49 protein-coding genes and 1 tRNA gene (1 of these 50 running past the window's edge) are annotated in these 57339 nt (G+C 72.2%); 34 read left to right on the top strand and 16 right to left on the bottom strand.

The annotated features are described in order from the left end of the window. The 14 genes from ACFTZC_RS07515 to ACFTZC_RS07450 all read left to right on the top strand — a co-directional run. Positions 1-1530: the 3' portion of an aldehyde dehydrogenase family protein gene (locus tag ACFTZC_RS07515; protein ID WP_382887739.1), read on the top strand. The gene continues 174 nt to the left of window position 1, outside the view; 1530 of the gene's 1704 nt are visible here — the last part of the coding sequence; its start codon lies off the left edge, out of view; the stop codon is at positions 1528-1530. 147 nt (positions 1531-1677) lie between these two features. Then, positions 1678-2814 (top strand): acyl-CoA dehydrogenase family protein, encoded by a 1137-nt coding sequence (locus ACFTZC_RS07510; RefSeq protein WP_382887738.1) that lies wholly within the window; start codon positions 1678-1680, stop codon positions 2812-2814. Between the two features lie 9 nt (positions 2815-2823). After that, positions 2824-4164 carry an aspartate aminotransferase family protein gene (locus ACFTZC_RS07505; RefSeq protein ID WP_382887736.1) on the top strand — a complete coding sequence of 447 codons (1341 nt, stop codon included), beginning with the start codon at positions 2824-2826 and terminating at the stop codon, positions 4162-4164. Next, positions 4157-4663, top strand: coding sequence for a type II toxin-antitoxin system RatA family toxin (locus tag ACFTZC_RS07500; RefSeq protein WP_382887735.1), 507 nt, complete (start codon positions 4157-4159; stop codon positions 4661-4663). Before ACFTZC_RS07505 ends, ACFTZC_RS07500 begins: the two co-directional genes overlap by 8 nt. Continuing rightward, positions 4663-5112, top strand: coding sequence for a hypothetical protein (locus ACFTZC_RS07495; RefSeq protein WP_382887733.1), 450 nt, complete (start codon positions 4663-4665; stop codon positions 5110-5112). The genes ACFTZC_RS07500 and ACFTZC_RS07495 overlap by 1 nt, the downstream gene beginning before the upstream one ends. A gap of 44 nt (positions 5113-5156) precedes the next feature. Then, positions 5157-5396, top strand: a complete 240-nt coding sequence (locus ACFTZC_RS07490; RefSeq protein WP_382887731.1) for an acyl carrier protein — start codon at positions 5157-5159, stop codon at positions 5394-5396. After that, positions 5396-6652 carry a beta-ketoacyl-[acyl-carrier-protein] synthase family protein gene (locus tag ACFTZC_RS07485; RefSeq protein ID WP_382887729.1) on the top strand — a complete coding sequence of 419 codons (1257 nt, stop codon included), beginning with the start codon at positions 5396-5398 and terminating at the stop codon, positions 6650-6652. Before ACFTZC_RS07490 ends, ACFTZC_RS07485 begins: the two co-directional genes overlap by 1 nt. Positions 6653-6759: 107 nt before the next feature. Further along, positions 6760-7440 (top strand): class I SAM-dependent methyltransferase, encoded by a 681-nt coding sequence (locus tag ACFTZC_RS07480; protein ID WP_382887727.1) that lies wholly within the window; start codon positions 6760-6762, stop codon positions 7438-7440. A 17-nt stretch (positions 7441-7457) separates the two neighbouring features. After that, entirely contained in the window at positions 7458-8912 is a 1455-nt protein-coding gene (locus ACFTZC_RS07475; protein ID WP_382887726.1) for a cytochrome P450, read from the top strand. A gap of 56 nt (positions 8913-8968) precedes the next feature. Continuing rightward, positions 8969-9988 carry a hypothetical protein gene (locus ACFTZC_RS07470; RefSeq protein ID WP_382887724.1) on the top strand — a complete coding sequence of 340 codons (1020 nt, stop codon included), beginning with the start codon at positions 8969-8971 and terminating at the stop codon, positions 9986-9988. A gap of 19 nt (positions 9989-10007) precedes the next feature. Then, on the top strand, positions 10008-10526 hold the full coding sequence (locus ACFTZC_RS07465; protein WP_382887722.1) for an SRPBCC family protein: 519 nt from the start codon (positions 10008-10010) through the stop codon (positions 10524-10526). A 173-nt stretch (positions 10527-10699) separates the two neighbouring features. Next, positions 10700-11239 (top strand): flavin reductase family protein, encoded by a 540-nt coding sequence (locus tag ACFTZC_RS07460; RefSeq protein ID WP_382887720.1) that lies wholly within the window; start codon positions 10700-10702, stop codon positions 11237-11239. Beyond that, positions 11236-12636 (top strand): NAD(P)/FAD-dependent oxidoreductase, encoded by a 1401-nt coding sequence (locus tag ACFTZC_RS07455; RefSeq protein ID WP_382887719.1) that lies wholly within the window; start codon positions 11236-11238, stop codon positions 12634-12636. Before ACFTZC_RS07460 ends, ACFTZC_RS07455 begins: the two co-directional genes overlap by 4 nt. 58 nt (positions 12637-12694) lie before the next feature. Then, positions 12695-13084: a hypothetical protein gene (locus ACFTZC_RS07450; protein ID WP_382887717.1), complete on the top strand. Its 390-nt coding sequence runs from the start codon at positions 12695-12697 to the stop codon at positions 13082-13084. Between the two features lie 13 nt (positions 13085-13097). Here the strand turns inward: ACFTZC_RS07450 and ACFTZC_RS07445 are convergent. Beyond that, a tRNA-Arg gene (locus tag ACFTZC_RS07445) sits at positions 13098-13184 on the bottom strand. A 162-nt stretch (positions 13185-13346) separates the two neighbouring features. Between ACFTZC_RS07445 and ACFTZC_RS07440 the strand changes: the two genes are divergently transcribed. The 8 genes from ACFTZC_RS07440 to ACFTZC_RS07405 all read left to right on the top strand — a co-directional run bounded on the left by ACFTZC_RS07440 (position 13347) and on the right by ACFTZC_RS07405 (position 22543). Then, on the top strand, positions 13347-14042 hold the full coding sequence (locus ACFTZC_RS07440; RefSeq protein ID WP_382887715.1) for a GDSL-type esterase/lipase family protein: 696 nt from the start codon (positions 13347-13349) through the stop codon (positions 14040-14042). Between the two features lie 157 nt (positions 14043-14199). Next, positions 14200-14706, top strand: a complete 507-nt coding sequence (locus tag ACFTZC_RS07435; protein ID WP_382887713.1) for a hypothetical protein — start codon at positions 14200-14202, stop codon at positions 14704-14706. A 172-nt stretch (positions 14707-14878) separates the two neighbouring features. After that, a complete protein-coding gene (locus ACFTZC_RS07430) occupies positions 14879-16822 on the top strand; it encodes a WD40 repeat domain-containing protein (RefSeq protein ID WP_382887711.1) in 1944 nt (647 codons plus the stop codon). Positions 16823-16970: 148 nt separating this feature from the next. Continuing rightward, on the top strand, positions 16971-18944 hold the full coding sequence (locus ACFTZC_RS07425; RefSeq protein ID WP_382887709.1) for a WD40 repeat domain-containing protein: 1974 nt from the start codon (positions 16971-16973) through the stop codon (positions 18942-18944). Then, complete coding sequence (gene ribA / locus ACFTZC_RS07420) at positions 18941-19636, top strand: GTP cyclohydrolase II (protein WP_382887708.1); 696 nt, start codon at positions 18941-18943, stop codon at positions 19634-19636. Before ACFTZC_RS07425 ends, ribA begins: the two co-directional genes overlap by 4 nt. After that, the gene (locus ACFTZC_RS07415; RefSeq protein WP_382887706.1) at positions 19633-20673 is read left to right on the top strand and encodes a formylglycine-generating enzyme family protein; all 1041 of its coding nucleotides are present in this window, start codon (positions 19633-19635) and stop codon (positions 20671-20673) included. The genes ribA and ACFTZC_RS07415 overlap by 4 nt, the downstream gene beginning before the upstream one ends. Before the next feature lie 83 nt (positions 20674-20756). Then, on the top strand, positions 20757-21614 hold the full coding sequence (locus ACFTZC_RS07410) for a flavin reductase family protein (RefSeq protein WP_382887704.1): 858 nt from the start codon (positions 20757-20759) through the stop codon (positions 21612-21614). Then, positions 21611-22543, top strand: coding sequence for a carbon-nitrogen hydrolase family protein (locus ACFTZC_RS07405; RefSeq protein WP_382887702.1), 933 nt, complete (start codon positions 21611-21613; stop codon positions 22541-22543). Before ACFTZC_RS07410 ends, ACFTZC_RS07405 begins: the two co-directional genes overlap by 4 nt. A gap of 7 nt (positions 22544-22550) precedes the next feature. Here the strand turns inward: ACFTZC_RS07405 and ACFTZC_RS07400 are convergent, their stop codons facing one another. Next, positions 22551-23396 carry a response regulator transcription factor gene (locus ACFTZC_RS07400; RefSeq protein WP_382887796.1) on the bottom strand — a complete coding sequence of 282 codons (846 nt, stop codon included), beginning with the start codon at positions 23394-23396 and terminating at the stop codon, positions 22551-22553. Between the two features lie 355 nt (positions 23397-23751). Between ACFTZC_RS07400 and ACFTZC_RS07395 the strand changes: the two genes are divergently transcribed. From ACFTZC_RS07395 to ACFTZC_RS07385, 3 genes are all read left to right on the top strand, one after another. Continuing rightward, positions 23752-24006 carry a hypothetical protein gene (locus ACFTZC_RS07395; protein ID WP_382887700.1) on the top strand — a complete coding sequence of 85 codons (255 nt, stop codon included), beginning with the start codon at positions 23752-23754 and terminating at the stop codon, positions 24004-24006. Positions 24007-24070: 64 nt separating this feature from the next. Then, on the top strand, positions 24071-24505 hold the full coding sequence (locus ACFTZC_RS07390; protein ID WP_382887794.1) for a protein phosphatase: 435 nt from the start codon (positions 24071-24073) through the stop codon (positions 24503-24505). 273 nt (positions 24506-24778) lie between these two features. After that, on the top strand, positions 24779-25438 hold the full coding sequence (locus ACFTZC_RS07385) for a DNA-binding response regulator (RefSeq protein ID WP_382887698.1): 660 nt from the start codon (positions 24779-24781) through the stop codon (positions 25436-25438). A gap of 56 nt (positions 25439-25494) precedes the next feature. Here ACFTZC_RS07385 and ACFTZC_RS07380 read toward each other — a convergent pair whose 3' ends face one another. The 7 genes from ACFTZC_RS07380 to iolD form a co-directional block, all read right to left on the bottom strand. Beyond that, a complete protein-coding gene (locus ACFTZC_RS07380; protein ID WP_382887697.1) occupies positions 25495-26352 on the bottom strand; it encodes an ABC transporter permease in 858 nt (285 codons plus the stop codon). Further along, positions 26349-28979: an alpha/beta fold hydrolase gene (locus tag ACFTZC_RS07375; protein ID WP_382887695.1), complete on the bottom strand. Its 2631-nt coding sequence runs from the start codon at positions 28977-28979 to the stop codon at positions 26349-26351. The genes ACFTZC_RS07380 and ACFTZC_RS07375 overlap by 4 nt, the downstream gene beginning before the upstream one ends. Positions 28980-29144: 165 nt before the next feature. Next, positions 29145-29867 carry a dihydroxyacetone kinase subunit DhaL gene (gene dhaL, locus ACFTZC_RS07370; protein WP_382887693.1) on the bottom strand — a complete coding sequence of 241 codons (723 nt, stop codon included), beginning with the start codon at positions 29865-29867 and terminating at the stop codon, positions 29145-29147. Between the two features lie 89 nt (positions 29868-29956). Then, positions 29957-31018, bottom strand: coding sequence for a dihydroxyacetone kinase subunit DhaK (locus tag ACFTZC_RS07365; protein WP_382887691.1), 1062 nt, complete (start codon positions 31016-31018; stop codon positions 29957-29959). A gap of 81 nt (positions 31019-31099) precedes the next feature. Further along, positions 31100-32941 carry an asparagine synthase (glutamine-hydrolyzing) gene (gene asnB, locus ACFTZC_RS07360; RefSeq protein ID WP_382887689.1) on the bottom strand — a complete coding sequence of 614 codons (1842 nt, stop codon included), beginning with the start codon at positions 32939-32941 and terminating at the stop codon, positions 31100-31102. Positions 32942-33161: 220 nt separating this feature from the next. Then, the gene (locus ACFTZC_RS07355; protein ID WP_382887687.1) at positions 33162-34661 is read right to left on the bottom strand and encodes a CoA-acylating methylmalonate-semialdehyde dehydrogenase; all 1500 of its coding nucleotides are present in this window, start codon (positions 34659-34661) and stop codon (positions 33162-33164) included. A 13-nt stretch (positions 34662-34674) separates the two neighbouring features. Then, positions 34675-36609 carry a 3D-(3,5/4)-trihydroxycyclohexane-1,2-dione acylhydrolase (decyclizing) gene (iolD, locus tag ACFTZC_RS07350; RefSeq protein WP_382887685.1) on the bottom strand — a complete coding sequence of 645 codons (1935 nt, stop codon included), beginning with the start codon at positions 36607-36609 and terminating at the stop codon, positions 34675-34677. A gap of 313 nt (positions 36610-36922) precedes the next feature. Here iolD and ACFTZC_RS07345 point away from each other — a divergent pair, with 313 nt between their 5' ends. Beyond that, a complete protein-coding gene (locus ACFTZC_RS07345) occupies positions 36923-37834 on the top strand; it encodes a sugar phosphate isomerase/epimerase family protein (RefSeq protein WP_382887683.1) in 912 nt (303 codons plus the stop codon). A gap of 57 nt (positions 37835-37891) precedes the next feature. Here ACFTZC_RS07345 and ACFTZC_RS07340 read toward each other — a convergent pair whose 3' ends face one another. Next, complete coding sequence (locus ACFTZC_RS07340) at positions 37892-40153, bottom strand: MMPL family transporter (protein ID WP_382887681.1); 2262 nt, start codon at positions 40151-40153, stop codon at positions 37892-37894. Between the two features lie 144 nt (positions 40154-40297). Here ACFTZC_RS07340 and ACFTZC_RS07335 point away from each other — a divergent pair, with 144 nt between their 5' ends. Both ACFTZC_RS07335 and ACFTZC_RS07330 read left to right on the top strand, forming a co-directional pair. Continuing rightward, on the top strand, positions 40298-40978 hold the full coding sequence (locus tag ACFTZC_RS07335; RefSeq protein WP_382887679.1) for a TetR family transcriptional regulator: 681 nt from the start codon (positions 40298-40300) through the stop codon (positions 40976-40978). A gap of 135 nt (positions 40979-41113) precedes the next feature. Further along, the gene (locus tag ACFTZC_RS07330) at positions 41114-41347 is read left to right on the top strand and encodes a heavy-metal-associated domain-containing protein (protein ID WP_382887677.1); all 234 of its coding nucleotides are present in this window, start codon (positions 41114-41116) and stop codon (positions 41345-41347) included. Positions 41348-41840: 493 nt separating this feature from the next. Here the strand turns inward: ACFTZC_RS07330 and ACFTZC_RS07325 are convergent, their stop codons facing one another. The 5 genes from ACFTZC_RS07325 to ACFTZC_RS07305 all read right to left on the bottom strand — a co-directional run bounded on the left by ACFTZC_RS07325 (position 41841) and on the right by ACFTZC_RS07305 (position 48990). Continuing rightward, positions 41841-43139, bottom strand: coding sequence for a citrate synthase (locus ACFTZC_RS07325; RefSeq protein WP_382887675.1), 1299 nt, complete (start codon positions 43137-43139; stop codon positions 41841-41843). Positions 43140-43355: 216 nt separating this feature from the next. Further along, on the bottom strand, positions 43356-45566 hold the full coding sequence (locus ACFTZC_RS07320; protein WP_382887673.1) for an ATP-dependent RecD-like DNA helicase: 2211 nt from the start codon (positions 45564-45566) through the stop codon (positions 43356-43358). A 255-nt stretch (positions 45567-45821) separates the two neighbouring features. Continuing rightward, positions 45822-46613: a sugar phosphate isomerase/epimerase family protein gene (locus ACFTZC_RS07315; protein ID WP_382887671.1), complete on the bottom strand. Its 792-nt coding sequence runs from the start codon at positions 46611-46613 to the stop codon at positions 45822-45824. 56 nt (positions 46614-46669) lie between these two features. Next, positions 46670-47842: a dihydrodipicolinate synthase family protein gene (locus tag ACFTZC_RS07310; RefSeq protein ID WP_382887670.1), complete on the bottom strand. Its 1173-nt coding sequence runs from the start codon at positions 47840-47842 to the stop codon at positions 46670-46672. After that, a complete protein-coding gene (locus ACFTZC_RS07305) occupies positions 47839-48990 on the bottom strand; it encodes a Gfo/Idh/MocA family protein (protein WP_382887669.1) in 1152 nt (383 codons plus the stop codon). Before ACFTZC_RS07305 ends, ACFTZC_RS07310 begins: the two co-directional genes overlap by 4 nt. A 169-nt stretch (positions 48991-49159) precedes the next feature. Between ACFTZC_RS07305 and ACFTZC_RS07300 the strand changes: the two genes are divergently transcribed. From ACFTZC_RS07300 to ACFTZC_RS07290, 3 genes are all read left to right on the top strand, one after another. After that, positions 49160-50254: a LacI family DNA-binding transcriptional regulator gene (locus ACFTZC_RS07300; RefSeq protein ID WP_365814324.1), complete on the top strand. Its 1095-nt coding sequence runs from the start codon at positions 49160-49162 to the stop codon at positions 50252-50254. A gap of 266 nt (positions 50255-50520) precedes the next feature. Then, positions 50521-51513, top strand: coding sequence for a GNAT family N-acetyltransferase (locus ACFTZC_RS07295; protein ID WP_382887666.1), 993 nt, complete (start codon positions 50521-50523; stop codon positions 51511-51513). Beyond that, a complete protein-coding gene (locus ACFTZC_RS07290) occupies positions 51510-52307 on the top strand; it encodes a sugar phosphate isomerase/epimerase family protein (RefSeq protein ID WP_382887664.1) in 798 nt (265 codons plus the stop codon). Before ACFTZC_RS07295 ends, ACFTZC_RS07290 begins: the two co-directional genes overlap by 4 nt. A 35-nt stretch (positions 52308-52342) precedes the next feature. On the opposite strand, the gene ACFTZC_RS07285 is transcribed toward ACFTZC_RS07290, so the two are convergent. Further along, positions 52343-52870, bottom strand: a complete 528-nt coding sequence (locus ACFTZC_RS07285; RefSeq protein WP_382887662.1) for a hypothetical protein — start codon at positions 52868-52870, stop codon at positions 52343-52345. A 312-nt stretch (positions 52871-53182) separates the two neighbouring features. Between ACFTZC_RS07285 and ACFTZC_RS07280 the strand changes: the two genes are divergently transcribed. The 3 genes from ACFTZC_RS07280 (at position 53183) to ACFTZC_RS07270 (ending at position 57209) form a co-directional block, all read left to right on the top strand. Further along, complete coding sequence (locus ACFTZC_RS07280; protein ID WP_382887660.1) at positions 53183-54184, top strand: GlxA family transcriptional regulator; 1002 nt, start codon at positions 53183-53185, stop codon at positions 54182-54184. 79 nt (positions 54185-54263) lie between these two features. Then, on the top strand, positions 54264-55268 hold the full coding sequence (locus ACFTZC_RS07275) for a LysR family transcriptional regulator (protein ID WP_382887658.1): 1005 nt from the start codon (positions 54264-54266) through the stop codon (positions 55266-55268). A 117-nt stretch (positions 55269-55385) separates the two neighbouring features. Next, positions 55386-57209: a glycoside hydrolase family 3 protein gene (locus tag ACFTZC_RS07270; protein WP_382887656.1), complete on the top strand. Its 1824-nt coding sequence runs from the start codon at positions 55386-55388 to the stop codon at positions 57207-57209. The last annotated feature ends 130 nt before the right edge of the window (positions 57210-57339 follow it).

Genomic DNA, 57339 nt, shown 5'->3' with positions numbered 1-57339 from the left:
GACGCCTTTTCCACGCTCGCCCTGAAGCGGAAGCTGGAGAGCGGACGCATTCCCGCGGAGAATCTGCCGGCCACCATTGTCGGCCGGGTCGCGAGGGCGGACCGCCGGACCACGGACCTGGCGGTCGAAGCGGCGGCCGCGGCGGCCCCGGAGTGGGCCGCGTTCCCCCCGGAGACCCGGATCGAGCGGTTCGGCACGCTGCTGCACCGCAGGATCACCGAGCAGGCCGGGCGGATCACCGAGGTCCTCGTCCAGGAAGGGCACCCGCTCGCGCTGGCCCGCTGGCAGGTGTCCGGGATTCTGGAAGGGTTCGGCCCGCAGTCGCTGGGCTTCTACCGGAGCCAGATGCTCCAGGAGTACCGGCACGGGGAGCGGGAGATCTCCGTACGCCGCCGCCCCGACGGGGTGGTCTGCCTCAACCCGCCGCAGAACGCCCCGCTCTCCAGCGCGCTGCTCGGCGTGACCTCGATCATGGCGGGCAACGCCCTCGTCGTACGGGCCCCGCGCAGCGCCCCGCTCGGCGTGATGTACGTCCTCCAGGAGGTGGTGGCCCCGGTCCTGGCGGAGCTGGGCGCGCCGCCCGGCACCCTCGGCGTGGTGTGCGGCGATCCGGCCCCGATGCTGGACGCCTGGCTGGAGAGCCCGCACGTCGACGACATCATGTACTTCGGCAGCAGCGAGAACGGGATCCGCTTCCAGGAGCGCTGCATCGCGGCGGGCAAGAAGCCGATCCTCGAACTGGCCGGGAACGACGTCGTGCTGGTGTGGAAGGACGCCGATCTGGACCTGGCGGCCGAGGCCATCACGGAGAGCTTCTACGGCTCCGGCCAGCTCTGCATGATCCCCAACCAGGTGGTGGCCCACCCGGACATCGCCGACGAACTGATCGCCGTGCTCGCCGGCAAGGCGGCCCGGATCAGGCCGGGACGCTCCTCCGAGGAGGGCGTCCTGCTCACCCCGGTGCTGCGCAACGAGAAGTTCTTCGCCTGCCTGCGCGACGCCGTCGACCGGGGCGCGGAGGTGGTGTGCGGCGGGCACGCGATCCAGGCCGACGGAACCCGTGACACGGCGGGCATCTTCCTGGAGCCCACGGTCGTCCGGGTCCGGGGCCTCGCCGGGGCCAGGGAGGTCCAGGCGGTCCGCGAGGAGACGTTCTTCCCGCTTCTCCCGGTGATCGTGGCCGAGCCCGCCCCCGACGAGGTCCTGCTGGAGCGGTTCGTCGACTTCGTCAACAGCAACGCCTACGGGCTGCGGAACTCGGCGTGGGCCCGGGACCCCGCCGTGGTCGACCGGATCGTCACCCGGATCACCCAGGGCGGGCTGCTCAAGGTGAACGACTCCCACATCGGGTTCCTGCCCTACCTGCCGTCGCACGGCGGGACCGGGCTCACCGGGGGCGTGTTCGGCGAGGCCAACTACCCGATCCTGCGCACCTCCCACATCCAGGGCGTGAGCGTCGCCACCGGCGCGCGTCCCTCCGAGGCGGTGTTCGACGCGTGGAAGGCGCTGCGGGCCGCCGCCGGCCACTGACGGCTCCCGTAACGGCGGCCACCGACCGGTCCGGCTGTCGCCTGCCACCGACCGGCCCCGTACCCGCGGCCACCGACCGTTCCCGTACCGGCAGGTCCTCCCCGTACCGGAGGTCCGAAGCCACCCGAACCGAACTGAGGAGGATCCATGCGCTCGTCGCAAGCCGCACGCGAGACGTGCGAAGCGTTCCTGCCCGGCCTGCTCGATCAGCTCGCCGGCACCCCGCTGGAAGAGCTGGAGGCGCCGCAGAACCCCGCGCTCGACCACTTCCGCGCGGCCGGCGGCCCCGGCCTCGTGATCCCCAAGACCTACGGCGGGGCGGGCGCCGACCCACTCCAGGCCCTCGCCGTCGTACGGGCCCTGGCCTCCAGGGCGCCGTCCCTCGCCATCGCCACCACGATGCACCACTTCTCGGTGGCGACCCTGTTCACCCTGGCCGAGTCCATCCAGAGCAGCGGCATGGAGTGGGCCCTGCTCGAAGGGGTCGCGGAACAGCGGCTGCTGATCGCCTCCGGTTTCGCCGAGGGCAGGCCGGGCCGGGGCATCCTCTCGCCGATGATGACGGCGACGAAAGCCGACGGCGGTTATGTGATCAACGGCGCGAAGAAGCCGTGCAGCCTGTCGCGCTCGATGGACCTGCTCACCGCGAGTGTGGCGCTGCCGGCCGACAGCGGCGAGCCGAGGATGGCGGTGCTGCTGATACCCCGGGAGACCGAGGGGATCAGCGTCCACCCGTTCTGGGGGAGCCGGACCCTCGCGGGCGCCGAGAGCGACGAGGTACGGCTCAAGGACGTCTTCGTCGACGAGCAGCTCATCATGCGCACCGAGCCGGGCGACGCCGGGAATCTCGACGACCTCCAGACCGTCGGGCTGATCTGGTTCGAACTGCTCATCTCCGCCTGCTACCTCGGCATCGTCAGCGGGCTGGTCGAGCGGGTCGTCGACGGCGGCCGGGGCAGCGACTCCGACCGCGCCCGGGTGCTCACCCGGCTGGAGACGGCCGCCCTGCTGCTGGAGGGCACCGCCCGCATGATCAGGGACGGTGACACCGGCAACAAGGACCTGGCCCGGGCGCTCGTCGCCCGGTACGCCGCCCAGGACGCGCTGGGCGACGCGCTCTGCCAGGCCGTAGAACTGCTCGGCGGTACGGCCTTCATGTCCTCCTCCGACGTGGCCTACCTGGCCGGGGCCGCCCACGGGCTCTCCTTCCACCCGCCCTCGCGGGCGAGCTTCACCCGCCCGTACCTGGACCATGTCGCGGGCGCCCCGCTGCGGCTGACCTGAGGGGGAACCATGCCATCGACTTCCACGCCCACATCGGCACCTGCACCCGTATCAACGCCGGCTTCGGCACCACGGACGCCCGTGCCCGGCCGCGACGCCCTGGGCCTGCTCTACCGGTCCCGGCTGGGCAAGGGCCGGGCCACCCTCGGCGAGCTGTTCGGCGGGCATATCGAGGTGGCCTCGCAGGGCGCCTGGGTCACCACCTCGGACGGCGCGTCCTTCCTGAACTGCGGGGGTTACGGGGTCTTCCTGACCGGCGCCCGCCATCCCACCGTCATCCGGCACGTCGCCGAGCAGCTGGCCACCCATCCCGTGGCCACCCGGCTCTTCCTCGAACCGCAGGCCGCGCTGGCCGCCGACGCGCTGGTGTCGGTCGCGCCGGCCGGACTGGAGCGGGTCCACTTCGCGGGCTCGGGGGCGGAGGCGGCCGAGACGGCGATCAAGATGGCCCGCACCCAGGGCCGCCACCGGCTGATCGCCACGGAGAACGGGTACCACGGCAAGACCATGGGCGCGCTCAGCCTCACCGGCAGGAGCGTCTTCCAGGCCCCGTTCCGGCCGCTGCTCCCGGGGACCGCCCATGTCCCGTACGGTGACGCCGCCGCCCTCGAACCGCTGCTGGCGGCCGCCCCCGGTGAGGCGTGCGTCTTCGTCGAGCCGGTGCAGGGAGAGGCCGGGGTGGTGATCCCTCCGGCGGGCTATCTGCGTGCGGTGCGTGAACTGTGCGACCGGTACGGGGCCTTCCTCGTCCTCGACGAGATCCAGACCGGTCTCGGCCGGCTCGGTTCCTGGTGGGGCGCCGACCGGGAGGGGGTCTCCCCCGACATCCTGCTGGTCGGCAAGGGGCTCAGCGGGGGTGTCGTCCCGGTGTCGGCCGTGGTCGCCACCCGGGAGGCCTTCCGCGCCTTCGACCGGGACCCGTATCTGCACACGTCCACCTTCTCGGGGGCGCCGCTGGCGATGGCCGCCGTACGCGGGTCGCTCGCGGCGCTGCACGAGGACGACCTCGTGGCCCGCTCCCGCGATCTGGGCGCCGAGATCCTGCCGGAGCTGACCCGTATCGTCCGGTCGCACTACGGCGCCGCCGTCCGTGAGGTGCGGGGCCGGGGGCTGCTGCTGGGGATCGAGTTCGCCGACCCGGGGCCGGCGGGCGATCTGCTCATCGAGCTGATCATGAACGGCGTCATCGCCAACCACTCGCTCAACTCGCATCTCGTCCTGCGCTTCACCCCGCCCGCGGTACTGACCAGGGGCGACCTGGACTTCTTCTACGAGGCGGTCGACCGCGCGTGCCGCGCGCAGGGCGCCCGGTACGCACCCACAGCGGAAGGCGACACCATCCATGCGTAGCGTTCATGTGACCGTACGTGTCCACGGGATCGACGCGGCGGCGGCGTACGAGCGGGTCGGCGCCTTCGGCCGGTACCCGGAACTGAGCGAGGTCATCCGCTCCGTGACCTCCCGCCGGGTCTCGGACCGGGAGGAGGTCAGCGACTGGGAGGTCCACTTCCGCAACGGGATCCTGAGCTGGAGCGAGACCGACCTGTTCGACCGGGCGTCGCTGACCATCGGTTTCGAGCAGATCGACGGTGACTTCGCCGAGTTCAGCGGCGCCTGGCGGCTCACCCAGGACGGTCCGGACTGCCTGGTCGCCTTCGACGCCGAGTTCGACTTCGGCATCCCCAGCCTCGCGGGCATCCTCGACCCGGTCGCGGAGCGGGTCCTGAAGGAGACCATCGCCCGGGTCGTCATCAGCCTTTTCGGCGGCGACGCCGCCGTGGCGGGCGACGAGGCGGTCGCCCGCGCCGTCGCCGGGGCGAGCACCGTCGCCGTGGCGGGACCGCGCTGATGGACGGGAAGAACCTCTTCGAGACGGCGACCACCTACCGGCTGATCCGGCTGGAGTACGGGCTCGGTCTGGTGATCGCCGCCGTCTTCTTCCTCGTCCACATCGACGAGGTCAGATGGCTCCCGGCGATCGGGCTGTTCGTCTACATCGACCTCATCGGCTACCTCCCCGGGGCCATCGCCTACCACCGCAGCACGTCGAAGCGGATCCACCGGGGTTACTACGTCGCCTACAACGTGATGCACAGCCTGATCACCCAGACGCTCGTGGTGCTGGCGTGGATCTGGCTGTGGGGCCCCGAGTGGGCGCTGCTGGTCGTCCCCATCCATCTCTTCGGCGACCGCGCCCTGTTCGGCAACTTCCTCAAGCCGTTCGCGCTCAGCTTCGAACCGGTCGCCCATCCCGCGTACACCCGTTTCACCGACCAGTTGGCCGCCCCGGGCCGCTGACGCGCCCATCCCGGCCCACCACCCGTCTCCGGAAGGAACCTCTCGTGGAAGACACCTATCAGCGCCTCGTCACCCTGCTCACCAGCACGTTCGGCCTGGACGCCGACTCCATCTCGCCGACCAGCACCCTCAGCGCCCTCGAACTCGACTCCCTCGCCCTCGTGGAGCTCTCCGTGGCGGCCCAGGAGGAGTTCGACGTAGCGATCGAGGACAGCGAGATGGGCCCGGAGTCGACCGTCGGAGAGGCGGCCGAGATCATCTCCGGCAAGCTGGCGGTCGTCTGATGGGCCGGGAACCGACGACCGCCCCGGCCCGGGCCCCGTTCGACGCGGCGATCACCGGGGTCGGCATGGTCACCGCGGCCGGGGTCGGGGTGGAGCGGAGCTGGGAGCGGATCCGCGCCGGGGCGGGTACCGCGGCCTCCGACGTCCCCGCGCTGGCCGGCATACCCGCCGACTTCGCCTGCGCCGTAGGGGACTTCGACCCCGGCGGGCTCATCGACCGCAAGCAGAGGTGGCGGCTGGACCGCAGCAGTCAGCTCGCGCTGGTCGCGGCCCACGAGGCCGTCACCGACTCCGGCCTCGACCGGGACTCCTGGGACGCCACCCGGGTCGGGGTGATCCTCGGCAACGGCATCGGCGGCGCCGCCACCTGGGAGAAGCAGCACCATGTGCTGCTGGAGAAGGGACCGCGCAAGGTCTCCCCGCTGCTCGTCCCGATGCTGTCGGCCAACATGTGCGCCGGATACGTCTCCATGATGTTCGGCGCCCAGGGCCCCAGCCTGGTGACGGCGACGGCCTGCGCGTCCGGGACGACGGCGGTGGGCATGGCGCGCGAACTGCTGCGCACCGGGGTCTGCGACGTGGTGATCACCGGGGGCACCGAGGCGCCGCTGGTCCCCTCGATGATCGTCGGGTTCAGCCAGATGCGGGCCCTGGCCGGGCGCCGCGACGACCTGTCCGCCACCTCCCGCCCCTTCGACGCCGACCGCGACGGCTTCGTACCGGCGGAGGGCGCGGCCGTCCTCGTCCTGGAGCGGGCCGCGGACGCCCGGGCGCGGGGCGCCACCGTCCGGGCCATGGTGAGCGGTTACGGCGCCTCCGCCGACGCGCACCACGCGACCGCCCCCGAGCCGAACGGCCGCGGCGCCGAACTCGCCCTGCGCGCCGCGCTGCGCGACGCCGGGGTCGGCCCCGGCGAGGTGGACCACGTCAACGCGCACGGCACCGCGACCATGCTGAACGACGCCACCGAGGCCAGGACGATCCGCCGGGTGCTCGGGGAGCGGCCCGCCGTCACCTCCGTCAAAGGGGTGGTGGGCCACTCCCTGGCGGCGGCCGGCGCCATCGAGGCGGTGGCCACGGCGCTCACCCTCGAAGAGGGCCGCGTCCCGCCCACCGCCAATCTGGAGAGCCTCGATCCGGAGCTGGAGATCGACGTGGTGTTCAAGGCCGGCCGCGATCTGCGCGCGGAGGTGGCCGTCAGCAACTCCTTCGGATTCGGCGGCCAGAACGCCGTCCTGCTCTTCACGGCGGCCTGACCGGGCCGACGGCCCGACCCGCGCCGGGCCGCGGCTCCGGCCCGTTCCGGAGCGCAGCCCGTTCCGTGGCGCCACCCAGACCTTGCGAACCGTGAAGGGAAGTCCGGATGATCGACAAACTGCTCAAGGCACCGCTGGAGTTGGTGGAGAACAACTTCAAACGGCCCGACGGGCGCGCCGGTCGGCTGATCGGCCACGTGATGACCAAGCAGCACCGTACGCTCACGGTGTGGGCGATCGAGCACATGGGGGTACGGCGCTCCGAGCGCGTCCTGGACATCGGCTGCGGCGGCGGAATGGCCGTCAAACTGCTCTCGGAGCGGGCGAGTCAGGGGTTCGTCGCCGGGGTGGACTATGCGCCGGAGATGGTCCGGCAGTCCGTACGGCGCAACGTCGACGGTGTCGCGGCGGGCCGGGTGGAGTTCAAACAGGGCGACGCGGGCGAACTGCCGTACGAGGACGCATCCTTCGACCAGGTGAGCGCCATCGAGACGTTCTACTTCTGGCCGGACCCGATGCGTGGGCTCGGCGAGGCGTACCGGGTGCTCAGGCCCGGCGGCCAGGTGTCCATCACGCTGGAGATGAGCCGGGAGGCGGCCGAGCGGCCCACGGCGAAGCAGCGTTACCTCGGGAAGCGGTTCACGGAACGCTCCGAGCGCGAGGGCCTGCGCATCCTCTCCGGGAACGATCTGGTGGAGATGCTGGGCAAGGCCGGTTTCCGGGACGGCCGGTACGTCGCGGAGCCGACCCGCTCGTTCGGCTGGGTCTGCGCCCTGGCCCGGAAGTGAAGGGGACGGAACCGCCCATGACCCCGGCCCGCGACACCGCCGCCCGCACTCCCCTCACCACTCCCGCTTCCACTCCCACCGCCACCGCACCCGCCGCGCCCGAGGCGCGCGCCCTGCCCGTGCTCGGCAGCGTGCTGGACTTCCGCAAGGACATCCTGGACGCCATGCACCAGGGCTGGCGCGATCACGGCGATCTGGTCCGCTACCGGCTCGGCCCCGTCGTCGTGCACGGCGTCTCCAGCCCCGAACTGGCCGGCGTGGTCCTGACGGACAGCGCGACGTACGGCAAGCTCGGCGCGGACAACCCGCTCCGGCTGATCCTCGGCGAGGGGCTGCTCACCAGCGACGACCACGAGAGCTGGATGCGCAACAGGCGCATGATGCAGCCCATCTACACCAAGCAGGCCATCTCCCGCATGTTCGAGTCGATGGCCGCGTCGACCGCCGACCAGGTCGCGCACATGGCGACCGCGTACCGGACCGGCGACGTGGTGGACATCCACGCGGAGATGATGCGGGTCACCCTCGACATCGTCAGCCGGTGCATGTTCAGCACCGATGTCGAGCGGACCAGGGACATCAGCCCGGAGGCCGTCGAACTCGCCGTCAACTACGCCTTCGACCGGCTGCAGAACCCCTTCAGCCCGCCGACCCGGTGGCCCACCCCGCGCAACCGCCGCTTCCAGGCCGTGATGCGGCGGATGGACACCATGACGTACGGGATCATCGAGGAGCGCCGCAGGGCGGCGGCCTCCGGTGACCGGCGTGCCGGCGGCGAGCCCGACCTGCTCGACATGCTGCTGGACGTACGGGACGCCGACACCGGCGAGGGCATGAGCGACCGTGAGGTGCGGGACGAGGTCATCACCACGTTCGGCGCCGGGCACGAGACCACCGCGATCACCCTCACCTGGGCCTTCTACCTGCTCTCCGGCAACCGCGAGGTGCTGCGCCGGGTGCAGGAGGAGGTGGACGAGGCCCTCGGCGACCGGATGCCCACCATGGCGGACCTGGCGGCCATGCCGTACGCCCTCCAGGTCTTCGAGGAGGCGCTGCGGCTCTACCCGTCGGCGCCGATCGTCCCCCGGCTCGTCCTCAAGGACACCGTGCTCGGGGGCCACACCGTACCGGCCGGGTCGCGGCTGCTGGTCAACCTCTACAACATCCACCGCCACGACCGGCACTGGACCGATCCGGAACGCTTCGATCCGGACCGCTTCACCGCCGGGGCCAGGAAGGGACGCCACCGTTTCGCGCACATGCCGTTCGGCGCGGGTCCCCACCTGTGCATCGGCAAGCACTTCGCGCTGATGGAGGCACACCTGCTGCTCGCCGCCCTGGTACGGCGGTACGAGTTCCGGCACGTGCCCGGGCACCGGGTCGTCAACCAGGCGTCGATCACCCTGCGGCCCCGCTACGGAATGTCCATGACCGCACACGCGCGTACGGGAGCCGCCGGCACCGCCCGGTGAGCCGCCCGGAGCCCCTGAGCCCGGTAGAACCCTGCCACGATGGGAAGACGGACCCGATGAACCACGACCCCCGCACAGCGGACGCCGATCGCCTGAACTGGACGCAGTACCGTCCGGGTCAGAAGGCGGGCCACTACGAGAGCTTCTACCAGCGGGGCAACCACCCGACGGAGCCCCGGGCCTTCTGGATCCGCTACACGGTCTTCAGCCCCGCCGGGATGCCCGACGCCGCCATCGGCGAGCTGTGGGCCGTCTACTTCGACGGGACGACCGGCCGCCATGTCGTGGCCAAGGAGGAGTACCCGATCTCCGACTGCCACTTCAGCCCCGACTCCTTCGGCGCCCGGATCGGCGACCGGGTCCTGGAGCCGGGCAGCCTGAAGGGCGAGGCCACCGGCACCAACGGCAGCATCGGCTGGGACCTGAGTTACGAGGGCACGGAACCGCCGCTGCTCCTGCTGCCGCCCGGCCTGTACCAGGGCGGATTCCCCAAGGCGAAGAGCCTGGTCGGGGTCCCTTCGGCGACATACGGCGGCAAGCTCACGGTCGACGGCGAGACGATCGACGTCGACGGCTGGACCGGCAGCCAGAACCACAACTGGGGCAGTCGGCACACCGATCACTACGCCTTCGGCCAGGTGGCCGGGTTCGACGGCCACCCGGACAGCTTCCTGGAGATCGTCACCGCGACGACGCGGCTGGTGGGCCCGGTCAAGACCCCGAAGATCACGTTCCTGGTGCTGCGCCACGACGACCGCGAGTACACCCTGTCGTCCATCCGGCAGGGGCTCAAGGCCAAGGCCGACTTCGGGTATTTCTACTGGGACTTCGCCAGCTCCGACGAGACGACCGCCGTCCGGGGCCGCTTCACCGCGGCCCCCGAGGACTTCGTCGGGCTCAACTACTACAACCCGCCGGGCGGCATCAAGCACTGCCTGAACACCAAGATCGGCCGCTGCGAGCTGGAGATCCTCAACAAGACGACGCGGACGATCCAGCGGCTCACGACGGGCAACCGCGCCCTGATGGAGATCCTGACCGACGACCGCGAACACGGCATCCCGATCCGCGCGTGAGCGAAAGGAAGACCTCCGAGTGACCGACCACCGGACCGCCCCCGTCCAGGGGGAACCCGACACCCCCTCGTACATGTCCGAGAGCATCGTCATCCGCGTACCGCCGGAGGCCGCCTACGCGGCCGTCAGCGATGTGGCGCGGATGGGCGAGTGGAGCCCCGAGTGCCGTGGCGCGTGGATCATCGGCCGGGGCGGCCCGGCCAGGACGGGCATGCGGTTCGTCGGCCGCAACCGCGCCCGCTGGCTGCCGTGGCCCACCCTGTGCCGGGTGGTCGAGGCCGTACCGGGCCGCGTCTTCTCGTTCCACGTGAGCTTCCTCGGTATCCGGGTGGCGGGCTGGACGTACCGCTTCTCGCCGCTGCCCGAGGGGTGCGAGGTGCGGGAGGAGTGGCGGGACCACCGGGCCGGTCCGCTCGGCATGGCGCTCACCGCCGTCACCCCGCTGGTGACCGGCGTCGGGCGGCGCAGGGCCCGCAACCGGGCGACCATGCGCACCACCCTGGTCGCGCTGCGCGACGCCCTGGAATCGGGGCGCTGACGCGCGGGTCGCGGCACCACTGATACGCCGGCCCGCGGCACCGCTGGTCGCGTCGGCCCGGCGCCGCTGATGGCGCCGGTCCGTGGCACCGCTGTTTCCGCCGGTCCGCGGCACCGCTGATCGCGCCGGCCCACCGTACAGAGAACACCAGCCCGGACAGAAGGAGCCCCAACATGCCGCACGTCATAGCCGACGCGCGCCCCGGCGGGCCGGATGCGGACCGGATGTCCGTTCCCGGCGCCGCTCTCTGCCTGGACTTCTACGCCCGCCTCGCCTCCGGTACCGCGGTGGTCACGGCGCCCTCGGACGACGGGCCGGTGGGGACGACCGTCTCGACCGTCACCTCGCTCTCGGCCGACCCGCCGCTGCTGCTCGTCTGCCTCTCCCACTCCTCGCGCACGCTCGCCGCGATCGAGCCGGGTTCCGCCTTCGCGGTGCACCTGCTGACCGAGGAACAGCGCGGCCGGGCGCGGCTGTTCTCCACCGCCACCCCCGCCGAGCGCTTCGCCGCCGAGTCGTACGAGGAGGTGCTCGGCGTCCCCGTGCTCGCGGACACCTTCGCCTGGTCGATCTGTGTGACGGAGGAGGTGCGCGCGTACGGCGACCACTGCCTGGTCGTCGGGCGGGTCGCCGCCCTGCACCTGGCGACCGGACGCCCCCTGATCTGGCACGACCGCGGATTCCACGCCCTGGCGGAAGGGGCGGCGCGATGACGGCGCCGGAGTTCCCGGCGGACGGGGAGCCGTGCTGGGCGTCCGCCGCGGGAAGCGCCCGCGGCTCCACCGGCACCGCGCCCATCGTGCCCATCGTGCCCATCGCGCCCGCCGCGCGGATCTCCGGCGGGCTCACCGCCGACGTCGCGGTGGTCGGCGCCGGTCTGGCCGGCCTGTCCACCGCGTACCACCTGGTCGAGCGCGATCCCTCGCTGGACATCGTCGTCGTGGACGCCCGGCATCCGGCGGCCGGCGCCAGCGGGCGGGGCACCGGGCTCCTCGGGCCCCGGATCGGGCCGGCCGTCGACCGGGCGGCCCGCCGCTTCGGTCCGTCCACGGCGCGGCGCATGTATCTGGCCTCCGTCACCGCCGTGGAGCGGGTGATCGCGCTCACCGAGGAGCTGGGCGCGCCGTGCGGGCTGCGCACCGGGGAGCAGATCGTGGCGACCCGCGGCGCGGCCGGCCTGGCCTCCCTCGCCCGGCAGGCGGAGACCTACCGCGCGCTCGGCCTGGACGTGCCCGTGCTGTCCGCCGCCGCCATCCGCGAGCGCGTCGACGTGCCGTACCACGCGGGTCTGCTCCACCGCTCGGCCGCCACTCTCGACCCCGCAGCGCTCAGCGGTGCGCTGGCCGCCGCCTGCGCCGCGAAGGGCGTCCGCTTCCACGACGGCAGCCCACTGCGCGGCCTGCGCCCCGGCAGCGGCGCCCGCGCCCGCACCGATTTGCTCTTCCCCAGCGGCACGCTCCGGGCCCGTAAGACCGTCCTGGCCGTCAACGCGGCGGCGGGGGAACTCGGGCTGCCCGTCGGCACGGTCCTGCCCCTCCAGGTGCATGCCGTCGCCACCGGCCCGCTCGGCGCCGAGACCCGCGCGGCGCTGGGCGGCGCCACCGGGACCGCCGTCGTCGACAGCGTGCCCCTGGCCCCGTACTTCCGCCTCACGGACGACGGACGCCTGGTGGTCGGCGGCGGCCGGGCCCTCCACCTGCCCGGGCTGAGCCCCGGCCGGGCCGCCGCGCTGCGCGCCGCCACATGGAGCGGGCTGGAGGAGCGGCTGCGGCTGCTGCATCCCGCCCTCGCCGAGGTACCGGTCCGGCACCGCTGGTCGGGCCAGATCGGTATGACGCTGGACGACCTTCCGGTGGTCGGGCGCGTGGGGGGCCACCCGGACCTCTGGTACATCGGCGGCTGCTGCGGCCACGGCCTGGCCATGTCGGTGGCCCACGGCGCGCACGTCGCGGAGTCCCTCGTGGCGGACCGCACGGCGGCCCGGGGCCCGGCCGCCCACCCCTGGCACCGCGACCGGGCCCCCTGGGCCCCGCTCACCGCGCGCCCGGCCAGGGGGCTCCTGCGGGCCCATCTGAGCGGCCTGGACCGGGCGGCCCGCCGTACGCCGTGAGGCACTTCGCGCACCACACGTTCCTCGTCACGCACTCTCACCATGAACGGAACCAGACATGTGGACCGACCGACTCACCACCGCGCTCTTCGTCGTCGTCGGTGCGATCAACCTGCTGCCGGGCTTCGTCGCGCTCGCCCCGTCGCAGATCACGACGGCGTACGGGGTGTCGGTCGCCGGCCCCGACTCCGCCGATCTGACGGTGCTGCTGCGGCACCGCGCGGTGCTGCTGGGGCTCGTCGGAATCGGCCTGCTCTGCGCGGCGTTCCTCACATCGCTCCGGGTGCCCGCCCTCGCGGCCGGCGCGGTCAGCATGGGGACGTTCCTGCTGCTCGCCTACTCCACGCCGGGGCTCAACGAGGCGACGATGCGCGTGGCCCGTATCGACATCGCGGCGTTCGCGCTGCTGACGGTGGCGGCGGTCCTGGTGTGGCGGAAGAACGCCTGACCACAGCGTGGTGCGGAGAGGGCAGGATTCGAACCTGCGAGGGCTTTCGCCCGGTCCGAGTCGCCTCGGAACCCCGTTGGGCCGCTTCGGGTACCTCTCCTCACGGTGGGAGGGGGTTCCGGAAGTCCCGGACCGTCCCGCCGTGCTGATGATTCTGCCGGTCCGGCCTGACATTTCGCTGAGACGGACCTGAGATCGCCACGCATCCCGCTGTAGAGCAGTTGAGCAGTTGAGCAGTAGAGCCGTAGACAGGGGAGAGCTCGTGTCCGAACCGCCCGCACCCGCCGACAGCGAGGCGAACGACCCCGGTTGTCTGAGGGACGGTGAGGCCGCCCTGCTGCTGGCCGGTCTGCGCCGGCGCCGGATCGTGGTGCTCGGCGACGGCAGGGCGCCCCGGCGCGTGGAGCGGGTCCCCGGCTACGACCGCACGCCCTGGTACGACCGCGTCGCGGACGCCCTGCGCGTGGTGCACCCCCGGCTCGCCTGCCTCAGCCTGCTCGGCGCCCGGGAGCAGAGCGCCGCCGCGGTCCGCTCCCGGCAGTTGCCGCGTGCGCTCGCGTTCGGCGGCGATCTGGCGGTGGTCCACCTGGCCGGCCATGACGTGCTCCGTCCGGCGTTCGACCCGGACGCGCTCCGGACCGAGGTGGTCCGCGTCGTCGCTCCGCTGCGCGAACACGGTTACGACGTCATGCTGGTGACCCCCTTCGACCTGACCCGGTCGCCCGGCGCGCGGCTGCTCGGCGAGAAGGTGCTGCGGACCCGTCAGCGCGCCCAGTCGGAGGCCTGCGCGACCCTGGCCCTGCGGCACGGGTCCCTGCACGTGGACCTGTCCGCGCGGCACCCGGCGGCGGGCGAAGAGGTGTGGAGCGCCGACGGCCTCGTCCCGAACAGCCGCGGCCAGGCCGTCCTGGCCGCGGCGGTGGTGCGTACGCTCGGGCAGCACCTGCGCGCGGGCTGAGCCGGCGCCGTCCGGGCCGAGCCGGCGCCGCCCAAGGTGAAGGCCCGGGCAGGAATCCGACAGCAGGCGGACAAGACTCGGACAATGCCCTGGTCAAGGGGTTCCGGCGCCTCCTATACCGGTCGGGAGCACCCGATACGCAGGAGGTACAGGCATCATGCGGAAATCCTTAGTTGCTGTGGTCGCCCTCGGTGGTCTGGCGATCGGTGGTACGGGGCTGGCCGTCGCGGGCGAGGAGGTCGCCGGGGCCGGTGGTCCCGGCAGCGCCGCGCAGAGCGGGCAGACCGGTGAGAGCCGGACGCTGCGGTCGGGCGAAACGCAGGGGGAGGCCGCCGGGCAGGCCGCGGCTCCCCAGGTGACGAACGCCGCCCAGGCCGCGGACCTCGTGCTGCGGGTGGTGGGGGGCGGGCGTGTCACCGGGGTCGGGTTGGAGGAGGAGGACGGGCGCGCCGTCTGGAAGGTCGTCTTCGTCAACGGAACGGGGACGCGCGGGGCCCAGGTGGACGCGCTGACCCGCGTCGTCGAGGAGACCGCCGCCGATCCCGCCATCGCCGGTGGCAGCACCTTCGACGATGACGACTCCTGCACGGACGGCGACGACAGCGATGACGACGATGACGACGATGACGACGGAGGCCGCGAGGGCGTAGAGCCCAACAAGTAGGCCGGACAACAGGAAAGGACAGGCAGGCAAGGGCAAGCAGGCAAGGCAAGGGCAGGAAAGCGGCGCACATACCCCGGTCGGCGGCACGGTCCCCACCGTCCGCCGGCCGGGTCCGTCGCACCGTGGTGCCCCTCCCGGCAGGCTTTGCCCCCGACACCAGGGAAACGTCATCGTGAAGCCGGCAGACCGCATCGTCAGGATCGTGCACGTGGACGGCACGGGCCTTCTCGCCTCCGACACCCACGGGCGGGTCCATCTGCTCGACACGCGGTTGCGGGTCGTCAGGTCGTCCCCCTTCGTCCCCCAGGGCAGGCCGCTCTACGGACTGGCCGTCGCCGACGGCTGGGTCATCGGCAAGGACCGGATGGGCGCGCTGTTCCGGTGGTCGCTCGACACGCTGGAGCTCGTGGACCGGCTCGACCCCGCGACCGTCTGCGACCCGGCTCTGCTCCTCCCCAACGAGCGCCCCTCCCCCGTCAGTTCGCGGGGCATCGGCATCTGGAAGGGCAAGGTCTTCGTCAGCAGCGGCTACCACCGGCAGATGCTCGTGGTGGATCTGCACACGTTCGAGGTGCTGGAGATCCGCCCCAACATCTGCGGCACCAGCCCCATGGAGTGGGCCTGCACCGACCATCCCACTCTGCACGCCGTCTCCGACAAGAAGGGCAACCTCCGGTTCGGTTCGTTCGACGGGGACGCCGACTTCCCCGACCGGGTGAAGCTGGACGACGGCAACATCCACCGGGTCCGCTACGACGCCCGCCACGACCGGTTCTGGGCCACCCAGGACTTCGGCGCGGGCGAGAACGCGGACATCGCCAACGGGGTCGTGGTCGTCGGCGCCACGGGCGAGAAGGAGGACGAGTGCCTCTTCGCCCGCGACGACGTCGAGTTCGTCACCTTCTCCCCCGACCACCTGCGGGCCTACGCGGGCGGCTTCGACGGCGAACTCCACATCTTCGACAACACGGACCGCGCGCTGCGCATCACCCGTACCGTGACCGGGTTCTCGCACCAGCTCTCCGATCTGACCGTCGACTCCGACGGCCAGGTGTACGTGCTGTGCCAGGACGGCGAGATCGTCCAGCTCGACGCCGACGGCACCTTCGTACGGGCCATGGGCTTCCCCCGGCAGGCCGTGTGGGACATCCAGCCGTCGCCGGAGGACCCCGGCACCCTGTACTGCGCCACGGACACGGGCGTCACCGTCGTCCGCGTACAGGACTCGGTGGCGGGGCCGATGACCCACGTGGTGGCGGAGCACACCACCGGCTTCGGGTTCACCCGCCGGGTGGCCCCCGTACGGTCCGCGGGGAGGTCCGGCTGGGTCGGTATCACCCGCGACCACCGTGCCTTCCGTACCGACCGCACCGACCACACCGACCACGGTGACGGCGACCCCGGCGGGCCGGACCCGGTGCTCCGCTGGAGCGTGGAGCTGCCCGCCCTCCCCCACACGGTCGCGGTCAGCCCGGACGGCGCGCGGGCCCTCGTCGCCACCAACGCGGGCGCCGTCGAGCTGGACACCGCGGACGGGCGGCGGCTGGACACCTTCACCGTCGACGGACTGCCGGTCTGGGCGGCGGTCTACCTGCCGGACGGCGACCGCCTCCTGGTCACCAGGAACGGTGTGATCGTCGTACTCGACCGGGCGGACGCGTCCGTACGGTGGCGGTTCGACCAGGGCGAGTACCCCAAGCGCCTCTGGATCCAGAGCGGCCGGGCCTACCTCACCGGCGACGGCGGGGTGAAGGAACTCGTCGTCGGCGAGGGCGTGGTGGCCCGCTGGCTGAAGCTGCTCTCCAACACCGTCGAGAACGCCGTCGTCGGCGACGGCCTGGTGATCGCCAGTTCGTACGGCATGCAGCTCGCCGCCTACGACTACACCACCGGGACCTTCCTCGGCCTCTTCGAGGACCTGCCCGACTACCCCAAGGCGCTCTCGCTGCTGCACGGCGCCGACGGCACCCCGTACCTCCTCGTCGGCTGCCGTACGGGGCTGCTGTCGCTCTACCGGATCGAGCGCCGCCCGAAGAAGGTCCGGCTCGTCAAGGTGCGCGACCACTGGCTGCCCCGCCGGCCCGCCGCCCTCGACCTGCGGATCCACGACCGGTGACGGCCCTCTTGACGACCTCTTCGGCGGCCCTCTTGACGGCCCCTTTGGCAGCCGCTTTGACGGCGCCCTTGGCAGCCGCTTCGACGGCTCCTTCGACGACCATTCGCCCGACGCCCCCAGCGACCGACCGCCCGGAGAGGGAAGCCCCATGCGCACGATCGATCTGAAGCCCGACCCGCTGGGCCACGCCGCCCCGATCACCCATGTCGCCTTCCGGCCGGACGGCAAGCGCCTCGCGAGCTGCTCGTACGACGGAACCGTGCTGGTCTGGGACACCAGCGAGCCGGCGAGCCCCGTCCCGCTGACGCGGCTGCGCCACCGCCGCCTCGTCAACGCCGCCGCGTGGAGTCCCACCGCGCCCACCCTGCTGGCGACGGCGTCCGCCGACAAGACCGTCGGGGTGTGGCGGATCCCCGAGCACGGGCGGCACCGCCTCGTCACGGTCCTCGCCCGGCACACCGACGACATCAACTCGGTGGCGTGGATGCCGGACGGACGGCGCCTCATCTGCGTGTCGGAGGACGGCCGCGCGACCATGTGGGACACGCCGACCGGCGCCCTCCTCGCCGAGATCGGCGCCCACTCGGCCCACTGCATGATGGTCTCGGTGAGCTGCGAGGGGCTGGTGGCCACCGTCGGCGAGGACGGCATGGTCGCGGTCGGCGACCCCGGCCGCCCGGCCACCGCGGAGATGCGGCACTACGCGTCGTCCGTCGAGGGGTGCGCCTGGTCGCACTCGGGGAAGCTGCTGGCCGTCGCCCGGGACGACGGGATCGTCAATCTGCTGACGCCGGAGCTGGACTGTCTGCGCACGATCAACGTCTCCACCTCCGCGGCGCGCTCCGTCGCCTGGGCGGACGACGACAACTCGATCGTCGTGGGCGCGTACGACGGCTCCCTGCACCACATCGGCATCAGCGGCGAACCGATCGGCCGGACGCACGACGCGCGCCTGTGGCCGCGCTCGGTGGCCGCGGCCCACGGGCTGATCGCCGCGGGCAGCTTCTGGAACGCGCCTCACCTGCTGGACTTCGCGACCGGGGCCGAACTCTCCGCCCCGCGGCGGCCCGGCCACGGCGTCAACGCGCTCGCGGTCCTCAGCGACCGGCGCCTCGCCGACCGGATCCCCGGCAGGCGGCTCCTCGCCGGGTGCGACTCGGGGAGCGTCCTCATCCTGGACGCGGACGTGGACGCGGACGTGGACGCTCCCTCCGGCGCCCGGCTGCTGCCCGTGTCGGACAGCCCGGTCCTGTCGCTCGCCGCGGGCCGGGACGGCGTCTTCTACGCCGGTACGTACGGGGGCCAGGTCGTACGCCGTTCCGTACGCCCCGACGGCGGTGAGCCGACCGTCAGCGCGCCGCTCGGCGCGCCCGTGCCCTCGCTCGCCCTCGTCGGGGACCGGCTCGTCGCCGGTACGTACAACGGCGAACTGATCGCCCTCGACCCGGAGACCCTCGCCGAGGTGGAGCGGGGCGCGCCGCACGCGGGGTCGGTGAAGTCGCTGTCCGCGTTCGACGGCGGTTTCCTGTCGGCGGCCACGGACCGTACGGTCGCGGCCGGGCCCCTGGACGACCGGGCCACGCTCTGGCAGCACGGGAACCTGGTCAACGCGGTGGCCGGGCTGGGCGACCGGGTGGTCGCGTCCGCGTCCCGGGACCACACGGTGAAGGTCGGCCTCCTGGCGCCCCCGGGCACGGGTGGCCGGCGGGTCGCGAACGTGCAGACCCTGCTCGGACCCGATGAGTCCGTCAAGTGCGTGGGCCTGCTCGGCGATCCCGACGCGCCGGTCGTTCTCGCCGGTTCGTACGACTTCGGCCTCTACGCCTGGGAGGTCGACTGGCGGGACAGTGTCGGCACGCTCGCCTCGGGCCGCCTCGTCAGCACGTTCCGGCAGGGCCTCTCCTGCATGATCCCGTGGGACACGGACCGGATGGTGGTCGCGGGCTGGGACGGGCGGCTGCTGCTGGTGGGACGGGAGCGGCGGAACGCTCCCGTACGTGAGCTGCGGTCGTGGCAGGTCGACGACGTGATCGAGCGGGCCGGGGCGGCCGACCGGGCCGCGGGCGACGGGCAGGTCGACGAGCAGGTCGACGCCCTGGAGTACGGGCAGGTGGCGAGTTGAGTACGGCGAGCGGCACCCGGGTACGGGCACGCGTCCCGGTCACCCTCGGCCGGGTCCGTGGCCTGCGCGCCGAACTCGTCACCTTCCAGGGCCTGCCGGACGCCGGGGAGCACCTGGCCTGTTTCGTACCGCCACGCGACGGGAGCGTCCCGCTGGTACGGCTGCACAGCGAATGCCTCACCGGGGACGTCCTCGGCTCCACGCGCTGCGACTGCGGCCCCCAGCTCGACGAGGCGCTGGGCCTGCTCGCCGACCACGGCGGTGCCGTGCTCTACCTCCGTCAGGAGGGGCGCGGGATCGGCCTCTACAACAAGCTGGACGCCTATCTGCTCCAAGATGCGCGCACCGACACCTACCAGGCCAACCGGCTCCTCGGCCGCGGCGCCGACGAGCGCGACTACGGGGTGGCCGCCGGGATGCTGCGGGCGCTGGGCCTGCGCCGGATCCGGTTGCTGACCAACAATCCGGACAAGGTGCGGCAGTTGCGGGACCACGGCATCGACGTCACCGCCGCGGTACCGACCGGCCTGCACCTCACCGACGACAACGCGGCCTACCTCACGGCGAAGGCGCGCACCGCCGGCCACACGCTGGCGCTCGGCGCCGGTACGGGATCGGGTGCGGGCGCCGGGGACGGCTCGTGCGCAGACGGGGTACGGAACAGCACGGCGCAAGGCGGGGTACGGGCATGACCACAGCGGACACCGCCACGCCTCGCACTTCTGCCTCGCCGCACTTCGCCCACCACGCCGCCCTGGCCGACCCGCGCCTGCTGCACCCCGGCCCGGACGCCGTCGACCGGCTGCGCGCCCTCGCCCCCGCCGGACTGGCCGCCGCCGTCGAGGACCCGGCCGAGCCGCTCGCGGTGCGCCTCGCCGCCGGCGGGCTGCTCGCGCTGCTCGGCGACCCCCGTGTCCGTACGGGCGCGACGCCCGCCACCCGCGCCGTGCCGGGCGGCACCGTGCATGTCGGGCTGCCGCCACGGGCCGTCCGGGCGGTGGTGGACAGATGGGCGCACGTGGGCGTCGAGAGGGCGTGGATCGAGAAGGAGACGCCCGTGGAGCAGGTCGTCGTGGCCGACTACTGGATCTGCTCCTATCCCGTCACCAACGCGGAGTACCGGCACTTCCTGGCGGACACGGGCCGTCCCGACCGGCCGACCACCTGGTACCTGGGCGCCTATCCGTACGACCGGGCCAACCACCCCGTCGCCGGTGTGCGCCCCGAGGACGCCGACGCGTACGCGGCCTGGCTGTCGGAGCGCACGGGCCATCCCTGGCGCCTGCCCGGCGAGCCCGAGTGGGAGTACGCGGCGAAGGGACCGCAGGGGCTTGAGTTCCCGTGGGGCGACACGTTCGACCCGGACGCCGCCAACACCCGGGAGACCGGCGTCCACACCACGACCCCCGTGGGCGCCTTCCCGGCCGGCCGGTCGCCGTTCGGCGTGTTCGACATGGGCGGGAACGTCGAGGAGTTCGTCGCGGACGATTACCGGCCCTACCGGGGCGGCTCGTTCGTCGCGGACGACCTCACCGGTACGGACGGGTCCGCCGTTATGGACGGGTCCGCCGTTACGGAGGAGGCTCCCGCGGCGTACCGGGTCGCCCGGGGAGGCAGTTTCTCGCGCTTCGGCGATCTCGCGCGGACCCGGCGCCGGCACGGCGCGTTCCCCAGCCCGCTCTACCCGGTCGGCTTCCGGCTCGCCACCGGCACCCGCCCGTCGTCATGACCATCGGCACGCACCGGACCGATGGACCGATGGAGCGACCTATGGATGTACCGATGGACCGACGTGAGGACTCCCGCAATCCCATGACGCCTGCCATTCCCGCCATTCCCGACCAGTTGTGGAAAAAACTGACCAGCACCGTGGGCCTGGTCTCCGTACGGCACGGCTCGGCCACGAACGTGATGTCGGCGGAGTGGTCCTACTTCGTCAACAAGGCTCCCCTGTACGCGGCTGTCGTGCTCGGCCCCCGTTCGGCCACCGGGGCGCTGATCGCCGCCGCCGGCGAGTTCTCGCTGACGCTCTGCGCCGAGGACCAGGCGGAACTGGCCGACTTCGCGGGGAGTTTCTCCGTGGCCGACATCGACAAGACCGGCAGCGAGCTGATCACGTTCGGCGAGCCGTCCGCGACCGGTACGCCGTGGGTCACCGGGGGTGTGGTCGCGGTCGAGTGCGTGCTCCGCCAGACGGTCCGCTTTCCCGTGCACACGCTGTACGCGGGTGAGGTCGTGGCCGCGCACCTGCCCACGAACGCGCCGCGCGACGCGGGCGGGCCGGGCGGGACGCCTCGGCCGCTGGTCAAGCACGGGGCGATGCACACGCTCGGCGATCCCGTACGGCGTACCGCTGCCGTCGCCACCGCGCAGTTGCTGCCCGACGGGCTGCTGCGCATCGCCGCCACCGGACCGCCCGCCACCGGCCGCTCCGCCGGGGAGGCCCGGTGGCGGGTGACGCTGCTGACCGCCGACGGCGGGAGCGTACCGCTGGGCGAGCATCCCCCGGCCGCGTACGGCGACTTCCTCGTCGACCTGCCGGTGCCGGTCTCGCACCGGCTGCCGGCGGAGCGGCTGCGGGGCTGCCGCGTGCTGGTCGAACGCGACGGTGCCAAGGCCGGATACGCCGACATCACCGGGGTGCCGACATCACCCGGAGCCCCCGTATGAGCACACCTCCGCCGCCCGTGCCGCCCCCGGCCCCAGCCCTGGCCCCGGCCCTGCCCGCCGCGCCGCTCCGGGTGGCGGTGGCGCAGACCGAGGCGGTCTCCGGCGATGTGGCCGCCAACGCCCGCCGCGCCGCCGCCCTGACGGTGCGCGCCGCCGACCGGGGTGCCCGGGTGGTCGTCCTGCCCGAGCTGCACCTCTGCGGGTACGACCTGCCCGCGCTCGCCGCCGCGCCCGACCGGTACGCGGTGCGCGCGGACCCCGGCCGTACGGTCGCCGACCCCCGTCTCGACCCGCTCGCCGAGGCCGCCGCCGCCCACTCGGTGACCGTACTGACCGGCGCGGCGGTGCGCGGCGCGGACGGCGCGCTGACCAACTCGGTGGTGGCGTGCGGCCCTTCCGGCGCTCCTGCCGTCGCCTACGACAAGCAGCACCTCTGGCACGCCGACGAACGCGCCCTCTTCTCCGCCGGTGACCGGGGCGCGTCCCTCACCGTCGACGGCTGGCGGCTGGGGCTCGGGGTCTGTTACGACATGTCCTTCCCCGAGCACGGGCGCGCCGCCGCCCTGGCCGGGGCCCATGCCTATCTCTGCCCCAGTGCCTTCGCGGCCGGCAACGAGTACCGGGCGGCCGTCTACCTCGCCGCCCGCGCGCTGGAGAACACGGTGTACGCGGTGTTCGGCAATCCGGTGGGCGGCCCGCCGCACCGCCCCTGCGGCGGCGGTACGGCCGTCCACGGGCCCGGCGGCCGGGAGGTCGCCCGCGCCGCGACGGCGGGCGAGGAGACGGTGCTGGCCGATCTCGACCCGGCGGAACTCGCCGGGGTACGGGGGCTGCTCCACATGCTGGAGGAGTGCCGCGCCTCCGCAAGCGGTGGCGCCGCGAGCCGCGCTTCCACGAGCCGTGGCGCCGACGCGCCGTCGGACGGCTGAGCCGCCCTCAGGACACCTTGTCCGCCCGGGTCTCGTACCCGGGCGCGACCACGAGCCGGAACCCCACGCAGCGGAGCGTCTCGATGCGGCGGGCATCCCCGAGCTTGCGGCGCAGCGCCGCGATGTGCACGTCCAGGGTTTTGGTCGGGCCGTAGAAGTTCGGGTCCCACACGGTCCCGAGGATCTGCTGCCGTGAGCACACGGCGCCCGGGTCCTCGGCGAGGAGGGCGAGCACGTCGAACTCCTTGGGCGCGAGGTTGACGGGCCGGCCCGCCACATGGACCTGGCGGGTCCGCCGGTCGATCCGGAGGTCGCCGACGATCTGCGGCGCGGCACGGGACGCCCCGCGCATGCCGGGCGTCTCGGGCATCGCCGTGACGAGCGCGGGCCGCGCGACGGCACCGCCGGAGGCGGAGGCGGCGACACCGGCCGGCACCGCGTGACCGGCGGAGACGGCCGTGGGGATCGCGGCGGGGATCGCGTGGCGCGCGGGCGCCGCGGCCATCCGGGAGCGCCGGGTCACCGCCCTGATCCGGGCCACCAGTTCGCGCAGGCTGAACGGTTTCGCCAGATAGTCGTCCGCGCCGAGTTCGAGCCCGACCACCCGGTCCGCCTCCGTGCCCCGGGCCGTGAGCATGATGATCGGCACATCGGAGTCCTGCCTCAGTTCACGGCACACGTCGATGCCGTCCATGTCGGGCAGCCCCAGATCGAGCAGGACCATGTCACCACGCGGGGCGTCCAGAGCCGCGTCGCCGGTGCAGACCCAGTGCACCGTAAATCCGTACCGCGCCAACCCGTCCACCAGTGGTTCGGCGATCGAGACATCGTCCTCGACGAGCAGCACCTGCATGCGTGACCCCACCTTTCCTCCGTGCCGTCGCGCAACAGCCGTCGAATGTGGACGACACCTTCCCCCTGGATACGTACGGAGAAGGCCGGGCGTTCAACCGTTTCCCCTGCGGAGAAACCCTTACGGGGAACCCTTCTTCGTCTGCCGGCGGGCGCCCCGGTCACGGCGGTGAGCTGGCGCCGCCAGAGGTCCGCCTCGCTCCACACGTTGTCCCGCCCGCTCATCCCCGGCCGACCACCGGCGGTACGGGCGCCGCTTCTACCGCCCGGCGGGCGACGAGCAGGTCGAGTGGACCTTCCCGTTCGCCTACCGCGACGCCTGCTTCGACCGCGTCCTGCCCGAAACCCTCGCCCTGATGCGGCTGCCGGACGCCACCGGCGAGCTGCTGGGCCGCGTACCGGGTACCGCCGGACCGGAGTTGACGATTCCCACGCCCTTCCTCCGGGCCGTGAAGGACTTCGTACCGTCGTTGACGAAACTCGCCGCCCTGAAGAGCTCCCGCGCCGACTCCCTGGAGGACGAGGCGGCACCGGTGACCGGCACCCCGATCGCGGCACTCGCCGGAATCCAGTACGCCACGCTGCCGGCCGCCGCCGACCACGTCGCCTGAGGAACCGCTCCCCTCCGCCACCGGGACACCTGGACACCACGGGTCTACCCTGGCCCGCGTGACGATGACACCGCACAAACCGTGGGACACAACAACACCCGGAATTCTGCGGCTCCCCTCAGGGAGGCTCATCCGTGGCCGAGGGCTGCGCCACCCGCTGCCCGCGGGCCCGCCGCCGACGTTCGCGCTCTATCTGCTGGGGCGCAGACCGCCCACCGTGGCCTGGGAGAACCGCTGGCTGCGCTGGCCGGACTTCCGGCTGCCGACCGACCGCGACGCCGCCGCGGAAGCGCTCCGCGAGGCGCTGGACCGCGCCGGTGACGAACGCGTCGAGATCGCCTGCGGTGGCGGCAGGGGGCGGACGGGCACGGCGCTGGCCTGTCTCGCGGTGCTCGACGGGGTACCGCCGGCCGAGGCGGTCGCGTACGTACGGGAGCACTACTCCCGGCACGCGGTCGAGACGCCCTGGCAGCGCCGCTACGTGGCGAAGTTCGGCTGACCGGCGGGGGCCGATCACCGACCCGGCGAAAAGTCGACGCGTTTTGAACCTCTGGCATGGATTCGCCACTCCCTGAACTGCACTTGTCACGGTGCGCAATTGTGTGCGTACATGGAGTGGCGTACGGCTCCGAGGGGATGGCGGGGGTGGTCAGCCGTGTCGGATGTTTCTGGTTCTGTGCTCAACAGGGCGACGCTGTCGGCGGGAGCGATGCGGGACGACCCGGGCGACACACCTCATCCGCCCGGCCGACCGATCCGTGGCGTGCGGGAGGTGACGGCCACCCTGACCGCCCTGGTCCGCTCGGCCCGTCACGAGCTGCTCGTCTTCGACGATCCCGGGAGCTGCCCCGACCAGTGCATTCCGGAGCACTTCCTGGAATTCGCCGGGGCCTGCGTGCGCGCGGCGGACGATCAGACCTGGCCGGACGAGGGCCCCGGCGGCAGGGGCCGGGGCCGGCCGGCGGTCGGGGTCCGCCGGATCGTTCCCCGGCACGGGCTGGCCGGTCTGCCGTATCTCCTGCCCCGCCACCTCCCCGGCGAGGCGAGGCAGACGGACTCCATCCCGTTCAAGATGGTCCTGGTGGACCGCTCGGTCGCGGCGGTCCCCCTCGATCTCCAACTCCACTACCACGGGCTGCTGCTGATCCGGGATCCGGTGGTCGTCCAGGCGCTGATCCGGACGCATGAGATCTGGTGGGAGACGGGCGAGGAACTGCCGTCGGCGGAACTCCCCGCCCCCGGAGTCCTGCCCGGGCCGCTGCGCCCGGTGCTGGAGGCGCTGGTCGCCGGGCTGACGGACGAGACGGCGGCGACCCGCCTGGGCATGTCCAGCCGGACGTACAGCCGCCGGGTCGGCGACCTGCTGGCCGCCCTCGGCACGACGAGCCGCTTCCGCGCGGGCGCGGAAGCGGCTCGAAGGGGGTGGATCTGACCCGGCGTCCCGACGACACAAGGCCTCTGCAACACGAGGCCTGCGACACAAGGCCGCTACGACACGATGTCCTTACGGGAGAAGGACCGGAAGGCCAGCGCGAAGAGCACCACGGCATACGTGAAGGACACCGCCGCGCCCTTCACCATGCCGCCCCACTCCAACTGCGGCTGGAGCGCGTCCGCCCACGCGAACTGCCAGTGCGCCGGCAGGAACTCGCGCCAGGAGCCGAGCGCGGTGACGGCGTCCAGCACATTGCCGACGATCGTCAGACCGACCGCGCCGCCGACCGCGCCCAGCGGGGCGTCGGTCTTGGTCGACAGCCAGAAGGCGAGCCCCGCCGTGACCAGTTGGGAGACGAAGATGAACGCCACGACCACCGCGAGCCTCGGCAGCGCGTCCGCCGTGGCGAGGGAGCCGCCCGTCGGCAGTTCGAGCGGGCCCCAGCCGTACGCCGCCGTGCCCGCCACCAGCGCGACCAGCGGCAGCAGCACCATCGCCGCCGCGCTCATCCCGAGCGCCACGGCCAGCTTGCTCCACAGCAGGCGCGACCGCGGCACGGGCGCCGCGAGCAGATAGCGCAGCGACGACCAGTTGGCCTCGGAGGCGACCGTGTCCCCGTGGAACAGCGCGACCGGCACGACCAGCAGGAAGCCCGCCGAGACGAAGAGACAGGTCGCCGCGAAGTTGGCGCCGGAGGCGGTCGCGGTGTCCATCAGGGTCACCCGGCCTTCCCGTCCGCCGTCCGGGGTGCCCCCGACCGCGAAGGCCACGATCAGCACGAAGGGCAGGAGCCCCAGGATGAGCCCCATGGCCAGCGTGCGCCGGCGCTTGAGCTGCCGCAGCGCCTCGACCCGCAGGGGCAGCGTGCGCCCGGCCCGGTAGCCGGGGGCCGTTTCGATCAGCGCGCTCATGCGGAGCCTCCCGAGATCAGGGTGAGGAACGCGTCCTCCAGGCGGCGGTGCGGACCGACGCCCGTCAGCGGGACGTCCAGCCGGACCAGTTCGGTGACCAGCGCCTGGGGGGACGCGCCGTCGAGCCGTACGAGCAGCCCGTCGTCCGTGCGGACGGCGGAGCCGACGCCGGCCAGCGCGGCGATCTTGTCGACGACCGGGGCCGGGACCTGTTCGGCGGTGGTGACGAGCAGGTCGTCGCCCGCGCCGGTGATCTCCGCGACCGGACCGGCCTGGACGAGCTGGCCCCGGTGCATGACCACGAGGTGGGTGCAGGACTGCTCGACCTCGGAGAGGAGATGGCTGGAGACGATGACGGTCCTGCCGCCGGCCGCGTACCGGATCATCACATCGCGCATCTCGCGGATCTGGGGCGGGTCGAGCCCGTTGGTCGGCTCGTCGAGGATCAGCAGGTCCGGCATGCCGAGCATCGCCTGGGCGATGGCGAGCCGCTGCCGCATGCCCTGCGAGTAGGTGCGTACGGCACGGGCGAGCGCGTCCCCGAGCCCGGCGATCTCCAGGGCCTCCTCCATGTGGGAGTCCTCGGCGGGCCGGCCGGTGGCCCGCCAGTACAGCTCCAGGTTCTCGCGTCCCGACAGGTGCGGCAGGAAGCCCGCGCCCTCGACGAACGAGCCGACCCGGGAGAGCACCTGGGCGCCCGGCCGGATCGCGTGCCCGAAGACCCGGATCTCCCCGGCGTCCGGGGTGATCAGCCCCATCAGCATGCGCAGCGTGGTGGTCTTGCCGGCGCCGTTCGGCCCGAGCAGACCGAGGACCTGGCCCTTCTCGACCCGGAAGGAGAGGTCCCGGACCGCGTACCGGTCACTGGACTTGGCGTACCGCTTCGACAGGTCGGTGATCTGGAGCGGCACCTCGGCGAGCGCCGCGTCCGGCTCCGGCGCGCTGGTGCGGCGGCGGGCCGTGAGCAGCAGCGCGCCCGCGATCAGTACGCCGATGACCGGCAGCCCCCAGGTCCACCACGGCAGCGCGGTGGAGCCGGCGGTGAGTTCCGGCACGGTCGGCACGGTCAGCGGGCCGTTCACGGCGATCTTGTACGTGGCGGGCGTGGCCGGTGAGGCGTAGCCGAGGTCGGTGGCGGCGACCACGACCCGCAGCCGGTGCCCGGGGACGACCCGGTGGTCCACGGCGGGCAGCTTCAGCTCGACCGTCCGGCCCTCGGCGACGTCCTCGACCCGTACGGGCGCGACAAGTTGGGAGGGCAGCACCTGGCTGGTGCCGTCGGGGCCCACGTCGTACACCTTGGCGAAGAGGACGGCCTCACCGGTGGAGGAGGTGACGGTGGCCTTGACGGTCGGCGCCCCGGTGATCCGCAGCGAGTGGTCGAGCGGCGCGGAGTCGAAGCGCGCGTGCTGGCCGGGGAAGTCGAGGGAGAGTCCGACGCCGAACGAGGTGAGCTGGGAGAGTCCGCCCCCCACTCCGGGCACGGCCGAGATGGCGGGCGGGCTGGCGCCGGCCGGGTTGGTGAAGCTCTGCGTGCCGCCGGTCAGCGGGACGGAGGTGGTGTCGTTCGCCAGACCCGGGTAGCGGTCGCTGGACGCGCCGCGCAACTGGGCCCGGCCGTCGGTGGAGTCCACGCCGCCGGTCCGGCTGACGCGGAAGGCGGGCCCGGTGTCGGCGCCCTTGTCGTCCTTGAGATAGCGGTCGAACCAGGCGGAGACCCGGTTCTGGACCCGGGCGCTCTCCGGGTCGCCGCCGTCGTGTCCGCCGGCCAGCCAGTCGACGTCGACGGGGGCGCCGTTGGCGCTGATCCGCTTCGCCATGGCGTCGGCCTGGCCGAGCGGGAAGAGGGAGTCGGTCTGGCCCTGCATGATCAGCGCGGGCACGTCGATCCGGTCCCCGACGGCGGAGGGGCTGCGCTCCTCCAGCAGCTTGCGGGCGGCGTCGTCCGGCTTCCCGGAGACGGCGACCCGCTCGTACATCTCGCACAGCTCCTGCTCGAAGGCGGCGCAGCCGCCACCGGTGGAGAAGAAGATCCCGGCCCAGAGCTTCTTGAGAACGCCGTCGGGGAAGAGGGCGTCGGCGAGGTTCCAGTAGGTGATCTGCGGGGCGATCGCGTCGACGCGCCGGTCGTACCCGGCGGCGAGGAGCGAGATGGCCCCGCCGTACGAGGCGCCGGTCACGCCGACCCGGGGGTCGCCCTTCGCGTCGAGTTCGACCTCGGGGCGTCCGGCGAGCCAGTCGATCATCCGGGAGACGTCCTTGACCTCGTGGTCGGGGTCGTTGAGCCCGATCTCACCGGTGGACTTCCCGAAGCCGCGGGCCGACCAGGTCAGCACCGCGTAGCCGTCGCGCGCCAGCTTCTCGGCCTGGGCGCGTACGTCGTTCTTGCTGCCGCCGAAGCCGTGCCCGACGAGCACGGCCGGTCTGCGGCCGCTGCCGGCGGTGAAGTACGAGGTGTCGATCCGGGCGCCCGGCATGTCCAGCACCTGGTCCTCGCGGTGCACGGCCGGGCCGTCGTCCGAGGCGACGGCGGTCCAGGTGCCGGCTCCGACGAGCACGGCCGCGGCGGCCAGTCCCGCGAGCCAGCGGGCACGCGGCCGGAACCGGCGGGGGGTTCGGGTCTCCATCCTTGAACCCTAAACGGCGGCCGGGGCCTGCCACGCTGACGCCGGTCGGAACCCGTGACCTCCTCGGGTAGTACGCCGGGGCGTCCCCGTACAGCGGACGCGGTATCGCACACCGGCGCGAACGGGGGCGGAACGGGTACCCGGCGAACGGTGAACCCGGGGTGGTCAGGCGTCGGGGAGCTGGTCCAGGGTGGTGAGCTGGGCCGACGCCGAGGCGAAGAGCAGGGCCACGGCCAGGGCTCCGGGGTCCGGGACGCCCCGGGAGTGGTCGCCCGTGTAGCTGGCGCGGCCGCGGCGGGCGCGCAGGCCGCTGGTGGCGCGGGCGCCGCGGTGCGCGGCCACCGCCGCGTGGTGGAGCGCGCCGACGGGGTCGCCGCCCGTGGGATCGGCCAGGAGTGTCCCGGCGAGCGCCTCGGCCGCGGGGACCAGCGCGTCGACCATCGTCTTGTCCCCCACCTCCGCCTCGCCGACGCGCTGGACGGCGGCCGCTCCCGCGGCCGTGCCCGCCGCGAGTTCCGCCGTACCGGGGGCGCCGTCGGCGGCGGCGACCGCGGCGGCCAGTTCCTGGAAGAGCAGGCCGAACAGCGGGCCGCTCGTGCCGCCGACATGGTCGAGGAAGACCTGGGCGGCGGTGGCGAGCGGCGCCGCCGGGGTGCGGGGCCCGCTCGTCGGCGCGTCGAGCGCGTCCCGTACGCCGTTCATGCCGGAGACGAGGTTGGCGCCGAAGTCGCCGTCCCCGGCGCGCTGGTCCAGGGCCGTCAGCTCGCCCTCGACGGCCCGGGCGGCGGCGCCGAAGCGGCGGAGCCAGCCGATGGTGTCCTCGTAGGTGAGGCCCTTGGGGGTGGGGGTGGAGGGGGCTGTGGCGGGAGTCAGGTTCTGGGATGACATCGCGGAGAAGGCTCCTGCTTCTGGTCAGCGGAGGAAAGGTGGAGGACCGAGGGAAAGAAGGAAGGGAAGGGAGAGAAGGAAGGGAGGGGTCAGCGCGGCCAGGAGGCGGTTCTGGCCGGGGCGTCCCAGAGGCGCAGCGTCTCGTCGTCGGTCGCGAGCAGGGAGAGCGAGAAGCCCCGCATGTCCAGCGCGCTGACGAACGTGCCGGTCAGCGAGCGGTCCAGGGTGACCCCGCGGTTCTTCAGCGCACCGCCGAGCGCGTGCCGGACGCCGTACAGCTCCAGCGAGGTGACCCCGCCGAGCCCGTTGACCAGGGCCAGTACGCGGCGGCGGCCGGGCGCCCCGTGCGCGGTGCCGGGCAGTCCGGCATGGGGCAGCGCGGCCAGCAGCCGGTCGGTCATGAGGGCGACGAGTTCGGTGAGCGGCGGGTGCGGGGCGGTTCCGCCGGCCCGTTCGCCGTGGATGCCGACGCCGAACTCCAGGATGTCCCGGGGCAGTTCGAAGGCGGGCGTGCCGGAGCCCGGCGCGGTGTGCGCGGCGGTGGCGACGGCGAGGCTGCGCGTACGGCCGGACAGATCGGCGCCCAGGGCCGCCAGTTCGTCGAGTCCGCGGCCCTCGTCGGCGGCGGCGCCGAGGATCTTCTCGACGATCAGGGTGGCGCCGGTGCCGCGCCGTCCGACGGCGATGTCCGCGGAGTCGGTGGCGAGATCGTCGTCCACGAGGACGCGGGCGCAGCGGATGTCCTCATGGGCGAGGCGTTCGGCGGCGATGCCGAAGTTGATCCGGTCGCCCGTGTAGTTCTTGACGATGTGCAGGACGCCGTCGCTGCCCGCGACCGCGCGGCTGGCCTCGAAGATCTGCCGGTTGTGCGGGGAGGCGAAGATCTGTCCCGGGCATACGGCGTCCAGCAGGCCGGCGCCGAGGAACCCCGTGTGCAGCGGTTCGTGGCCGGAGCCGCCGCCGGAGACCAGTCCGACACGGCGGCCCGCGGCGGCCGAGCCGGCCGTCGTGGGGGTCGGGGTGGCGGTGCGGCGGGTGCGGAAGTAGCCGTGCTCGGGGTGGTGCTCGACCAGGTCGGCGTGGGCGGCGGCGAACCCCTTGAGCGCGTCGGGGACGAGCGACTCCGGGGAGTCGGCGAAGTATCGGGGCATGTGAGGTCCTGAGCTCTCTGGATTAGCTGTATCTCACCTTCTCCATCTTTCTATCGTTATTATCCTTTTTAGTCCGCCATATCAGGTGAGCGTGATCTCCGGGTTGTAGAGATCCAGCCACAGCGCAAGGTCCAGCGTCCGCTCCAGCCCCCGCCGACTCGCCGTGGTGACCTGCGGCGTCTCCCGCTCCGCGGCGCTCCGCACCCGCGCCAGATCGACCAGATCGAAGACCCGGTGCGACGGGTCGGCGAGCAGTTCCTTGGCATGGCCCTGGAGGGCTACGGCGTACTCGGGGTCCTGGGTGGTGGGGTACGGGCTCTTCTCCCGCTCGTACACCGACCTGGGCAGCACATCGGCGGTGGCCTCACGGAGCAGGCTCTTCTCCCGGCCGTCGAAGGACTTCAGCGACCAGGGGGTGTTGTACACGTACTCCACCAGCCGGTGGTCGCAGAACGGCACCCGGACCTCCAGGCCGACCGCCATGCTCGCGCGGTCCTTGCGGTCGAGCAGGACCTGTACGAAGCGCGTCAGGTGGAGGTGGGAGATCTTCCGCATCCGGTACTCGAAGTCGCTCTCGCCGCTGCCGCGTTCGATCCCGGCCACGGCCGTGGCGTAGCTGTCCCGGGTGAACGCCGCCAGCCCGAGCGCCGCGTTCACCTCCGGGCGGAGCACCCCGGCGTCCTCCCCGAAGTGCTCGCCGAAGCGCACCAGCCACGGGAACATGTCGGCCTTCCTGGCCTCCTCGTCGAAGAACTGGCGGTAGCCGCCGAAGACCTCGTCGGCCGACTCGCCGGAGAGCGCGACCGTCGAGTGCTCCCGGATCGCCTTGAAGAGGAGAAAGAGGGAGGAGTCCATGTCGCCGAGCCCCATGGGCAGGTCCCTCGCCCTGATCATCCGGGCCCGGACGGCCGGGTCGGCCAGGGCGAGCGAGTCGAGCACGATGTCCCGGTGCTCGGTGCGCGCGGCGCGTACGACGTCGTGGACGAACGGCGTGTCGGGCGTGGCGCGGAACTCGTCGGCGACGAAGTTCTCCGTACGGCCGAGGAAGTCGACGGAGAAGCTGCGTACGGTCTCGCCGGTCTCACGGAGCCGGCGGGCGGCGATCGCCGTCATGGCGGAGGAGTCGAGTCCGCCGGACAGGAGGGTGCAGCGCGGTACGTCGGCGACGAGCTGGCGGCACACGATGTCGTCGAGGAGTTCCCGTACCCGCGCCACCGACGTGCTCCGGTCGTCGGTGTGCGGGCGGGTCTCCAGGGACCAGTAGACGTGGCGGCGCAGTCCGCTCGCTTCCACGGTCACCAGGGTGCCCGGCTCGACCTCGTACATCCCCTCCCACACGGCGTGACCGGGTGTTCTGACGAAGGCGAAGAGTTCGCGGAGTCCGTCGAGACCGACGCGGGCGCGGGCGAGGGGGTGGGCGAGGATCGCCTTGGGTTCGGAGCCGAAGAGCACGCCGTCGGCGGTCGGGGTGTAGTAGAAGGGCTTGATGCCCATACGGTCGCGGATCATCACCAGCTTCTGCCGCCGGCCGTCCCAGATCGCGAAGGCGTACATGCCGTTGAGGCGTTCGGCGAGCGCCTCGCCCCACTCCAGATAGCCGTGCAGCACGACCTCGGTGTCGGAGTCGGTGGTGAACCGGTGGCCGCGGCCGGTCAGTTCCGCGCGCAGTTCGGTGAAGTTGTACGTCTCGCCCGAGTAGACGAGGGCGATCGTGCCCCGGGGTGTCGTCAGCGTCATCGGCTGCCGCCCGCCGGGCAGGTCGATGACGGCGAGCCGGCGGTGACCGAGCGCCGCGGGGCCGTCGATCCAGGTGCCGCGGTCGTCGGGGCCCCGGCAGGACATCGTCTCCGTCATCGCGTCCAGGGTGTCGGACGCGCCGAGGGAGTCCCGGCCGAAGGAGACCCAGCCGGTGATGCCACACATGTGTGTCCTCCTGCTCCGCGAACCGTGAAAAGCGACTGCGGCCCGTACGGCGAGGAACGCCGTACGGGCCGCAGTCATCCAACGAAGCCGTGCGCCGGCGAGTTACGGCCGGCGTTCACGGAGCAGTGACCACCGAGCAGTGGCCGCGGATCGGTCGTTACGGATCGGTCGTCACGGATCGGTCGTTATGGAGCAGCGGCCACGGATCGGCGGTGACGGATCAGTGGTTACGGGGGAAGCCCAGGTCCACGCCTGTCGGGGCGTCGGCCGGGTCCGGCCAGCGCGTGGTGACGACCTTGCCGCGCGTGTAGAAGTGCACGCCGTCGTTGCCGTAGATGTGGTGGTCGCCGAAGAGCGAGTCCTTCCAGCCCCCGAAGGAGTGGTATCCGACGGGCACGGGGATCGGCACGTTCACGCCGACCATGCCGGCCTCGATCTCCAGCTGGAAGCGGCGGGCGGCGCCGCCGTCGCGGGTGAAGATGGCCGTGCCGTTGCCGAACGGCGAGCTGTTGATCAGCTCGACGCCCTCCTCGTACGTCTCCGCTCGGAGCACGACGAGCACCGGGCCGAAGATCTCGTCGCGGTAGGCGTCCGAGTCGGTGGCGACCTTGTCCAGCAGGGACAGGCCGATCCAGTGCCCGTCCTCGTACCCCTCGACCGTGTATCCCGTGCCGTCCAGGACGACCTCGGCGCCCTGGGCGGCGGCTCCGGTCACATAGCCGGCGACCTTGTCGCGGTGGGCCCGGGTGATGAGGGGGCCCATCTCGGAGGCCGGGTCGGCGCCGGGGCCGATCTTGATCTTCTCGGCGCGCTCGCGGATCCTGGCGACCAGTTCGTCGCCGATCGCGCCGACGGCGACGACCGCCGAGATCGCCATGCAGCGCTCACCGGCCGAACCGTACGCCGCGGAGACGGCCGCGTCCGCGGCGGCGTCCAGGTCGGCGTCGGGCAGGACCAGCATGTGGTTCTTGGCGCCGCCGAGCGCCTGGACGCGCTTGCCGTTGGCGGAGGCCGTGGCGTGGATGTGACGGGCGATCGGGGTGGAGCCGACGAAGGAGACCGCCGCGACGTCCGGGTGGGCGAGCAGGGCGTCGACGGCCACCTTGTCGCCGTGCACCACGTTCAGCACGCCGTCGGGCAGTCCGGCCTCCGCCGCCAACTCCGCCAGGAGCACGGCGGCCGAGGGGTCCTTCTCGCTGGGCTTGAGGACGAAGGTGTTCCCGCAGGCGATCGCGAGGGGGAACATCCACATCGGCACCATCGCCGGGAAGTTGAACGGGGTGATGCCCGCGACGACCCCGAGCGGCTGGCGGATGGCGGCGACGTCGACCCGGCTGGAGACCTGGGTGGAGAGTTCGCCCTTGAGCTGGGTGGTGATCCCGCAGGCCAGCTCGACGATCTCCAGTCCGCGCGCCACCTCGCCGAGCGCGTCCGCGTGCACCTTGCCGTGCTCGGCGGTGATCAGCGCGGCGATGTCGTCGCGGCGGGCGTCGAGGAGCGCGCGGTAGCGGAAGAGGATCGCGGTGCGCTGGGCGAGCGAGGACGTCCCCCAGGTGGCGTACGCGGCCTTGGCGGCGGCGACCGCGCTGTCGACCTCCTCGGCGGAGGCGAGCGCGACCTGGGTCGTGACGGCGCCGGTCGCCGGGTCGGTGACGGGCCCCCAGTTGCCGGACGCGCCCTCGACGCTCTTGCCACCGATCCAATGGCTGACGGTCTTCATGTGTTCCGCTCCTTCACAGATGGCGGCGGCGGGTCGCTGCGTGGCGGTCGTACTCCTCGCGGGCCTCGACCGCGGCGATACGCGTCGCGGTCTCGGCCACCGGAACATCCCACCACGCCTGGGCCGGGGGAACGCCCGACACTGTGTCTGCCGTTTCGGTCTCCACGTAGACACATGTGGGGGCGTCGGCGGCGCGCGCCTCGGCCAGCGCTTCGCGCAGGTCACCGATGGTCCCGGCGCGGATCAGCCGCATGCCGAGGGAGGCCGCGTTGGCCGCGAGGTCCAGGGGGAGCGGGGATCCGGTGTAGGTGGCGTCGGCGGCCCGGAAGCGGTACGCGGTGCCGAAGCGCTCGGCGCCGACGGTCTCGGAGAGGCCGCCGATGGAGGCGTAGCCGTGGTTCTGGAGGATCACGACCTTGACGGGCAGCCCCTCCTGGACGGCGGTGACCAGTTCGGTGGGGCTCATCAGATAGGTGCCGTCGCCGACCAGCGCCCAGACCGGCCGGCCGGGCGCGGCGAGCTGGACGCCGATGGCCGCGGGGATCTCGTACCCCATGCAGGAGTAGCCGTATTCGACGTGGTACTGGTCGTGCGAGCGGGCCCGCCACAGCTTGTGGAGATCGCCGGGGAGCGATCCGGCCGCGTTGATGACGATGTCCTCGCCGGTGACGAGGGCGTCGAGGGCCCCGAGGACCTGGGCCTGGGTGGGGCGCCCGGTGTCCTCGCCGGCGGTGAACGCGGCCTCGACGCGCCGTTCCCAGCGCTTCTTGGCCCCGCTGTACCCGGTGACGTAGGCGGGCTCGACGCGGTGGCCGGCCAGGTCCGCGGCGAGCCGGCGCAGGGCGGTACGGGCGTCCGCGACCAGCGGGTGGGCGGCGAGCTTGTGGGCGTCGAAGCCGGTGACGTTGAGGTTGAGGAAGCGGACGTCCGGGTTCTGGAAGAGCGTGGCGGAGGCGGTGGAGAAGTCGGTCCAGCGGGTGCCGACGCCGATCACCAGGTCGGCCGCGGCGGCGAGTTCGTCGGCGGTGGCGGTACCCGTGTGGCCGATGCCGCCGACATCGCAGGGGTGGTCGTGGTGGAGCGAGCCCTTGCCCGCCTGGGTGGAGGCGACGGGGATGCCGGTGGCGTCGGCGAACGCGGCCAGTTCCTCCTCGGCGGCGCTGTGGCGGACGCCGCCGCCCGCGACGAGCAGGGGGCGGCGGGCTTCCCGTACGAGCCGTACCGCGTCGGCGAGTTCGTCGGGGTCGGGCGGCTGGCGGCGGACCCGCCAGACGCGCTCGGCGAAGAACTCCTCCGGCCAGTCGTACGCCTCCGCCTGTACGTCCTGGGGCAGCGCGAGGGTGACGGCGCCGGTCGCGGCCGGGTCGGTGAGCACCCGCATCGCGGCGAGCGCGGCCGGGACGAGCGCTTCGGGCCGGGTGATCCGGTCGAAGTAGGCGGAGACGGGGCGCAGCGTGTCGTTGACGGAGACGTCCCCGGCGGAGGCCACTTCGAGCTGCTGGAGGACGGGGTCGGCGGGGCGGGTCGCGAAGGCGTCGCCGGGGAGCAGCAGGACGGGCAGGCGGTTGACGGTGGCGAGGGCCGCGCCGGTGACGAGGTTGGTGGCGCCGGGGCCGATGGAGGTGGTCACGGCCTGGGCGGAGAGCCGGTTGCTCTGGCGCGCGTACCCCACGGCCGCGTGGACCATGGACTGTTCGTTACGGCCCTGCAAGTACCGCATGTCCTCGGAGCACTCGACGAGAGCCTGTCCGACACCCGCCACGTTGCCGTGCCCGAAGATGCCCCAGGTGGCGCCGATCAGACGGCGCCGGTGGCCGTCCCGCTCGGTGTACTGCCGGGCCAGGAAGGCGATCAGCGCCTGGGCGACGGTGCGCCTGCGGGTACGGGCGGCGGTACTCGGGCGCCCACGTCCGCGACCGCCCGTACGGCTGCTCGTACGGCTGCTCATCGGGCGTCCTCCCTGCTCATCGTGTGTCCTCCTGGACTCCGAGCGGCGGCGGTCGGGCATCGGTCACGGTGAAGCCGTACAGCGAAGTCATACAGCGCACGGCCGGGCGGGGCGACCCGAACCTCCGGCACGGTGCCGTGACGAGCGGGGAGCTTTCACTCGCGTCTCGCTCCTGCCAAAGCGAGGCAGGCTTCCGCACCGGAGGCGGTCACAGCAAGGTCTAACCGTCCTCCCGGGACCCTGTCAACGTTTTGTCTTTACATTCGAACCAAAGGCTTGACACTCTTTCCGTACGGGCTGAAAGCTGACCGGTATGACCTCCTCCGTACCCACGTCGAGCCGCATCCGAGTCGGGTCCGCCCCCGACTCCTGGGGGGTGTGGTTTCCCGACGACCCGCAGCAGGTGCCCTGGCGGCGTTTTCTCGACGAGGTAGCCGAAGCCGGCTACGAGTGGATCGAGCTGGGCCCCTACGGATACCTCCCGTCCGATCCCGACCGGCTGAGCGAGGAGACCGCGCGGCGCGGGCTGAAGGTCTCGGCCGGGACCGTCTTCACCGGGCTGCACCACGGACCGGCGGTCTGGGAGAAGACCTGGGCGCATGTCGCCGACATCGCCGCGCTCACCCGGGCGATGGGCGCGGACCATCTCGTGGTCATCCCGTCGTTCTGGCGGGACGACAAGACCGGTGAGGTGCTGGAGGACCGGACGCTCACACCCCAGCAGTGGCGGGATCTGACGGCCCAGACCGAGCGCCTCGGCCGTGAGGTGGAGGAGCGCTACGGGCTGAAGATCGTCGTGCACCCGCACGCCGACACGCACATCGACAGCGAGGAGAACGTGAGCCGGTTCCTCGACGCGACCGACCCTGCTCTGGTCTCGCTCTGTCTGGACACCGGGCATTACGCGTACTGCGGCGGGGACAGCGTCAAGCTGATCGAGACGTACGGCGAGCGGATCGGCTATCTCCATCTCAAGCAGGTGGATCCGGAGATCCTCGCGGATGTCGTCGCGAACGAGGTGCCGTTCGGACCGGCCGTCGGGCGGGGCGTGATGTGCGAGCCGCCGGCCGGGGTGCCGGCGCTGGAGCCGGTCCTGGCGGCGGCCCAGCGGCTCGACGTCGACCTCTTCGCCATCGTCGAGCAGGACATGTACCCGTGCCCGCCCGACAAGCCCCTCCCGATCGCCACGCGCACCCGCCGTTTCCTCAGAAGCTGCGGCGCCTGACCCGGCCCCGGCCCGGCCCCGGGGCACCTCGCCCGGGGCCGGACCGCTCCTGGCGGCTCAGACGCCCGCCGGGTCCCGGTCCTGGTCCCGGTCGCGGACCGGGGGCTCCGCCGGTCCTCCGGCGGCCGGCCGCGACTCGCCCTCGCTCAGCCCGAACCGCTCGTGGAAGCGGCGCAGCGGCCCCGGGGCCCACCAGGTGGCCTTTCCGGTCAGCTTCATCACCGCGGGCACCAGCAGGCTGCGTACGACCATCGCGTCCATCAGTACGGCGAGCGCGAGACCGAGGCCCAGCATCTTGGTGTTGGCGACCCGCGAGGTGCCTATCGCCACCATGACGACTGCGAGGATCACGGCGGCGGCGGTGATCAGTCCGCCGGTCCGGCGCAGGCCGAACGAGACGGCGTGCTCATGGTCTCCGCCGCGGTCGTACTCCTCCTTGATCCGGGAGAGCAGGAAGACTCCGTAGTCCATGGAGAGCCCGAAGGCGACACAGAACATCAGCACCGGCAGGGTGGTCTCCATGTCCCCGGTGGCGGTGAAGCCGAGCACCCCCGACAGGTGGCCGTCCTGGAAGATCCAGACCGTCGCCCCGAACATCGCCGTGAGGCTGAGGGCGTTGAGCACGACCGCCTGGACCGGTATCAGCACACTGCCGGTGAGCAGGAAGACCAGGAGCAGGGTGACCAGGACGATGATGGCCAGGGCCCAGGGCAGCTGCTCGGCTATGGCGTCCTTGGAGTCGACCAGGACGGCGGCGGTGCCGGTCACCGAGGTGTCGAACGCGGCCGGTTCGGCACGGATGTCCCGCACGAGCTCCTGCGCCCCCTCCCCCACTGCTTCGCCCTTGAGCGCCACCGCGAAGTACGCGTGTTCGCCGGAGGGGCCGGGCACCGGTCCGTCGACCCGTGTCACGCCGGGCAGGGCGGCTGTCCGGGTGCGGTAGTCGGCGTACTCGGCGGGGGTGGCGGCGCCCTCCGCCAGCACCTCCAGGCCGCCGCCGGGGCTACCGGGGAAGGCGCGCTGTATCTCCTCCTGGACCACACGGGAGTCGGCACCCGGGGGCAGCTGACGGTGGTCGGCGGTACCGAATTTGGCTCCCAGGAAGGGCAGCCCGAGCACGATCAGTCCCGCCGCCGTGGCGATGGCGAAGAACGGGGCCCGCCGCATCACCAGCGCGGCCATACGTCCCCAACCGGCCCCCGGCTCCTCGGCCTCTCCGGTCTTCCCGGTCTTCCCCTCCCCCGTTCCGCCGCGCCCGCGGCGCAGCAGCTTCCGCAGGTCCAGTGCGTTGACCCGGTGCCCCAGCAGCATCAGGGCGGCGGGCAGCAGGACCAGGGCCGCCGCGGCGGCCAGCAGGACGACCGCGATGCCCGCGTAGGCGAAGGAGCGCAGGAAGGGCTGCGGGAAGACCATCATGGCGGCCAGGGACACGGCCACGGTCAGCGCCGAGAACAGCACCGTGCGGCCGGCGGTCCGCAGCGTGGTGCCCACGGCGTCCCGTACCTCGGCGCCGTCCGCCAGCTCCTCCCGGAATCTGCGGACGATGAACAGGGCGTAGTCGATGGCCAGTCCGAGCCCGAGGGCCGTGGTGAGGTTCTGGGCGAAGATCGAGACTTCGGTCAGCTCCGTGAGGCCGCGCAGCAGGGCGTTGGTCCCCAGGATGGCGACGACGCCCAGGCCGAGCGGGAGCATGGCGGCGACCGCGCTGCCGAAGACCATGACGAGCAGGACGAGTGTCACCGGCAGGGCGATCAGCTCGGCCCGCAGCAGATCTTCCTGGATGGTGCTCTGCATCTCGCTCCGCACGGCGACGGGGCCGCCGACGGAGACCTTCAGCGTCCCCTGCTCGCCGCGGAATTCCGGGGTGATGCGGTCCAGGACCTTGAAGGCGGCCGTCTCGTCCCCCTCGATCCGCGCCGCGATCAGCGCTTCCCTGCCGTCCGCGGAGCGCAGCGCGGGCGATTCGGTCCGCCAGTAGGAGCCGACCCCGATGATTCCCTTCTCGGCCGCGAGGCGGTCGGTGAGCCGCTTGGCCTCCGCGGCCACGGCGGGGTCGTCGACGCTCCGGCTCCCGCTGTCGACCAGGAGCAGGAGATTGGGCTGGGAGGCGGGGAACTCCCGCTCCAGCGCCTTGGTCGCGTACGTGGACTCCGCGCCCGGGTCCTCCCAGCCCCCGTTGCTCATCCGGTCGGCGACACCGCTGCCCGCGACGACGGCGAGGGCCGTGATCACCAGCGCGATCAGCAGCGAGAGCCGCGGTCGCGCGGTGACGAACCGGGTCCAGCCCCCCGGGCGCGGGCCAGTGTTGACTTCGGACATGGTGCGGTGTCCCCTTCACCGTGACCCGTGGCACGGGTCAGCCGTTGCCATAGACTTGGCAAACACGAGTCCTCGCTCGCATTGACCAAGAATGCGAGTCACCGCTCGCGTTTGTCAACCGAGCCAGGAAGGCTGTGGACAGCCATGCCGGAGCCGACCCAGGACCCGACCTCCGGGCCGGTCCGACCGCGCCGCCGACAGGCCCGCGGAGAGCGCCGTATCGCCCAGCTCCTCGACGCGGCGGCCAGCGTCTTCTGCGCGAACGGCTACACCGCGGCCAGCACCAACTCCATCGCCCGGGAGGCGGGCGTGTCACCCGGCACGCTCTACCAGTTCTTCCCGAACAAGGAGGCCATCGCCGTCGAGCTGGGCGACCAGCTCCTGACGCGCTGGCGCGAGACCTACGGCCAGGCGCTCACGCCGACCCACCTGGCCCTGCCGCTCGACCGGCTGCTGGACGCCGTCATCGACCCCCTGATCCAGTTCAACCGGGAGAATCCGGCCTTCGCGGTCCTGATGCACGGCCCCGACATCCCCGGCCAGGTCACCCAGGAGCACGACGCGCTGCACTCGTCGATGCTCACCCGCGTGGAGGACATCCTCGGCGCCTACCTCCCCGACGTGCCGAAGACGGACACCGACCGGGTCGCGCAGATGCTCTTCACCGTGTTCAAGGCGGGCCTGATCCTGATCATGACCGCCGACCCCGCCGAGCGGGACGCGTACACGACCGAGCTGAAGCGGGTCCTCTTCCGCTACCTGGAACCGCTCGCCGAGGGCTCGGGGCTCGCCTGCCGCGCGGACGCGCCGGCATCCGCGCACTGAGCGGCCCGGCGGGCCCGAGGCTTCGTTTTCATACCCCCTAGGGGTACAGTTCAGATACGGGTCGGGGCGTACGCACCCACGTACCCCCGGCCTGCCATGGACCGCCACACCCGAGCCCCGAAGAGGAGACACGTCATGACCGCTGAGACGAAGAGCCAGGTCACCACCGTCTACCAGGTCACCGGCATGACCTGCGGGCACTGCGAGGGCGCCGTCGCCGGCGAGATCTCCGGGATCGAGGGCGTCACCTCCGTACAGGCCGCGGCCGCCACGGGAGAGGTCACCGTGGTATCCCAGGCGCCGCTGGACGAGGCCGCCGTACGCGCCGCGGTCGACGAGGCGGGATACGAATTGACCGGCCGGCTCTGATCCGGCCGCACCCCGGCCCCGGACTGGGCGTACCCTCCATTTATGTGGTCGCGAGCTCTTTGCACCCAAGGTCCTTCACAGGAACCACAGGACCTTCACAAAGAGATCTAGATCACATAGATTATGGGGTAACCATCGGGCCTGCTCGCGAGTCTAAGAGGACGATGCCGGAAGAACGTCTTGGGGGACGTTCGACGGGATCGCAGGGGATGTCTTGGGGGACGTCTCGTGCTAGCGATTGGCCGGGGCACGTGCACCGGGGAGCTTTGAGCGGCCCTCCCGTACGTACCCCGGTCCGACCGCCCGAGTAGCCGCTGATGGTTACGTCAGACGCCCGGCCCGGATCCCGTGGGGGGAATCCGCACCGGGGATATGGAAAGCGCCCCGTTCGCCGACCCGTGGGGGGATCGGCGGCGGGGCGCTTTTCGCTCTGTACGACTCCGGCTGCACGACTCCGGCGCGCTGTACGCGGCCGGCGCTGGGAAATCCGCTGTCAGCGGCCCTCGACCGGGACGAAGTCGCGCAGGACCTCTCCGGTGTAGATCTGCCGCGGGCGGCCGATGCGCGAACCGGGCTCCTTGATCATCTCGTGCCACTGGGCGATCCAGCCGGGAAGCCGGCCGAGCGCGAAGAGCACGGTGAACATCTCGGTCGGGAAGCCCATGGCCCGGTAGATCAGACCCGTGTAGAAGTCCACGTTCGGGTAAAGCTTGCGCTCGACGAAGTAGTCGTCGGCCAGCGCGTGCTCCTCCAGCTTGAGCGCGATGTCCAGCAGCTCGTCGGACTTGCCGAGCGCCGACAGGACGTCGTGCGCCGCCGCCTTGATGATCTTCGCCCGGGGGTCGAAGTTCTTGTAGACGCGGTGCCCGAAGCCCATGAGCTTCACGCCGTCTTCCTTGTTCTTCACCTTGCGGATGAAGGTGTCGACGTCGCCGCCGGACGCCTGGATGCCCTCCAGCATCTCCAGCACCGACTGGTTGGCGCCACCGTGCAGCGGGCCCCACAGGGCGCTGATGCCGGCGGAGATCGACGCGAACATGTTCGCCTGCGACGAACCGACCAGCCGCACGGTGGAGGTCGAACAGTTCTGCTCGTGGTCCGCGTGCAGGATCAGCAGCTTGTCGAGCGCGGCGACCACGACGGGGTCGAGCTCGTACTCCTGCGCCGGGACCGAGAAGGTCATGCGCAGGAAGTTCTCGACGTACCCGAGGTCGTTGCGCGGGTAGACGAAGGGGTGCCCGATCGACTTCTTGTACGCGTACGCCGCGATGGTCGGCAGCTTGGCGAGCAGGCGGATCGTCGAGAGGTGGCGCTGCTTCTCGTCGAACGGGTTGTGGCTGTCCTGGTAGAAGGTCGAGAGCGCGCTGACCACGGACGACAGCATCGCCATCGGGTGGGCGTCACGCGGGAACCCGTCGTAGAACCGCTTGACGTCCTCGTGCAGGAGCGTGTGCTGGGTGATCTCGTTCTTGAAGGAGGCCAGCTCGTCGACCGTCGGCAGCTCGCCGTTGATCAGCAGGTATGCCACCTCGACAAAGCTGGAGCGCTCGGCCAGCTGCTCGATCGGGTAACCGCGGTACCGCAGAATGCCCTGTTCGCCGTCGAGATAGGTGATCGCGGACTTGTAGGCGGCGGTGTTGCCGTAGCCGCTGTCCAGGGTCACCAGACCGGTCTGAGAACGAAGCTTCCCGATGTCGAAGCCCGTATCGCCGACGGTGCTGTCGATCACCGGGTAGGTGTACTCGCCGTCGCCGTACCGCAGTACTACCGCGTTGTCGCGTTTCTCGCTCACGTCATCCCTCACCGACGTAGTGCCTCTTCTTCGAGGTGCCCTGACTGTCTCTACCATCCCCCATTTGGCTCAGGAGAGTGCACTCGGGGTCGACCATTGGGCCTATTGGCGGCACTCAGTGCCGCCAACCTGCTCATCCTGCCCGCTTGGCCCCGGTTTCGAAAGTCCGCGAACCCGGAACCCCATGCCCGCGTACCCTCTACGGGCCCGGCGCACTCAGCCGCGCACCGTCAGCCGGTGGGCGAGGGCGGTGCAGCGTCTGCCCGCCGAGACCGTACGGACCGCCTGGCCTATGGCCTTGCGGGAGCCGACCAGGACGACCAGCTTCTTGGCCCGGGTCACCGCCGTGTACAGGAGATTCCGCTGGAGCATCATCCAGGCCCCCATGGTGACCGGAATGACCACGGCCGGGTATTCGCTGCCCTGGGAGCGGTGGATCGTCACGGCGTACGCGTGCGCCAGCTCGTCCAGCTCGTCGAAGTCGTACGGCACCTCCTCGTCCTCGTCCGTCAGCACCGTCAGCCGCTGTTCCTCCTGGTTGAGCGAGGTGACCACGCCGACCGTGCCGTTGAAGACCCCGTTCTCCCCCTTCTCGTAGTTGTTGCGGATCTGGGTGACCTTGTCACCGACGCGGAAGACCCGGCCGCCCAGGCGCTTCTCCGGCAGGTCGGGGCGGCCGGGCGTGATGGCCTGCTGGAGCAGCCCGTTGAGCGTGCCCGCGCCGGCCGGACCGCGGTGCATCGGCGCCAGGACCTGGATGTCGCGCCGCGGATCGAGGCCGAACTTCGCGGGGATCCGGCGCGCCGCCACGTCGACCGTCAGCCGCCCCGCGTCCTCCGTCTCGTCCTCCACGAAGAGGAAGAAGTCGGGCAGCCCCTCCGTGACGGGGTGCTTCCCGGAGTTGATCCGGTGGGCGTTGGTGACCACCCCCGACTGCTGGGCCTGCCGGAAGATGCGCGTGAGCCGGACGCTCGGTACGGGGCCGCTCTCGGCCAGCAGATCACGCAGCACCTCGCCCGCGCCGACCGACGGCAGCTGGTCCACATCCCCGACCAGCAGCAGGTGCGCCCCTGGCGCCACCGCCTTGACCAGCTTGTTCGCGAGCAGCAGATCCAGCATCGACGCCTCGTCGACCACCACCAGATCGGCGTCGAGCGGCCGGTCCCTGTCGTACGCGGCCTCCCCGCCGGGCCGCAGCTCCAGCAGCCGGTGGACCGTGGACGCCTCGGCCCCGGTCAGCTCGGCCAGCCGTTTGGCCGCCCGCCCGGTGGGCGCCGCCAGCACCACCTTCGCCTTCTTGGCCCGCGCCAGCTCCACGATCGAGCGGACCGTGAAGGACTTCCCGCACCCCGGCCCTCCCGTCAGCACGGCGACCTTCTCCGTGAGCGCGAGCCGGACCGCCTGCTGCTGCTCGGGCGCCAGCTCGGCCCCCGTACGCCCGGCCAGCCACGCGAGCGCCTTGTCCCAGGCCACGTCCCGGAAGGCCGGCATCCGGTCCTCGCCCGTCCGCAGCAGTCGCAGCACCTGGGCGGAGAGCGACAGCTCCGCGCGGTGGAAGGGCACCAGATAGACCGCGCTGATCTCCTCCTCCCCGCCCTCGGGCCCCGGCACCCGTTCCCTTACGACCCCCTCGTCCTCGGCGGCCAGTTCGGCGAGGCATTCGATGACCAAGCCCGTGTCGACCGTGAGCAGCTTCACCGCGTCCGAGATGAGCTGGTCCTCGGGGAGAAAGCAGTGCCCCTGGTCGGTGGATTGCGACAGCGCGTACTGGATGCCCGCCTTGACGCGCTCCGGGCTGTCGTGCGGAATCCCGACGGCCTGAGCGATCCGGTCGGCGGTCAGGAAGCCGATCCCCCACACGTCGGCCGCCAGGCGGTACGGCTCGTTCCTGACGACGGAGATCGACGCGTCCGCGTACTTCTTGTAGATGCGGACGGCGATGGAGGTCGACACGCCGACCCCCTGGAGGAAGACCATGACCTCCTTGATGGCCTTCTGCTCCTCCCAGGCCGCCGCGATCGCCTTCGTCCGCTTGGGGCCGAGGCCGGGGACCTCGACGAGCCGCTTGGGCTCCGTCTCGATGATGTCCAGCGTCTCCAGGCCGAAGTGCTCGACGATCCGGTCGGCGAAGACGGGACCGATCCCCTTGATGAGACCGGAGCCGAGATAGCGGCGGATGCCCTGGATCGTGGCCGGCAGGACCGTCGTGTAGTTGTCGCACATGAACTGCTTGCCGTACTGGGGGTGCGAGGCCCAGCGGCCCTCCATCCGCAGCGACTCGCCCGGCTGCGCGCCGAGCAGCGAACCGACCACGGTGAGGAGATCGCCGCCGCGGCCGGTGTCGACGCGGGCGACCGTGTAGCCGTTCTCCTCGTTCGCGTACGTGATCCGTTCGAGCACGGCTTCGAGCACTGCGGGACTGGACATGATCCGACGCTACCGCCGGGCTCGGACAGCGGGGCCGCCCTGTGGACAACTGACGCCGCGCCACGGGCCACCGCGTACCGGCCGGCGCGTACCGCCACGCCCTACAAGGGGCCCGGTCCGACAGACCGGGCCCCACGCGCTCCCCCTCCAACAGGGCTTCCACATCCCCCCGGATCCATCCCCCGAAAGCCCTGTTGACGTATACGACTCACGTCACCCCGGAAGGGTTGCACGGTTCCGCAGAGTTATTTTTTTCTACAACGCGTGCCGCACATACCGCTCCGCGACCTCCGTGAGGAGTTCGACGCCGTCTCGCTGCCAGAGGTCGTCGTTGAACAGTTCCACCTCGATCGGGCCCGAGTAGCCCGCCGCGTCGACCCGTTCGCGCCAAGCGCGCAGGTTGATCGCGCCGTCACCGAGCTGGCCGCGTCCGTTCAGCACCCCGGCCGGGAGCGGTGTCGTCCAGTCGGCGAGCTGGAAGGTGAAGATGCGCTCCGCGGCCCGGACGACCGCCGCGGGGGCCCGGTCGTCCCACCAGATGTGGTACGTGTCCACGGCCACCCCGACCTGGTCGGCGGGGAACCGTTCCGCCAGGTCGAGCGCCTGGTCGAGGGTGGAGACCACACAGCGGTCGGAGGCGAACATCGGGTGCAGCGGCTCGATGGCCAGCCTCACCCCGCGCTCCGCCGCGTACGGCGCCAGCTCCCCCAGCGCGTCCGCGATGCGCTCCCGCGCCCCGTGGAGGTCCTTGCTGCCCTCGGGGAGGCCGCCGGAGACCAGCACCAGGGTGTCCGTGCCCAGGGCCGCCGCCTCGTCGACGGCGGCGCGGTTGTCGGCCAGCGCCTCGGCCCGCCGGGCCGGATCGATCGCCGTGAGGAACCCACCCCGGCAGAGCGTGGTGACCACGAGCCCGGCATCCCGTACGAGCTTGGCCGCGGCCTCGGTCCCGTACGCCCGGACGGGCTCGCGCCACAGCCCCACGCCCGGCACCCCGAGTCGTACGCAGGTCTCGGTCAGCTCGGGCAGGCCGAGCTGCCTGACCGTCATCTGGTTGATGCTGAAGCGCGACAGATCGCCTGGGGGTGATGTGTTCAACGGTCCGCTCACTGTTCCACTCCGCCCACGCTGAGCAGGGATTTCATCCTGGCCTCGGCCACCGCGGGGTCCGGGAGGAGCCCGAGCCCGTCGGCGAGTTCGTACGCCCGCGCGAGGTGCGGCAGCGAGCGCGCCGACTGGAGGCCGCCGACCATCGTGAAGTGGTCCTGGTGGCCGGCCAGCCAGGCGAGAAAGACCACACCGGTCTTGTAGAAGCGGGTGGGCGTCCGGAAAAGGTGACGGGACAGTTCGACCGTGGGGTCGAGGAGTTCCCGGAACCCCTTCGTGTCGCCGGTGTCCAGGACCCGTACGGCCGCCGCCGCCAGCGGCCCCAGCGGATCGAAGATGCCGAGCAGCGCGTGGCTGAAGCCCTGGTCGTCGCCCGCGATCAGCTCGGGGTAGTTGAAGTCGTCGCCCGTGTAGCAGCGCACGCCCTTCGGCAGCCGGCGGCGCAGCTCGATCTCGCGCTCGGCGTCCAGCAGGGAGATCTTGATTCCGTCGACCTTGTCGGGGTGATCGGAGATGACCTGGAGGAAGGTCTCGGTGGCCGCGTCGAGATCGGCGCTGCCCCAGTAGCCGTCCAAAGCGGGGTCGAACATCGGCCCGAGCCAGTGCAGTACGACCGGCTCCGAGGCCTGACGCAGCAGGTGGGCGTAGAGGTCCAGGTAGTCGTCGGGGGTGGTCGCGGCGGCGGCGAGGGCACGGGACGCCATCAGGACGGCCTGCGAGCCGGTGTCCTCGACGAGCGTCAGCTGCTCCTCGTACGCGGCCCTGACCTCCGCCAGCGAACGGGGGCCCGGCGCGAGTTGGTCGGTGCCCACGCCGCACGCGATCCGGCCGCCGGCCGCCTTCGCCTCGGCGGCGGAGCGGCGGATCAGCTCGGCCGCGCCCGCCCAGTCCAGCCCCATGCCACGCTGCGCGGTGTCCATGGCCTCGGCGACCCCGAGACCGTGCGACCACAGGTGGCGGCGAAAGGCGAGGGTGGCGTCCCAGTCGACGGCCGCGGGGCCGTCGGGGCTGATGTCCGCGTACGGGTCGGCGACGACATGGGCGGCGGAGAAGACCCTGCGGGAGGCGAGGGCGGTCCCGCCCTCCGCACCGGCCACTACGAAGGCGGCCGGTTCCGAACGTGGCGTATAGGGGCGCGTTCCGCCCCCCGGGGAAGGGAGCCTGATGGTCACAGCGTCAGCTCCGGTACGTCGAAGCGGCGGCCCTCGGCCGAGGAACGGAGCCCCAGTTCGGCGAGTTGCACGCCGCGCGCGCCCGCGAGGAGGTCCCAGTGGTACGGCTCGTCGAGAACGACGTGGCGCAGGAACAGCTCCCACTGCGCCTTGAAGCCGTTGTCGAACTCCCCGTTGTCCGGTACTTCCTGCCACTGGTCGCGGAAGGACTCGGTGGCGGGGAGGTCGGGGTTCCAGACCGGCTTGGGGGTGGCGCTGCGGTGCTGGACCCGGCAGCGGCGCAGCCCGGCGACGGCCGAGCCGTGGGTCCCGTCGACCTGGAACTCGACGAGTTCGTCGCGGTTGACGCGGACGGCCCAGGAAGAGTTGATCTGCGCGACGGCGCCACTGTCCAGCTCGAAGATGCCGTACGCGGCGTCGTCGGCGGTCGCGGCGTACGGCTTGCCGTGCTCGTCCCAGCGCTGCGGGATGTGCGTGGTGATGTGGGCCTGGACGCTGGCCACGCGCCCGAACAGCTCGTGCAGGACGTACTCCCAGTGGGGGAACATGTCGACGGTGATGCCGCCGCCGTCCTCGGCGCGGTAGTTCCAGGAGGGGCGCTGGGCGTCCTGCCAGTCGCCTTCGAAGACCCAGTAGCCGAACTCTCCCCTGACGGAGAGGATCTCGCCGAAGAACCCGCCGTCGATGAGGCGCTTCAGCTTGAGCAGTCCCGGCAGGAAGATCTTGTCCTGGACGACGCCGTGCTTGATCCCGGCGGTGCGGGCCAGCCGGGCCAGCTCCATGGCGCCTTCGAGGTCCGTCGCGGTCGGCTTCTCGGTGTAGATGTGCTTGCCCGCGTCGATCGCGTTCTTGACGGCCTCCACACGGGCGGAGGTGACCTGGGCGTCGAAGTAGATGTCGATCGTGTCGTCCTCCAGGACGGCGTCGAGATCGGTCGACCACTCCGTGAGGTCGTGCCGTTCGGCGATCTCTTTGAGGGCGTGTTCCCGGCGGCCGACGAGGACGGGCTCGGGCCACAGCGTCTCGCCGCCCCCGAGGTCGAGTCCGCCCTGTTCGCGGAGGGCGAGGATGGAGCGCAGCAGGTGCTGTCGGTAGCCCATCCGCCCGGTGACGCCGTTCATGGCGATCCGCACTGTCCTGCGTGTCACGAAGTTCCCTCCATATGGCCGTGGCAGCCGTGGCGAGCGATTGACCGTATGGCCGCTGACTGTAGCAAGCGCTTTCTATCCGGTAAGAAGCTAGCCTGCGACAGCGGTCGGGACAAGAGCCCGGCCCGATCACCGCCCCAAACTCACCCGTACCCCTCGGAGGAATGCGATGACAGTCACCCTGGCGGATGTGGCGGCGCGCGCCCGGGTGTCACCCGCCACCGTCTCGCGCGTACTGAACGGCAATTACCCGGTCGCCGCCGCCACTCGGGAGCGGGTGCTGCGGGCGGTCGACGACCTGGACTACGTGCTGAACGGCCCCGCCAGCTCTCTCGCCGCGGCCACCTCGGACCTGGTGGGCATCCTCGTCAACGACATCGCGGACCCGTTCTTCGGGATCATGGCGGGGGCGGCGCAGACCGAGATCGGCGGGCAGGAGGGGACCGGGCGCGCGGGCGGCGAGAAGCTGGCCGTCGTCTGCAACACGGGCGGATCACCCGAGCGCGAACTGACCTATCTGACCCTGCTCCAGCGCCAGCGCGCCGCCGCGGTCGTGCTCACCGGCGGGGCGCTCGAAGACCCCGACCACATCGCCGCGATGACCACGAAACTGGCGAAACTCGCGGACGCGGGGACCCGGGTGGTGCTGTGCGGACGGCCACCACTGCCGGGCAGCGACGCGGCCGTCGCCTCGCTGGCCTTCGACAACCGGGGCGGTGGACGACGGCTGACGGAACACCTGCTGGCGCTGGGGCACCGGAGGATCGGCTACGTCGCCGGACCGATGGAGCGCACGACGACCCGGCACCGGCTGGAGGGACACCGGGCGGCGCTGGCGGCCGCGGGGGCGTGGGACGGTGCCGACGGCGCGGGGAGCGCCGGCGGGGAGCCGGATCCGCTGACGGTGCACGGCCCGTACACCCGCCGGTCGGGGTACGAGGCGACGCTGGAACTGCTGCGGCGCGCGCCGGACCTCACGGCGGTGGTCGCGGCGAACGACACGGTGGCGCTGGGCGCGTGCGCGGCGGTGCGCGAGCGGGGGCTGCGGATCCCGGAGGACATCTCGGTGGCGGGCTTCGACGACCTGCCGTTCTCGGTGGACGCCACCCCGGCGCTGACGACCGTACGGCTGCCGCTGTACGAGGCGGGCGCGCGGGCGGGCCGGCTGGCGATGGGCACGGAGACGCCGCCGCCGGGCGGGATCACCACAATCTCGGCGGAGCTGATGGCGCGGGCGTCGACGGCACCGCCGCGGGCGGACTGAGACGGCGGGCTTGACGGGCGGGCGGGCACACGCGGGCGCGGGCGCGCGGAATGGCGGATGCACAGCGGGGCGGCCAGGCGGGCGGGCTCGCGCGGGCCTGCCCGTCCGCGGACGGGCAGGGGCCAGGACCGGCGGACCTATAGGGGGCCACTGATTGGCGAGCGGACGCCAAAGCGCCGAGAAGGCTTGCCGGGCACCGACGGCCGGGCCTAGCGTTGACTCAGTCAAAGATCGGGGGCCGGCGAGCGTCCGGAGATGGGGTTGCCATGGCTGTGCAGGAAATGCGTGAGTTCAACCGCTTTTACACGAATCTGATCGGTGCACTCGACTACGGCAAGCATCTGTACACGCCGTACACCCTCACCGAGTCGCGGGTGCTGTACGAGCTGGCGCACGCACCGCGGACCGACGCGGCCGATCTGCGGGCCGAACTGTCGCTCGACGCGGGATATCTGAGCAGACTGCTGACCAAGTTCGAGCGGGACGGCCTGGTCGGCCGCGCCCCCTCCGAGGAGGACGCGCGGCGGCAGCGGATCACCCTCACCTCGCGGGGGCGCGAAACCGCGGAACTGCTGGACGAGCGCTCGCGGGACGCCGTGGGCACCCTGCTCGACCGGGTCGAGCCGGGGCGCCGTCCCGAGCTCGCCGACGCGATGCGTACGGTACGGGACATCCTCGGCACGGACAGGACCAAGGCCCCCGGCGGGCGGGGCGCGGTCGTGCTGCGCGAGCCCGCGCCGGGCGAGCTGGGCTGGATCGTGCAGCGCCACGGGGCGGTGTACGCGGCGGAGTACGGCTTCAACACGGAGTTCGAAGGGCTCGTCGCCCGGATCGTCGCGGACTTCGCCCAGCACCACGACCCACGGCTGGAGCGGGTGTGGGTCGCCGAGCTGGACGGCATACCGGTGGGCTCGATCATGTGCGTGCGGGACGACGAGCCGGGCATACGGGGCGACGACGGCGGACCGGTGACCGCCAGACTCCGGCTGCTCCTGGTCGAGCCCGAGGCCCGGGGCCACGGGCTGGGCGAACGCCTGATCGGCGCGGTGGTGGATTTCGCCCGCTCGGCGGGGTATGAGCAACTGACGCTCTGGACCAATGACGTCCTCTCCGCCGCCCGCGCCCTCTATCAGCGCGCCGGATTCACCCTCGTCACAGAGCAACCGCACCACTCGTACGGGGCGGACCTGATAGGCCAGGACTGGCACCTTCTCCTCAAGGAAGGAGCCACCACCCGCCAGAAAGGAACACCACAGTGAAGTTCGCTTTCTCCACCCTCGGAATCCCGGGCCTGCCCATCCCCGAGGTCGTCGCCCTCGCCGCCGCCTCCGGCTATCAGGGAGTCGAGCTGCGGACCCACCCGGAGGAACCGGTGCACCGGGGCATGGGCCGCCGCGACCGCGCCCTGGTGGTCGAGGAGTTCGAGCGGGCCGGCATCGAGATAGTGGGGCTGGCCGGGTACGCCCGGGTGGCCAAGGCGGACGTGGACGAGGACCAGTTGCGCCAGGAGCTGGAGGAACTGCTCTCCCTGGCACGGGATCTCGGCGCCCCGTTCATCCGCGTCTTCCCCGGCGGCGGCGACCAGACCGCCGACGAGGCGGACACCCTGGCGGCGCGGCGGCTGGCCGCCGCCGCGGAGACGGCCACGGACTACGGCGTACGGATCCTGTTGGAGACCCATGACTCGCACCGCACGGGCAAGGACGCGGCGCGCGTACTGGGCCCGGTCGGACATCAGCAGGTGGGGGTGCTCTGGGACGTGATGCACACCTGGCTGGGCGGCGAGTCCCCGATCACCACCCACGGCATACTCGCCCCGCACCTGGGCTACGTCCAGGTGAAGGACATCGCCTCGGCCGAGGACAGGACGCCGCTGCCCCTGGGAGCCGGGGTGCTGCCGCTGGGCGAGTGCCTGGCCCTGCTCGACGACAGCACCTGGGTCTGCTGGGAGTACGAGAAGCGCTGGTACCCGCACGCGGCGGACCTCCCCGAGCTGCTGGCGCCGGGGCGGGCCTATCTGGAGGGGCTGATACGCGAACACCGGCGAGGCTGACGCGCACGAACCGCTGAGCGGCGACCGGCCCGCGGTCACGCGCCCGTTGTCGAGCCGGGCCGGATGATCATCAGGATGGTGACCACTGCCCACAGCAGGTTGAAGATGCCGGTGAACATGGCGAGTTGAGCCGTCGCGGACCTCGGCACAGCAATCGGGTTCTCGTCCCCCGCGGCGGGCGGGGCGGAGCCGCCGGAGGCGGCGGGGGCGAGACTCCCGGCGGGGGTCGCCATCTCCAGAAGGGCGCTCTGGCGCGGAAGGACCAACGCGCCCAGGACCACCGCCGCCACGAGGGTCAGGGCCATGGAGACGACCAGCCAGGTGTCTCCCAGGACGCCCATGTTCTTCGCCGTGGCCAAACCGAAGACGGGGACGGCGACGCCGGCCACCGCGTACACGCGGCAGATGCGGTGCAGCACGGTGACATTCGCCCAGGCGTCCCGGTCGCCCGGTGCGGCACTCGCGCGGCGGACGGCGGGCGGGAACATGCTGGCCGCCACCGTGACCGGGCCTATGGCGACGATCGCCGCGATGACATGCAGGGAGAGGAGCAGCTTGGTCATGACTGTGGTCCGTCGGATGTGGCCGGCGAGCGCCGGGGCGATGGGTGCGGGTCGGGCAGGGTGGGTGAAGTGGGCGGAGTGGGCGGGCGCCTTCGGGGTGTCAGGAGGCCCGCACCGTCGGCGGGGCGCCGCTGCCGACGCTAGTCAGCCGCCGGAACCCCGGACAGTGGCCGGAGTGCCAGGCGCCAACGGATTACTGCCACGCCACCGGAGGCGCCAGGAGCACCTGGGGCAGAAGACGCGATCAGGGCAGAAGGCGCGGCCGGGGCACCCGGAAGTGGCGACAATCCGTTGGCCCTCTACGTTCTTGCCATGCACACCTTGGCTGTCCTCGCGCTCGACGGAGTCATCGCCTTCGACCTCGCCACCCCCATCGAGGTCTTCTCCCGTACCCGGCTGCCCGACGGCAGCGCCGCCTACGAGGTACGGATCTGCGCCGCGGGCGGCGCGGGCGAGGAGGTCGACGCCGGGGTCTTCACGCTGCGGGCGCCGTGGGGGCTGGAGGCGCTCGCCGAAGCCGACACCATCGTGCTGCCGGGGGTCGCCGATCCGACCGCGCCCGTGCCGGAGGAGGTCCTGGACGCGCTGCGGCGGGCGGCGGCCGGGGGCGCCCGTATCGTCTCGATCTGCGCCGGGGCGTTCACGCTGGCCGCCACCGGGCTGCTGGACGGGTTGCGGGCCACCACGCACTGGGTCGCCGCCCCGATGCTGGCCGAGCGGTATCCCGCGGTCGAGGTGGACGCCGCGGTGCTGTACGTGGACAACGGGCAGTTCCTGACCTCGGCCGGGGCCGCCGCGGGGCTCGATCTCTGTCTCCATCTCATCCGGCGGGACCACGGTTCGGCGGTGGCGGCCGACGCCGCGCGGCTGTCCGTGATGCCGCTCGAACGCGACGGCGGGCAGGCCCAGTTCATCGTCCACCCCCGGCCCCCGGCACCCCAGGGGTCGGCCCTGGAACCACTGCTGCACTGGCTGGAGGAGAACGCGGGACAGGATCTGACGCTCGACGACATCGCCGACCGGGCCGGCATGAGCACCCGTACCCTCAACCGGCGCTTCCGCGAGCAGACCGGGACCACGCCGCTCCAGTGGCTGCACCGGGCCCGGATCCGTGAGGCGCAGTATCTGCTGGAGACGACCGGGCACCCCGTCGACCGGATCGCCTCGCGGGTCGGCTTCGGCTCGCCGACCGCCTTCCGTGACCGTTTCAAGCGCCTCGTGGGGACGAGCCCGCACGCGTACCGGCACGCGTTCCGGCGGGCACCGGAGGCCGTGGCCGTCGTCGGCTCCGTCGAATCGGCCTCGACCGTGTAGCGGCCGTACGAATCCACCGATGATTGAATTGAGCGTTACTTACGCTTTTGCCGACGATTCCGCTTCCCGGGAGGCGACCATGCTCGATCTGGCCCGGCTGCGCGCCCTGCACGCCGTCTCCGTGCACGGCTCCGTGGCGGCCGCCGCCTCCGCCCTCGGCTACACCCCCTCGGCCGTGTCGCAGCAGATCACCAAGTTGGAGCGGGAGACCCGCACGACCCTGCTGGAGCGGCGCGGGCGCGGGGTCGCGCTCACGGACGAGGCCCGGCATCTCGCCGCCACCGCCGAGGAACTCCTCGCCATCGTCGAGCGCGCCGAGACCTCCCTGGAGGAACGCAGGGGACAGCCGACCGGGCGGCTCGTCGTCGGCGCGTTCGCCACCTCGGCGCGCGGGCTGCTCCCCGGTGTGCTGGCGGAGCTGGCCACGCTCCACCCCACCCTCGACGTCCGGCTCCGCGAGATCGACCCGCACCTCTCCGTCGACCTGGTCGCCCGGGGCGCCCTCGACCTCGCCGTCGCCCACGACTGGGACATCGCCCCGCTGCCCGCCCCCGAGGGGGTGGAGCAGGCGGTGATCGGGGAGGACCCCTGCGACCTGCTCGTCCATGCCTCGCATCCCCTGGCGGCGCGTTCCTCCATACGCAGGGAGGACCTGTCGGGCGAGCGCTGGATCTGCCAGCCTCCGGGCACGGTCTGCCACGACTGGCTGGTCCGCACGCTGCGGGCGGCCGGCTGCGAGCCGGATCTCGCGCACCAGGCCGAGGAGAACCACACCCAGCTCGCCCTGGTGGCGGCCGGGCTCGGCGTCGCCCTGCTCCCCCGGCTGGGGCGCGGGCCGCTGCCCGAGGGGGTACGGGCGGTCGCCCTGGACCCGGTTCCGATGCGCCGGCTGTACGCCCTGTGGCGCACCGGCGCCGCGCGACGCCCGGCCGTCACGGCGGCGGTGGACGCGTTGCGGCGCCACTGGCCAAGCGTCGCCGCCCCTGCCGCCCCTGCCGCGCCCACCGGCCCCGCCGCCCTCGCGGCGCCCACCGCCCTCGCCGCCCCGGCCGTCGTACCGGAACCGGTTCCGCAGGCCCCGTAGGGCTCGCCGAACGGCTTGGGTGGCAGATCTCTTGACCGGCAGTTACTTTCCGGATAACCGTGAATCCCTGGAAGTTTCCTTCACTTCCCTCGCAGCACACGGCCGGAAGGAGCACCTGTGCACGACCGGACCATCTCCAGACGCACCCTCCTCACCGCAACCGCCGTAGCGGCGGCTGCCGTTACCACCACAGCCGCTGCCGCGCCCCCCGTCGCCGCCCGCACCCCCGTCGCCGCCCGTGACCGGCTCCGCCGCCTCGTCGCCCGGATGAGCCTGGAGGAGAAGGTCGGCCAGCTCTTCGTCATGCGGGTGTACGGGCACTCCGCCACCGCTCCCGACCAGGCCGACATCGACGCCAACCTCGCCGAGATCGGTGTCCGCACCGCCGCCGAGCTGATCTCCACGTACCACGTCGGCGGCATCATCTACTTCGCCTGGGCGCACAACACCCGCGATCCGCACCAGATCGCCGGGCTCTCCAACGGCATCCAGCGGGCCGGCCTGGCCCAGCGCACCCCCGTGCCGCTCCTCGTCGCCACCGACCAGGAGCACGGCATCGTCGCCCGGGTCGGCAAGCCCGCCACCCTGCTGCCGGGCGCGATGGCGCTCGGCGCCTCCCGTTCGCGCTCCGCCGCCCGCGAGGCCGCCCGGATCGCCGGGGCGGAGCTGGCCGCGATGGGCATCAACCAGAACTACGCGCCCGACGCGGACGTCAACGTCAACCCGGCCAACCCGGTCATCGGCGTACGGTCCTTCGGCGCCGACCCGCAGGCCGTGGCCGGGATGGTCGCCGCCCAGGTGACGGGGTATCAGAGCGCGGGCATCGCCACCGCCGCCAAGCACTTCCCGGGCCACGGCGACACGAAGGACGACAGCCACTACTCCCTCCCCACGATCCACCACACGCGCGCGCAGTGGACGGAACTGGACGCCCCGCCGTTCCGCGCGGCGATCGCCGCCGGTGTCACCTCGATCATGACCGCGCACATCGTCGTCCCGGCCCTCGACCCGAGCGAGGACCCGGCGACCCTCTCCCGCCCCATCGTCACCGGCGTCCTGCGCGAACAGCTCGGCTACGAGGGGGTGGTGGTCACCGACGCGCTCGGCATGGAGGGCGTACGGCAGAAGTACGGCGACGCCCGCGTCCCCGTCCTCGCCCTCCAGGCGGGCGTGGACCAGCTGCTCAACCCGCCCCGCCTCGACCTCGCCTGGAACGCGGTCCTGACGGCGGTCAAGGACGGCGAACTCTCCGTCCGCCGCATCGAGGAATCGGTGCTGCGGATCCTCGAACTCAAGGAGCGGCTCGGGCTGTTCCGCGATCCGTACGTCACCGGCCGCGATGTGGACCGTACGGTCGGCACCCGCGCCCACCTCGCCGCCGCCGACCGGATCGCCGACACCACGACCACCCTGCTCGCCAACGAGCGCGGGCTGCTGCCCCTGAGCCGCCGCCGGGAGCGGAACGTCCTGGTCGTCGGCGCCGATCCGGCCTCGCCCTCCGGGACGACCGGGCCGCCGACCACGGTTCTCGCCACCGCCCTGAACGAGCTGGGCTTCAGCGCCACGGCTCTGTCCACGGGTACGGCGCCGACCGCCGCGAAGATCGACGAGGCGGTGGCGGGCGCGCGGGGCAAGGACGCGGTCGTGGTCGCCACGTACAACGTCTCGGCCACCAGCTCGCAACGCACGCTGGTCAGCGCGCTGGCGGCGACCGGGGTGCCGGTCGTGACGGTCGCGATCCGTAACCCGTACGACATCGCGCGGCTCTCCGGCGTCGCCGCCTCCCTCGCCACGTACTCCTGGACGGATGTCGAACTGCGCGGCGCGGCACGGGTGATCGCGGGCCGCGTCCGGCCCAGGGGGCTGCTGCCCGTGCCCGTGCAGCACGCGGACGATCCGGCGCGGGTGCTGTATCCGATCGGTCATGGGCTGAGTTACTGACGACAAGCGACAAACGGGATGTGGGGTGGGGGGGGCCCCCGGCGGGGGGGCGGCCCCCCACCCCAAAGACGCCACGCAACACACGCCCCCAGGACGGAGGGGGGGCGCCGGCGCGCCCGCCGCCCCAAGA

The organism is Streptomyces sp. NPDC056987 (assembly GCF_042673865.1).
Taxonomy (GTDB): Bacteria; Actinomycetota; Actinomycetes; order Streptomycetales; family Streptomycetaceae; genus Streptomyces.
The sequence above is the reverse complement of the archived record's forward strand: the minus strand, read 5'-3'. Positions and strand labels throughout refer to the sequence as shown.

Bases quoted from the DNA above. Each gene is read 5' to 3' on its own strand.
- ACFTZC_RS07510 (WP_382887738.1), top strand. From the start codon at position 1,678: ATGCGCTCGTCGCAAGCCGCACGCGAGACGTGCGAAGCGTTCCTGCCC.
- ACFTZC_RS07505 (WP_382887736.1), top strand. From the start codon at position 2,824: ATGCCATCGACTTCCACGCCCACATCGGCACCTGCACCCGTATCAACG.
- ACFTZC_RS07500 (WP_382887735.1), top strand. From the start codon at position 4,157: ATGCGTAGCGTTCATGTGACCGTACGTGTCCACGGGATCGACGCGGCG.
- ACFTZC_RS07495 (WP_382887733.1), top strand. From the start codon at position 4,663: ATGGACGGGAAGAACCTCTTCGAGACGGCGACCACCTACCGGCTGATC.
- ACFTZC_RS07485 (WP_382887729.1), top strand. From the start codon at position 5,396: ATGGGCCGGGAACCGACGACCGCCCCGGCCCGGGCCCCGTTCGACGCG.
- ACFTZC_RS07480 (WP_382887727.1), top strand. From the start codon at position 6,760: ATGATCGACAAACTGCTCAAGGCACCGCTGGAGTTGGTGGAGAACAAC.
- ACFTZC_RS07475 (WP_382887726.1), top strand. From the start codon at position 7,458: ATGACCCCGGCCCGCGACACCGCCGCCCGCACTCCCCTCACCACTCCC.
- ACFTZC_RS07470 (WP_382887724.1), top strand. From the start codon at position 8,969: ATGAACCACGACCCCCGCACAGCGGACGCCGATCGCCTGAACTGGACG.
- ACFTZC_RS07460 (WP_382887720.1), top strand. From the start codon at position 10,700: ATGCCGCACGTCATAGCCGACGCGCGCCCCGGCGGGCCGGATGCGGAC.
- ACFTZC_RS07455 (WP_382887719.1), top strand. From the start codon at position 11,236: ATGACGGCGCCGGAGTTCCCGGCGGACGGGGAGCCGTGCTGGGCGTCC.
- ACFTZC_RS07450 (WP_382887717.1), top strand. From the start codon at position 12,695: ATGTGGACCGACCGACTCACCACCGCGCTCTTCGTCGTCGTCGGTGCG.
- ACFTZC_RS07435 (WP_382887713.1), top strand. From the start codon at position 14,200: ATGCGGAAATCCTTAGTTGCTGTGGTCGCCCTCGGTGGTCTGGCGATC.
- ACFTZC_RS07425 (WP_382887709.1), top strand. From the start codon at position 16,971: ATGCGCACGATCGATCTGAAGCCCGACCCGCTGGGCCACGCCGCCCCG.
- ACFTZC_RS07415 (WP_382887706.1), top strand. From the start codon at position 19,633: ATGACCACAGCGGACACCGCCACGCCTCGCACTTCTGCCTCGCCGCAC.
- ACFTZC_RS07410 (WP_382887704.1), top strand. From the start codon at position 20,757: ATGACGCCTGCCATTCCCGCCATTCCCGACCAGTTGTGGAAAAAACTG.
- ACFTZC_RS07405 (WP_382887702.1), top strand. From the start codon at position 21,611: ATGAGCACACCTCCGCCGCCCGTGCCGCCCCCGGCCCCAGCCCTGGCC.
- ACFTZC_RS07400 (WP_382887796.1), bottom strand. From the start codon at position 23,396: ATGCAGGTGCTGCTCGTCGAGGACGATGTCTCGATCGCCGAACCACTG.
- ACFTZC_RS07395 (WP_382887700.1), top strand. From the start codon at position 23,752: ATGCGGCTGCCGGACGCCACCGGCGAGCTGCTGGGCCGCGTACCGGGT.
- ACFTZC_RS07390 (WP_382887794.1), top strand. From the start codon at position 24,071: ATGACACCGCACAAACCGTGGGACACAACAACACCCGGAATTCTGCGG.
- ACFTZC_RS07380 (WP_382887697.1), bottom strand. From the start codon at position 26,352: ATGAGCGCGCTGATCGAAACGGCCCCCGGCTACCGGGCCGGGCGCACG.
- ACFTZC_RS07375 (WP_382887695.1), bottom strand. From the start codon at position 28,979: ATGGAGACCCGAACCCCCCGCCGGTTCCGGCCGCGTGCCCGCTGGCTC.
- dhaL (WP_382887693.1), bottom strand. From the start codon at position 29,867: ATGTCATCCCAGAACCTGACTCCCGCCACAGCCCCCTCCACCCCCACC.
- ACFTZC_RS07365 (WP_382887691.1), bottom strand. From the start codon at position 31,018: ATGCCCCGATACTTCGCCGACTCCCCGGAGTCGCTCGTCCCCGACGCG.
- asnB (WP_382887689.1), bottom strand. From the start codon at position 32,941: ATGTGTGGCATCACCGGCTGGGTCTCCTTCGGCCGGGACTCCCTCGGC.
- ACFTZC_RS07355 (WP_382887687.1), bottom strand. From the start codon at position 34,661: ATGAAGACCGTCAGCCATTGGATCGGTGGCAAGAGCGTCGAGGGCGCG.
- iolD (WP_382887685.1), bottom strand. From the start codon at position 36,609: ATGAGCAGCCGTACGAGCAGCCGTACGGGCGGTCGCGGACGTGGGCGC.
- ACFTZC_RS07345 (WP_382887683.1), top strand. From the start codon at position 36,923: ATGACCTCCTCCGTACCCACGTCGAGCCGCATCCGAGTCGGGTCCGCC.
- ACFTZC_RS07340 (WP_382887681.1), bottom strand. From the start codon at position 40,153: ATGTCCGAAGTCAACACTGGCCCGCGCCCGGGGGGCTGGACCCGGTTC.
- ACFTZC_RS07335 (WP_382887679.1), top strand. From the start codon at position 40,298: ATGCCGGAGCCGACCCAGGACCCGACCTCCGGGCCGGTCCGACCGCGC.
- ACFTZC_RS07330 (WP_382887677.1), top strand. From the start codon at position 41,114: ATGACCGCTGAGACGAAGAGCCAGGTCACCACCGTCTACCAGGTCACC.
- ACFTZC_RS07320 (WP_382887673.1), bottom strand. From the start codon at position 45,566: ATGTCCAGTCCCGCAGTGCTCGAAGCCGTGCTCGAACGGATCACGTAC.
- ACFTZC_RS07315 (WP_382887671.1), bottom strand. From the start codon at position 46,613: ATGACGGTCAGGCAGCTCGGCCTGCCCGAGCTGACCGAGACCTGCGTA.
- ACFTZC_RS07300 (WP_365814324.1), top strand. From the start codon at position 49,160: ATGACAGTCACCCTGGCGGATGTGGCGGCGCGCGCCCGGGTGTCACCC.
- ACFTZC_RS07295 (WP_382887666.1), top strand. From the start codon at position 50,521: ATGGCTGTGCAGGAAATGCGTGAGTTCAACCGCTTTTACACGAATCTG.
- ACFTZC_RS07285 (WP_382887662.1), bottom strand. From the start codon at position 52,870: ATGACCAAGCTGCTCCTCTCCCTGCATGTCATCGCGGCGATCGTCGCC.
- ACFTZC_RS07280 (WP_382887660.1), top strand. From the start codon at position 53,183: ATGCACACCTTGGCTGTCCTCGCGCTCGACGGAGTCATCGCCTTCGAC.
- ACFTZC_RS07275 (WP_382887658.1), top strand. From the start codon at position 54,264: ATGCTCGATCTGGCCCGGCTGCGCGCCCTGCACGCCGTCTCCGTGCAC.